The organism is Arthrobacter sp. TmtSoilC51 (assembly GCF_055388015.1).
In genome coordinates this window covers 3,156,788-3,212,967 of record NZ_AP035877.1, presented here as the reverse complement: position 1 = coordinate 3,212,967, position 56,180 = coordinate 3,156,788, and the positions used below count along the sequence as shown (strand labels likewise).

Here is a 56,180-nt window from a genome sequence, read left to right as displayed (position 1 = left end):
GGGCAATTATGGGATTAGCGGTCGCCACCCTGGTGGCGGGACTGTCCTGGTTCTTCACCACCGGCCAGTTCAATGCGGCCGAGCCATGGGTCTCGGGTCCCAGTGATGCGCCGGTATTCAATCCCGCTTGGATGAAGCCCATTAGCGGCATCGAGGCCGTTCCTGCGGAGAAGGCAAGCGCCGCGCTGGAGGACTTGCAAGTCAAGGGACGGGCATCCCAGGAAGACTATGAGCGAACCGCGTTCGGCCAGGCGTGGCTGGATGCGGATCGAAACGGATGCGATACCAGGAACGACATCCTTCGCCGGGACCTTTCGTCCGTGGAGTTCACCAGCGGATCCTCATGCAAGGTTGCCACTGGGGAGTTTCAGGAACCCTACACAGGCGCCCACGTCACCTTCCGCCGGGGCCAGGACACCAGCGCCGACGTTCAGATTGACCATATTGTGGCCCTGGCTGACGCATGGCAAAAGGGTGCCAAGCAATTAACCGTGCAGCAGCGGCAGAGGTTGGCAAATGATCCGCTGAACCTTATTGCGGCTGATGGGCCCGAGAACGTGAAGAAGGGCGCAGGCGACGCCGCCACCTGGCTGCCGCCGAATAAGAACTTCCGGTGTCACTACGTGGCACGGCAGATCTCCGTCAAGGCGGCCTACAAGCTCTGGGTCACCCAGGCGGAGAAGGACGCCATGATGCGTGTCCTCTCTTCCTGCCCGGATCAGCAAACCATTTACAGGGCCAGGTGACCGTGTCCCAGTTGCCAGGTGCCGCCGTCGTCGATTCTCTCCAGGACGATGCGCTGAAGCGATGTTTCCCGGGGTAATTGGTCCAGGTTCTCGAGCCCCCGCTTCCGGAAGGTGAAATACACCGCATCCGATGGGGCATCCGTGCATCGATCCAGGGTGAAGCGGCGGGCGAAGGAGGCGATGTTGCTGTCCGGAAGCCGCTCAACAAGGTAAGGATCCAGCATCCAGGACTCACACGTGGCCATAGTGGCTGGCTTGTCCGGGAAATATTGGGAAAAGAAAGAGCGCGCCTCCTCGAAGCTGGCGTCAACCAGCTCGGGGGAGAGGCCGCCGTCCTCAGGAATGTGGACGCCAAGGACCCAATCGGATCCGTAAGGGACGCTGCCCCCTGACCCGTCCTGGTGTTTGCTGCGGATTAGATGGAACTGCAACCGGCCCAGCCTGAACAGATTCCCTGCCATGTGCAACGTTAGCCAGCTCCAGGTGTCCAGCCCGAAACGTCCATGGACGCGGCGGTTGATGCGGAGCTGAAGCCCCATGTCTGCCAAGGTGGCCGCTGACACTTTAGCGTTGATTCCCAGTTCCAGATGGTACGCGTGGACCTTGGGCGCGAATCGGAGCAGGACTTCGATCCAGCTGATGTCGTCCAGCCGACCGGGAGGAACCCGGCCTGGAAGAACGCTGTCGGCCGGAAAGGTGCCAAGCCGTTGCTGCAGCAGCTCCATCGCCTCCCGAACGTGGCCACTGGGATTTCTGTCCAAGAGTGCGGCGCATTCCACGGCGTCCTCGCCGGCAATGTCCAGGAGCTCGAATAATTCTGCATGGCGTGCTTGGTTCATCGGATCAATTTCCGAACGGGTCCGGGTCGACGCCAGGCATCCATGTCAATCCGGGAACTCCCCAACCGTTCTTCTTGGCCTGCTTCATTGCCTTCCTGGCATAACGGTCAACAAGGCGGTTGACGTAGAGCTTGCCGTCCAAATGGTCGTACTCGTGTTGCATGACTCGAGCGAACCAGCCCGTAGCTTCGAAGTCCACAGGGTTTCCATCACCGTCAAAGCCTTGGACGCGGGCCCACTCGGCGCGCTGCAGAGGATAGTGCTCACCGGGAAAGGACAGGCAACCCTCAATGTGCTCTTCCGGATCAGGGAGGGCTCCCGAGATCTTTGAGAGGGTCAGGACGGGGTTGACCAGAACGCCTTGCTCGGGGACGTCGTCGTCATTGGCGTACTTATACACAAAGATGCGCTTCCCGACTCCCACCTGGGGTGCGGCGAGGCCCACTCCGTTCGCGGCATCATTGGTTTCGAACATGTCAGCTATGAGTTTTCGGAGATCGTCATCGAATACTTCGACTTCACTTGCCCGTCGGTGCAAAACGGGTTCGCCCCAAATGGTCACTGGCAGGACGGTCATGTCAGCTCTTCCTTAGTCGATCGCTGTGTTCCGGAAGCAACCCATAGGACTGCAGGCGGGCCAAAACAAAACAAAGGCCGCACCGGATAACCGGTGCGGCCTTTGTGGAAACCGGCTTCTAAGCCAATCTCGGCGGGGTGAGCGACGGGGGTTGAACCCGCGACCTCCTGGACCACAACCAGGCGCTCTGCCAACTGAGCTACGCCCACCATGTGCCTTTTTCGGTAAGTCCGTATGAACGGCATTCCGTGAAGGCAACGACAAATAGCTTACCTGTTGTTTTGGGGTGAAAAGACCACTTTTGCCGGTTTCGACGAAAAAACCTCCAAAAATGGCCCAGATCACATAGTTTCTGTTGAACCCAGGGTCTCAGCAGTGGCCGTGACGTCCTTGGAGATTCGCTGGGCGGTAGCGGTGTCGGGGCCCGGCGCTGGAACAAACACGGCCTGCCTGTAGTAGCGGAGTTCGTCGATGGAATCCTTGATATCCCCAAGTGCGCGGTGGCCGCCATGCTTGGCCGGCGACTGGAAGTATGCCCGGGGGAACCAACGGCGGGAGAGTTCCTTGATGGTACTGACATCGATGACGCGATAGTGGAGGTGCTCCACAATGTTCGGCATGTCCCTGGCCAGGAACATCCTGTCGGTGCCCACAGAGTTACCCCCCAATGGCGCCTTGCGGGGATCCGGAACCCATTTCTCGATGTACTCAAGCACCTGCGCCTCGGCTTCGGCCATCGTCTTGCCGTGGGGGAGCTCGTCAAGGAGCTTGGAGCGGGTATGCATGTCGCGAACGAAGTCGTTCATCTGCTCCAGCGCTTCGTCGTCGGGCTTGATGACGACGTCAACGCCATCGCCCAGGATGTTGAGCTCGGAGTCTGTCACCAGCGCCGCCACCTCGATCAGGGCGTCGTTCTTCAGGTCCAGGCCGGTCATTTCGCAGTCGATCCAGACGATGCGTTCATTAGTAATAGGCACGCGCCTAGCCTATCGTTCAGGCGGTTCCAAGTGCTCCGATGGTAGGATTTTTGAGCACGGCAGTGTCTTTTCTTCCTGTCGTGAACAGCCCCCAGAGAATCAGATTTTCTGTCCCGGAACGCACGGGTAAACGATTGGATGAAGACCACATGACGGTGCCTGTACCCGCCGACCAGAAGGCAGGGAAAGAAGCGCCGCCTGCGGATGCGGCTGCCAGCGAAGTGGATAACGCCAAGTCCCCGCTGATCGCCGGTTTCATCGGTTCGATGTTTCTTGTCTTCGGCTCGCTGGGGGTTGGCTGGCTCGCGCCGGTGTCTGAACTTCGGCGGCTCCCGCTCTTCATCTGGATGCGCACCGAAGGCGTGGGCGTGGCATTGTCCATTGTCCTGTTGGCCGTTGGTGGCATGCTGCTTGTCCGGGCCTGGTTGCGCCTGGGACAGCGCGTCCGCGTATGGGGACTCCAAGCCCGCAAGGCCACGTTGCAGGCTGTGGTGGCCTGGGGACTGCCCATGATGTTCACCGTCCCGTTGTTCAGCAGGGATGTTTACGCCTACATCGGCCAAGGCAGACTCATGGTTGAGGGGATGAACCCCTACGAGAATGGGATTTCTGCCCTCCCGAACTACTTCCAATTGGGTGCCGACAAGATGTGGACGGAAGCACCCGTTCCGTACGGCCAGTTGTTCCTCTGGATCGAACAATTCGTCGTTTGGGTGACCAACGTCCAACCCGAGGCATGCATCATGCTCTTCAGGCTGGTGGCCGTGGCCGGTGTCATACTCTGCATCATCTTCGTGCCCAAGCTGGCAGAACTCCACGGCGTCAACCCACACCGCGCACTATGGCTGACAGCAGCCAACCCACTCTTCCTTACCAACTTCATTGCCAGTGTCCACAACGACGCCCTCATGATTGGACTGGCCCTCGCAGGCCTCTACTACTGCGCCACCCGCCGGGTCATCCGAGGACTGGTCCTGGTAACCCTCTCGATCTCGGTCAAGCCCATTACGGTGGTCTTCCTGCCGTTCATCGGGCTGCTCTGGGCCGGCAAGAGTGCCTCATGGCCGCGCAAGTTCCTCTACTGGTTCCTGACAGCCGCCCTGACGTTTGGTCTCCTGTACGCCATGAGCTTGGTCAATGGATTTGGGTTTGGATGGGTGAAGGGCCTGTCGGCCCCGGGAAGCGTCTGGATTTGGTACGCACCCATCGGCCTGATCGGCCTGGTCGTCGCCTCCATCTTCAACGTTTTTGGCCTCGATGGCTGGGGCATGGCCAAATGGGTTTACGACGCCGGCAAGGTGCTGATGGTGGGGGCCATCGCCTGGCAAGTGTTCCGGGGAGAGCACGATCGCCTGATGCGCCGTCTCACCTTGGCATTTGCCGCGATTGTCCTGTTGGCTCCCATGATCCAGTCATGGTACGTGGTGTGGCTGATTCCTCTGTTTGCCGTAACCGGCATCCGCAACGACTGGCAGGTGAAGGCCGTCTACTTCGTGGTGTCGTTCTTCATGGTCTATGCCATCTCGGACCAACTAGATGTGTTCCCGTATCTTCAAAGTGAGGACCTCGGACTCGCCTTGACCCTGGCACGGAACGCGGCCGCCATCATCGCGCTTCTGTTTGCCGTTTACTTGATATTCGTGGATCCGAAGACAAAGAGTCTTTTCCGCAAACGCGACGAACCAGGTCTGCGCCCGATCATCTGAGATTGCGCGGCACTCAAGAGGATGACAGAAGCCTTACTGCTTCACGTGTGGACAACGGGCTGAGTGCTGGACCATTCTCCGCCGCGAAGGCCCTGACCCACTCCGGGTTCGTCTTGCTGTACTCCCGCAACGCCCATCCGATGGCCTTCCTGATGAAGAATTCCTTGTCGGCAAGGTTGGGTTTGATAACAGCCGCCAGCAGTCCTGGATCCGTTAGGGACTTGGCTGCCAATTGAGCAGTAATGGAAGCCCTGCGGATCCACATGTCCTGGTCGGTGGACCATTGGAGTAACAGCGGTGTCATTGTGGACCTGTGTGCAAGGAGGAGGGCGCAGAGACGGTGGGACACGCCGTCGACGAGGTCCCACCAAGCCCCAGTGCGGATAATTTCCTCATAGACCGGCAGCATGTCAAGGTCTTCCTTGACCATAGGCAGGCCCGTCAACTCAATGGCTGCATAGCGTTCTTCGCGGGCCTCGGCATTGCGCCACATATCCAGGACAGCGTCGCGAAGACTCACGGGTGAAGACACGGGAAACTGCTTCGCTGCGACCTTGACGATCCTGCGCACCTCAGGCACCCGGATCCCCCAGGAGGGTATGTCCGACTTCATATAAGCCTGGGCGCCCCTGGCACGCTCAGCGTCCCCGGCGGAGCGAAGTGTTGACCGGATGGCCTCAAGCAGGTCCTTGTTGTCCATTCCCCAACTCTATGACCGGCTGTCTTGGGAAAAGGACCCAGGCCGGCCGTACCTCTCTGTTCTCCGCTTTGTTCTCCGCACTCGCAGCGACCTGCGCCGTAGAGTGGAATTAATCGCCAGCGGGTCCGGGAATGATCCCGAACGGCAAACTACCCCGCCCAGCAAAAATGGAGGAACCCCATGTCCATGGTGAAAACACCGGACCAGATCTCGATGATGCGCGAGGCCGGCAGGGTGGTGGCCCACGCCTTGGCAGCTGTCAAGGACCACGCGGACGTCGGTATTTCCCTCAAAGAACTGGACGAGCTTGCAGCCAGCGTGATTTCAGATGCGGGGGCCAGGCCGGCTTTCCTTAATTACCACCCACGGTGGGCCGCGGTCCCGTTTCCCGGCGTGATCTGTGCCAGCGTCAATGACGCCGTGGTGCATGGAATTCCGGATGGCTATGTTCTCCGGGATGGGGACCTCCTAAGTGTGGATTGCGGCGCCTTCCTTGAGGGCTGGTGTGGAGACGCGGCTGTCAGCTTCATCGTGGGCACTGCTGATCCGGTGGACCAGGCATTGATCGACGCCACAGATGCGGCACTCGCCCGCGGTATCGAAGCAGCCCGGGTGGGTAACAAAATGGGTGACCTCGCCTATGCAATCGGCGGCGAGGCTAAACGGGCTGGATATGGTTTGCTTGCCGACCACGGTGGTCACGGCATCGGCCGGACGATGCACGCCGAACCTCCCGTTCCCAACATGGGCAGGCCGGGCCGGGGCATCAAACTGGAGGAGGGTTTGGTTATCGCCATCGAACCCATGCTCATCCTGGGAGGCAAGGACGACTACTACCACGATGACGATGAGTGGACTCTGCGCTCAGCAAGCGGAAACAAGGCTGCTCACAGTGAGCACACCGTCGCTATCACCGCGGATGGACCCATGATCCTGACGTTGCCCTAGCGGCATCGATGACAGCTGACCCTTCTATGCGGGCTCCCCTTGAGGCGAACTAGGGCGCGGTTGAGGCGAACTACGGCGCGCCCAGGAATGGGAGTTGAAACCACAGAGAACCCGCCTTCAATGAACAGCGAAACCGTGCCGTGATACAAATCGGATGGACCAGCCTTTGGCCGCAGGCTGGTGTCAACGGGATATGCCTCCAGAGTAGTAGCCCCGTTCTTGAAGGCATGGTTGACCGCTGCCCGGAGTAGCATCGCAGCAACACCTGATCGTCGATGGTCCCGTGAAACCACAAAACAGCTCACTGACCAGAGGGTTTCAACGTCAACGGGCGGCAGGTCCGCTGCCCGCAACAGCTGCGACCGTTCTATGCGGGGATAGTTTGCCCGTGGTTCCACTGCACACCAGCCGACCGGCTGGCCGCCCCGGAACGCCAGCACCCCCGGCTCAGGATCCTCGTCGAAACGTGCCCGCAGGAGTTCTTTGAGTTCGCTGGGTGCCGCAGACCTGAACTCCGTGCCGGGGAGGGCGAACCAGCGGCACCAGCACCGGGACGGCTCGCCCTTGACCCCGAACAATTCCTCCACTGCCTCCCAGGAAGCAGGAGCAGTCTCAAGCCGGTGAGCTGCTGTGTCGTGTGGCATGGACCCAGAATAAACTCCGCATGCGGTGCTGGCCCCACAAGTCTCTCCCGCAGTGCCATGCCGAAGTTCAAGCCCCGGCACCCACCAACTCACCTGTGGCTGTGTTTACCACCAGCGGACCGGCACCGTCCGGATCATCGACGTCCACCGTTTCTGTCTCATCCTCCGGGGGCGCCTGTTCGTTGTCGCCGGCCTCCCACTCAATGCCCGCATGTCCAGGCTTCCCGGCGGCCTCGCTTGGCTGGTTACCATCGGCTGGAGCCGAAGTCCCGGTCATCCGGGTGAAGTTCGCAGAGCCCCACATGAGGTCGTGCCCCACTGATTCAGCGTCGATTTCTGCCACATGATATATCCGACCCTCGTGTTCCCACTGCCGTAGGCGTAGCTTTCCGATGACGATCACGCGTTGCCCCTTCTTCACGCTGCAGCCGACGTGGCCAGCCAAGTAGCGAAAGGATTGCACCGTATACCAGTTGGTGGTGCCGTCTATCCATGTATTGCTTGCCCGGTCATAGCGCCGTTCAGTTGTTCCAAGACGAAAAGAAGCCGTAGCAGTACCTCGCGTAGTGGTCGAACTCTTAACCTCTGAAGCTACGAAGCCTCGAAGAGTGATGGTGTCGTTCATGGTGGTCCTTCTCGATGTAGGAAAGTGCCCGTCCGGCCCTCTTAGCTTCATCCATGCAAACCAGGCAGGGGAGTGCGGTGTCTGCCTATGTGAATAACTCCGGCACGAAGGGTTGTTGTGGAGGAGAAGTATCCGTAGGCGTGGGCTGACAGGCTGCAGGCCGAATGCACTGTAAACTCTTTGTGGCGCCAGCGGCTTAGGCTGGTATTGGCGCAAGTGCGCCCCAGTAGCTCAGGGGATAGAGCAGCGGCCTTCTAATCCGCCGGTCGGGGGTTCGATTCCCTCCTGGGGCACAAGAAATCCCCCGGAACCCACATGGTTCCGGGGGATTTATTCTTTAGTCGTCTGACTTGTTGCCATGTGACTCAAGAAATTCCTTGAGGTTCTGAAGAACCATTCGCCAGGTCGCTGCGGAATGCTCCACTTCTTGTTCGCTCTTGTTGTTGCCCTGCGTAATCGTTACGGATGTCTCCTCGCCAGCATCGTCCAGCTGGTATGCAACGGTGTGATAGTTCTCGGGAGCATCGGGAAGTCCCGTTGACGGGCTGTAGTGGGTGGTTTTCAAGAGCTGCAGTGGTTCGAAGGCCAGGATGATGCCCTTGTCCTCGTATGCATTGCCGTTGTATTCGCCGGAGTACGTGATCGGATCGCCCACCCTCCAGGACGTTTCCACATTGGTTCCGAGAAAGTATTGCTTGATGAGGCCAGGATCCGTCAGGGCCTTCCACACGGCGTCGCGCGGGGCAGCTACGGTGATTGACGCCTCGGCGTTGGGGACTTTTCCTTCCATGGTTCTCTCCCTTCCGAGGCCCACCGGTCCGGGTGGGCCACCACTTGGCCCACGCTACGCCCGTGCGCAGTCCATGGGAATGGCAGAATGGCACTGTGATGAGCAGGGGAACCAAGGCCGAGCAGCCCAGACATGCCAGCAACTTTCAGCTGAACGGAAAGGCCGCGGCGGCCTTCCTGGTGGTTGTCACTACGCTTGCACTGTCAGCATGCACCGCGTCGTCCCCCCAAGCACCCGCGGCTGGCGGCCCTTCTTCAAGCCCGGCATCCCAACCGGCCGGCGGGACGAGTATGGACCCTGCGGTAGCGGCCACGAGCACAGCTGTGGAGGCGGCGCTGAAGAGAATCGCGGCTGCCAACCCCAAGCCTGACACTGAATCGGTGCGGGCAGCCTTGGTATCTGCGGGCGTTCCCAAAGCCAACGTGGAAGTGTCCGTGGGCCGAACGCCCACAGGTCTTGATGTGGATGCCTTGGAAGCTGCCGCCCTGACCGGTGATAGTTGCATCATGGGTCAGATCCGGGATGGCGGTGTGGTGGTGAGCGTCCTGCCGGTACTTGCCACCGGAAAATGCTTCGTGGGGAGCGTTCGCTAACTGCGGCCGGCCGCACTGCCCCCCGGGAGCTGCTGGCGTCGCCCAATAGCACCGAATGTGAGATCTGTCCGCCTACCCACTAGATTTAAGGGCATGGCGGAATTCATTTACACGATGACCAAGGCTCGCAAGGCCGTTGGCGACAAACTTATTTTGGACGATGTCAGCATGTCGTTCTATCCTGGCGCGAAGATTGGCGTCGTAGGCCCGAACGGTGCTGGTAAGTCCACCATCCTGAAGATCATGGCGGGGCTGGACACTCCATCAAACGGCGAGGCCCGCCTGAGCCCCGGCTACACCGTGGGCATCCTCTTGCAGGAACCGCCGCTGAACGAGGAAAAGACCGTCCTTGGCAACGTCCAGGAAGGCGTTGGCGAGATCTACGGCAAGATCCAGCGTTTCAACGAGATCTCTGAAGAGATGGCCAACCCGGATGCGGACTACGACACACTCCTGGATGAGATGGGGAAGCTGCAGGAAGCCATTGACGCTGCCGATGCCTGGGATATCGATTCCCAGCTCGAACAGGCCATGGACGCATTGCGCTGCCCGCCCGCCGATTCCGATGTCACCGTCCTCTCTGGTGGTGAACGACGCCGCGTAGCGCTGTGCAAGCTTCTCCTCCAGAAGCCGGACCTCCTGCTCCTCGATGAGCCCACCAACCACTTGGACGCCGAGAGCGTACTTTGGCTCGAACAGCACCTCTCCCAGTACCCCGGTGCGGTCCTGGCCGTGACCCACGACCGTTACTTCCTGGACCACGTGGCTGAGTGGATCGCAGAAGTCGACCGCGGCCACCTCTACCCGTACGAAGGCAACTACTCCACATACCTGGAGAAAAAGAAGGCCCGCCTCGAGGTCCAGGGCAAGAAGGATGCGAAGCTGTCCAAGCGCCTGACCGAAGAACTTGAATGGGTGCGCTCCAACGCCAAGGGGCGCCAGACCAAGTCAAAGGCCCGCCTGGCCCGCTATGAAGAAATGGCTGCAGAGGCCGAGCGCACGCGAAAGCTGGACTTCGAAGAGATCCAGATTCCGCCTGGACCGCGCTTGGGTTCCGTGGTGATCGAGGCCAAGAACCTGAAGAAGGGCTTCGACGATCGAGTCCTGATCGAGGACCTCTCCTTCTCGCTGCCCCGCAACGGCATTGTTGGCGTTATTGGACCGAATGGCGTGGGCAAGTCCACCCTGTTCAAAACCATCGTTGGCATGGAGCCGCTGGACGATGGCGAGCTCAAGATCGGCGAGTCCGTGAAGATCTCCTACGTGGACCAGTCCCGTGGCGGCATCGATCCCAATAAATCCCTCTGGGAAGTTGTTTCGGAAGGCCATGACTATATCCAGGTCGGCCAGGTCGAAATGCCTTCGCGGGCTTACGTTTCGGCGTTCGGCTTCAAGGGACCGGACCAGCAGAAGAAGGCTGGCGTCCTCTCCGGTGGTGAGCGTAACCGCCTCAACCTGGCGCTGACCCTTAAGCAGGGTGGAAACCTTCTGCTCCTTGACGAACCAACCAACGACCTCGACGTCGAAACTCTGAGCAGCCTCGAAAACGCCCTGCTTGAGTTCCCTGGCTGCGCTGTGGTGGTCTCCCACGACCGTTGGTTCCTGGACCGCGTAGCAACCCACATCCTCGCCTATGAAGGTGACGACGAGAACCCCTCCAAGTGGTACTGGTTCGAGGGTAACTTCGACTCCTACGAGGAGAACAAGGTGGAGCGCCTGGGCCCCGATGCGGCCAAGCCGCACCGCGTGACGCACCGTCGCCTTACCCGCGACTAATCCAGTCGCCAAGACACAAACACAGAGGTCGGTCCCATCACGGACCGGCCTCTGCGCTTTAACGCTTCAACGCAAAGCAGCCTACGGAATCCGGACCATCCCCTCTTGTGCCACGGTTGCGACGTGAATGCCTTCGCGGTTGAATATGCGCCCGGTGGCCAGGCCGCGTGCGCCTTGGGCGCTGGGGGACTCCTGGACGTACAGCATCCACTCGTCCACCCGGACGGGCCGATGCCACCACATGGCGTGATCGAGGCTGGCGACGCTCATGCCCGGTGTCATCCACGCGAGGCCGTGTTTGCGGAGGATGGGTTCCAACAACGTGTAGTCGCTGGCGTAGGCCAACGCGGCCCTGTGCAGCTTGGGGTCGTCCGGCAAGGGGCCCATGGTTTTCATCCACACGGCGTTGGTGGCCACGTGCTCGGTTGGCGGTGATACGTAGAGCGCAGGATCGATGTGACGGACGTCGAACGGCCGCTCGGAGGACATGTGCCTGGCCAGAGGGTGATCGAATTGAGCCAGGAGATCTGCGGTGCTGGGCAAGGATTCGGGGTCCGGAATGCCTTGGGGCATGGCCGCTTGGTGATCCACGCCCTCATCTTCAACCTGGAACGAGGCAATCATGGAAAGGATGGGAACGCCGTCCTGGTAAGCATGGACGCGCCGTGCCGAGAAAGACCGACCGTCACGCAACCGTTCCACACCGAACGTGATGGGCTTATTGGCGTCACCGGGGCGCAGGAAGTAGCCGTGCATGGAGTGGGCCACGCGGTCCGGTTCCACGGTCCGCATGCCGGCCATCATGGATTGGGCTAAAACCTGGCCGCCGAAGACACGATGCCTGGGCTGTTTTTGGGACGGTCCAAGGAAGATGTCCTCATTGGTCCGGGCTCCGTCGAAGTCACCCAGGTCCAACAGGCTTATGAGCACTTCCGTGGGATCCTCTGTGGGTGCCTCAACCTCGAGGCCAGCGTTCGTGTCAGTCATGGTTCGACTCTAGACGGCCCCCCGAGCCCTCTCAACCGCGGACATGCCGGTAGAGTCGATGATGTGACAGACCTCTTGACCCAGTCCTTCCGCTTTGCCGATCCCCGCGACCTCGCTGACCTGAGGACGTACGTCACCCGTGCCAAGAGCATCGACGACGGCGCCATCCGACTGCAGGCCGCGGGCGAAGTGTTGGCCGCTTACGTGTGTGTGCTTAGGCCACGCATCCTTGGCGAGTCAACTCCCACAATCCTTGGTTTGCGCACCATGGCGCTGGCAGAACCGGCGCAGGCCGATGTCACGGTGACGCTCGCGTCCGTCATGGACCGTCTTGCCCGCTCCGGCGCCGAGGATGTCGAGTTGCCCATCCCGCCGTCGACGGTTTCGGAGTCATGGGCTGGCGTCGGCGCGCCACGGAGCGGTTGGGAAGCTTTGGGGATGGTGCCCGACGCCGATCTCAAGTCAGCGGCGGAAGCCGGAATTGCAGAGGTGGCTGGCGTCGTGCCCGCTACCGCCGGTGCTGCCGTTGTGAATACGGCCCGGGCCGCCGTGTGGGGACGGGCGCTGCCCGGCCTCCGTGACATGCCTGCTGGTGCGGCTTTCGCTGCCTTCGCCCTGGGGTTCCTCGGCGCAGGCGAGCAGCAGCTGTTCCGGAATGGACGGTGGTTCCGTCTGAGTGGTCCTCGTGGCCATGTCCTGGTCCGCACGGGCGCTGGCCTGGGTCTGGGCTTTTAGGCTCAGACTGCGGAGGGGCTGTTCACCATGGTTAGGGCAGCGCGTTCCATGTAATCCCAAAGCGTTCCCTCATGAAGGGGCGACAACCCCAGTGAGTCCACTGCTGTCCGCATATGGAAGAGCCAGCGGTCCTTCGCTTCGGGAGTGACGCGGAACGGCATGTGGCGCATCCGCAGGCGGGGGTGGCCGCGTTCCTCACTGTAGGTGGTGGGGCCACCCCAGTACTGCTCCAGGAACATGAGGAAGCGCCGCTTTGCCGGCTCCAGGTCTTCTTCCGGGTACATGGGACGTAGCAGGGGGTCCTGGGCAACGCCGTCGTAGAAGACGTCAATCAGCTTCACGAAGGTTTCGTGACCGCCCACGGCTGCGTAAAAACTGTCGGTGTAGGCAGGTTGGCTGAAGGGATCGTTTTGCATCAGCTGGCGTCGTTGACCAGCTTGGGGATTCGTTTCACTCACTTGCTTTCTCCTCAGCCTTCTCGGCGGCGCCGGTGGGGTCGGTGTCCGGCGACTCCAACGGAACGTAGTCTCCTTGCGAACGGTTGCCCACACGAAGGATTTCACCGTTTCGCAGATACCAGATGGCTCCGTCTTCAGCGCGCACCCGCGTGATGCGCAAGCCCACTGATTCAACGGTACCAATCACTTCGCTGGTGACGATCACATCGCCAATTCCGTACTGGTCTTCGATGGTGATGAAGATGCCGGCCAGGAAGTCACGGATCAGTTGTTGTGCGCCGAAACCAATCGCGACACCCAGAATTCCCACGCTCGTCAGCAGGGGTGCGACGTCCACGTTCATGTACTTGAGGACGTAGATAATCACGATCACTACAACGACGACGCTCACGAGGCTTGTCAGCAAGGTGCCGATGGTTTCGGCGCGCTGTGACCGGCGTTCATGGTCCAGTGCGCGGATGGCGGGTTGAACCCATTTGAAGTGTGGCTTCTTGAAGAAGGAACTGCCCGCAGACACTCGCCGCGTAATGCGCAGGATGATGAAACGCGCCACGATCCACACCACCAGGCCTACGCCCACGGTGATGAGGATCGAAACGACGTCGATTTTCTCCGGTTCTATGGTGATGGTTTCCGCCAGGGGGATGGAGATCAAGGTGGAATAGCTCCTTGTCGTCGGCCCGTGTTCGCCGGGCGCGGAACACTCTGTCCACCTCCAACCCTATCGCCGTAGCGTGACCGTATGCGCATCCTGGTCTTGGGCGGTACTGCCTTCCTGTCAGCTGAAGTCGCAAAGCAGGCGGTTGCCTTGGGGCATGACGTCACCTGTTTTGCCCGTGGGACCCAGGCGAACCCGCCCGACGGCGTTACCTGGGTCCGTGGCGACCGCAGCTTGGGTAGGGCGGCCTATGAGGATGTGAACGGCAGCTGGGACGCGGTTGTTGACGTGTCCCGGGATCCTGTGCAGGCGAGGGATGCCCTGGAAAGGTTGGGGCCGGGCGCACGACATTGGACCTTTGTGTCCAGTTGCTCGGTGTATGCCGATCATTCGGTTCCCGGTGCCGACGAGAGTGCACCACTTCTTGAACCCCTGCCTGAAGGTCAAGCGGGTACCCCGGAAACCTATGGCGAATCGAAGTCGGCGATCGAGCAAATGACACTCGCCTTGGTTGGGCATAAAGCCCACATTGTGCGGGCCGGGCTGATTGGAGGGCCAGGAGACGGCTCTGACCGTTACGGCTACTGGCCAGCGCGCTTTGCCGCCAACTCCGAGCCGGTTATCGTGCCGGACATTCCAGATGATGCCACCCAGGTCATTGATGTCCGAGACCTCGCCACGTGGATCGTCCACGCGGCGGAGAAGGCATGGACGGGCACGTACAACGCCATGGGGGATGTGGTTCCGTTCAGTGAGTACATTGCGGAGTCACGCCGCATGGCCGCAGGTCCGGGGACGCAGCCAGGTGCAGAGGCAAGGCCGCTGTCGGCCCAAACCATCTGGGCTGAGGAAGACTGGCTGGTGGAGCATGGCGTCTACTACTGGGCGGGGCCGGACTCACTTCCCCTCTGGCTGCCATCGGACCATGACGGCTTCCAGGCGCGGACAAATCGAGCCGCGAAGGGGCTCGGTATGACACTGCGGCCCTGGCAGGAGACCCTGCGGGACGCCTTGGACTACGAGCGCAGCCTGGGGTTGGAAAGGGAGCGCAAGGCTGGCTTAAGCCGTGAAACCGAACGCAGGCTGGTGGGACTCCTCGGGAAACAACAGGCCTAAGGCGAGGTCACAGGCTCAGGCCGCTGCCGCCGTCGTGACTGGCTCGTGCAGCACGGGGAAGTTGACGCTGCGGGCGATGAAGCAAACTTGGTTGGCTTCGTGGTGAAGTTGCGGCATGAGGGCCGACTGCGAGGGGTCGCTGATGGTTACGTGCGGCCTCAGGGTCACGCCCTCGAATTGGCCGCTGCCGTCGCGGTTGAGCTTCATGAGGCCTTCCGCCTGGTCCTCGTAGGCCGTCACTACTACGCCATGCCGTACGGCCACGTGCAGGAAGGAGAGCATATGGCATTGGGACAAGGCGGCAAGCAGGAGTTGCTCGGGGTTGTAACGCGTCCGGTCGCCGTGGAACGTCGGATCAGAGGAGCCCTTCAGGGTGGGAAGGCCCGGGATTTCGACGTCGTGGTCACGTGAGTATCCCCTGTAATTTGCAGTGCCTTCGCCAAGGTTTCCGGTCCAGCGGACGGTCAGTGCGTAGTGGTGTTCGTTGAGGCCCATGCGGACAGTCTAGCCAGACGCCATTGACTGTCCGCAGGGGCACTTCAACCAAATCGGTCTAGACGTCCGCGGCCCGTGCACGGAGCGCCCGCGCCACGCCGTCACGGTTTTCCAGCATCATGCGGCGCAACGCTGCACTCTCCTCCGGAAGGGATGCGAGGAATTCGTCCGTGCGGTCCACCGTGGCCTGGGTGGTGAGTTGCGCCGGGTAGAGGCCCACAACGATTTGCTGGGCCAGGGCGTGCGTGCGTTCCTTGACGATGCCCGGGACCGCTTCGAAGTACTTTTCCGCGTAGGGCTCCAGCAGGGCCGTGTCCGGCACCCGCATGAAGCCAGCCACCGCTGAAGCTTGGAGGGCGTTGGAGAGTTCGCCTTTGACCACAATGGAATCCCACGCTGCGGCTTTGGCCTGCGCTGTGGGTATTGCGGCCTTGGCCTGTGCTGCGGCGTTTTGGCCTGTGGAGGTGTTGTCCAGGGCGAGCTCCTGGTCGATGCGCTCCTGGCCCTGCCTGCCGCCAGCCACCAAGGCGGTCAGCAGCTCCCATCGCATGTCCTGGTCAACAGTGAGGCCTTCAAGGGTGTCGGTTCCGTCAAGCAGGGCTTGGATGCGGTCCAGTTGGTCTGCGCCGCGTGCAAGTTGCGCGAAGGACTTCGCGAACTGAAGTTGGGCGTCGGAGCCGGCTTCCACCGCCGAAGCGAGTTCCCAGAGCTTGTCTGCTGCCGCGATCGTAGCGCCCAGCTTGTGCTCGGCCGCTACATAGTAGGTCAGCGTTGTAGCCAGCTGCCGCAGTTGGACGAGGATCACCGAAGAGTCGGTTTCCTCTGCGATATTTGCCAGGATCAGTTCCACGTAGCCGCGGGCAGGAGTTTCCCCGTCGCGCGCTGCGTCCCATGCAGAACCCCAGACAAGCGTGCGTGGCAGGCTGGCTGCAAAATCCTTGAGATGCGCTTTGGCCGTGGCCAGCGAGTGCGCATCCAGGCGCACCTTGGCGTAGGCCAGGTCGTCATCGTTGAGCAGGATGAGGTCCGGGCGTGCGAGGCCTGTCAGGACGGGGACTTCGGTGCGGTGGCCCTCGACATCCAGTTCCTCGCGGTGCGTCCGCTCCAGCTTGCCCTCTTCGGAAAGGTTGTAGAAGCCCACTGCAAGGCGGTGTGGGCGCAGCGTGGGTTGTTCATCGATCGCCGTCTGCAGGATGCTGAACGCGGTGATGGTGCCGTCTTCCTCCACGTCCACCTCGGGAGCCAGGGTGTTTACGCCGGCGGTTTCCAGCCAGAGCTTGCCCCATACGTCCAGGTCACGGCCGCTTGCGGCTTCGAGTTCCACCATGAGATCAGCAAGTTCGGTGTTTTTCCATGCGTGCTTGGCGAAGTACGTGCGCACACCTGACATGAACTGTTCCGGTCCAACCCAAGCCACCAACTGCCGCAGCACGGAGGCGCCCTTGGCGTAGGTGATGCCGTCGAAATTGACTTCCACGTCTTCCAGGTTGTTGATTTCCGCGAAGATCGGGTGCGTGGTGGGCAGCTGGTCTTGGCGATAGGCCCACGACTTCTCCACGGAGGCAAACGTGGTCCAGGCCCGGTCGAAGGCAGTGTTTTCCACGGCAGCCAGGTGGGACATGTACTCGGCAAAAGACTCGTTGAGCCAGAGGTCGTTCCACCAGCGCATGGTCACCAGGTCCCCGAACCACATGTGCGCGAGTTCGTGCAGGACGGTGATGGCACGGCGTTCGATCTGTGCGCCTGCGACCTTGCCGCGGAAGATGTAGCCCTCCAGGATTGTCACCGCACCAGCGTTTTCCATCGCGCCCGCGTTGAACTCCGGTACGAACAGCTGATCGTACTTCTCAAACGGATACGGGCAGCCGAACTGCGCCTCGAAGAATTCGAAGCCCTGGCGGGTCAGCTCGAAGATGTTCTCCGCATCCAGGTACTGCATCAGCGATTTGCGGGCAAATACGCCAAGCGGAACCACCCTGCCGTCCGAACCAGTGACCTCCGAACGAACTGATTGATAGGGTCCGGCTATCAGCGCGGTGACATAGGAGGACAGACGCGGGGTGGGAGCGAATTCCCACACGGACCTGGCCCCGCCGTCCTCGCCGGCCAGAGCTTCAACAGGGACAGGCGTGGCAGAGTTGGAGACGACGTCCCAGTGCGAGGGAGCAGTGACGGTGAACGTGAAGCTGGCCTTCAGGTCCGGCTGTTCGAAGACAGCGAACATTCGCCGGGAATCCGGAACCTCGAACTGGGTGTAGAGGTAGACCTCCCCATCCACCGGATCCACGAAACGGTGCAGCCCCTCGCCGGTGTTCATGTAGCGTGCATCGGCGACGATCACGAGCTCATTGTCGGCAGCAAGGTTTGGAAGCTGGATTCGGACACCGTCGGATACCTCGGCCGGATCCAGTTCGGTGCCGTTCAGGGTAACGCTGTAAACGGTGTCGGTTACGGCGTCGATAAACGTCGAGGCTCCAGCCTTTGCCGAAAACTTCACCACGGTTGTAGACCCGAAGACCGAGGCTCCCTTGGTCAGATCCAAGGTGACGTTGTAGGACTCGACATTGAGTATTTCAGCGCGCTGCGCGGCTTCGTCGCGCGTCAGGTTAAGGCCTGGCAAGTGTGCCTCCAGAGGTTGGGGTGGCGGCCGGGGCAGGTCCGGTCGATGGTGTGAAGCCATTCTTTCACTCCAATCGCCGATCGCAAGGAGGTGCCACCACAGTGTCGTTCCTACGGAGTAGCGTTGGATCATGGGAACGTTCAGGGAGTCACTTGATATCCGCGCACTCAGGTTCGGGATGACATTTCCGTTGCTTCTGGCGATCGGTTTCGTCGTGTGTGCCCAGATGCTCCGGAACAGCCTTCCGGATCCGGTGGCCGTGATGTGGAACGCCGACGGCGGAACTTCCTTTGCGCCCTTCGGTGCCTACGTAACGGGCGGCGCAGCCCTGATCACCTTCTTTGGATGGGTGGCCTTCCTGCAGGCGGTGCCGATTTCCAGGCCCGTGGTGATGCGACGCGTCATGATGGGCCTTGGCCTGATGGTGAGCCTTTTCATCACTGCGGTACTGGCCGCCGGGCTGGTGGGGCAATCGGGACTCGGGGATGCCCGTGATTCCCATGTCGATCCGATTGTCCTTGCCATGGGCAGCGGTGCTGCGGTGTCCCTTGGTGTTGTCCTCATGTTCGCGTTCAAACCCGATCCCCGTTGGACGCGCGAAGACGACGAAGCTTTGGAGGCCGAACGCCTGCGCGCCGCGGATCCGGAAATAGCCCGCGATACCCTGCGCATGTGGGTCCATGCCCGCAGTTCAGTTTTCGTCATGATCATCGTGTCCGCACTGTTTCCAGCCGCACTGATAGCGATAGCAGTCCCATGGCTCGGAGCCTTGGTCGCCGCAGTGGCGCTTGTTGGTGCCGGGTTCCTTTTCGCCCGCGTCCGGGCGGACAGGGGAGGGCTGCAAGTCTTTGCCGGTGGCATACTACGGGTCCTGACCGTTCCCGCCGTCGATATTGCGGCAGCAGCTCCCGCTGAAGTGAAAGCTGCAGACTTTGGTGGTTGGGGCTGGCGGCACCATGACGACGCCACAGCGATGCTGGTAAGCAGCGGACCGGCCGTCGTCGTAAGGAAACTTAACGGAGGCAGGGTGGCGCTCAGTGCTGGTACTGCCGCTACCGCTGACAAACTCGCCGGTATCCTGAACCGGGCTGCCGAGCGGGCCCACCCCGGCGGACAGCCCCAGCAACCCGGGGCGCGGTAACCTAGGTAACGCATCCCACACCGCCGCGCCCGGCCAGGTGCCATACCGGCGCGCCAGAAAGAATGGACTTCCTGTGACTACACCCCGTGTCCACATCGCCACAGACCACGCCGGCATGGAACTCAGCGCCCACCTGGTCAGCCACCTCACCGCCAAGGGCTACGAGGTTGTGGACCACGGACCCAAGGAATATGACGCGCTGGATGATTACCCCTCCTTCTGCATCAACGCAGGAGTCGCAGTGGTGGCCGACCAGCAGGCAGGCGTGCATGCGCTGGGCATCGTTCTGGGCGGTTCCGGCAACGGTGAACAAATTGCCGCCAACAAGGTCAAGGGTGTGCGCGCCGCGCTGGCCTGGAACCTCTCTACCGCCAAACTGGCCCGTGAGCACAACGATGCCAATGTGGTGGCTGTCGGGGGTCGCCAGCACACGGTGGAAGAAGCAACCGAACTCATTGAAGCCTTCCTGCAGGAACCGTTCAGCAACGACGAACGCCACATCCGCCGCATCGGCAAGATTGCGGCCTACGAAACCACCGGCGAGATCGTCGAGTAGTGCCGGAGGGGCATTCCGTCCATAGGCTGGCCCGCCAATTCCACGATGTTTTTGGCGGCCGGCGTTTGGAAGTTTCCAGTCCGCAGGGAAGATTCACGGCCGGCGCAGATCTTCTGAATGGCCATGTGATGGTTGAAACTGCTGCCCACGGGAAGCAGTTGTTCCTGCGCTTTGACCACGATCTTTTCCTGCACGTCCATCTGGGCCTGTACGGGGCTTGGAATTTCGGCGGGGACAGTTCGTTCAGCGGCGCTTCAAGCATCGGCGCTCCGCGCCGGATCGGTGAGCGGGAGACTGCTTCATCCGGCATTGACTTGGACTACGCAGGGCCGCCGGAACCTGTCGGCGCCGTCCGTGTGAGGCTGGTCTCTGACCACGGCTGGGCCGATCTTCGTGGCGCCACTACCTGCGCCGCTATTACGTCCCATGAAGCCGAAGCCGTACTGGCCCGGCTGGGGCCTGATCCGCTGCGCAACCGGCCGGGGGACAGGGAGGAGTTCATCCGCCGGTTGCGTCGCCGTAGGACTGCTGTGGCCTTGCTTTTGATGGACCAGTCTGTGTTGGCCGGCGTGGGCAATATTTACCGCGCCGAGGTCCTCTTCCGTCAGGGAGTGGACCCTTGGACCCCTGGAAACACGATTGATGCAGCGACGGCAGGCAAATTGTGGGACGACGCCGTGCTGACGATGTCCGACGGCGTCCGCGACGGCCGGATTGTCACCACTCTGCCAGCGCTATGGACCGGTGACGGCGGCACAGCGCCCGACGCCGATGCCCACTTTGTCTATAAGCGCGAAGGACTGCCCTGCCGCGCTTGCGGGACGCTGGTGGGCATGGCCGAAGTCGGCGCCCGCAAACTGTATTGGTGCCCTGGCTGCCAGTTGTAGCAGTTGCCCGTAGAAACAACGAAAGAGCCCCAATCCGAGGATTGGGGCTCTTTTTGCTGGAGGGGACGACGGGAATCGAACCCGCGTAATCAGTTTGGAAGACTGAGGCTTTACCATTAAGCTACGTCCCCGGATGGGATCTCCTGCTGGATCCGTTGTACTGGATTCCGTGATCAGGACATCTTCCCGGTGGCTGTTGAAGCCGGGTACAACTAAACCTAATTCCGGCGGCGGTGTCAAATGTGCATTCAGGGCCTGCTTGCCCGTAGACTGTCCTGTGCATTCGGGGTGTAGCTCAGCTTGGCTAGAGCGCCTGCTTTGGGAGCAGGAAGTCGCAGGTTCAAATCCTGTCACCCCGACTCTGTGTTTCGTGTCCATTTCAGGGATGCGGCAGAACCCCATACCCACAAAATCAGGAGTACTTAGACTGTGAAGAGCGCTGTCGAGAACCTCACCGCCACGCGGGTCAAGCTCAACGTTGAGGTTCCCTTTGAGGAACTCAAGCCGAGCATCGATGCCGCATACAAGACCGTTGCTTCGCAGATCCAGGTCCCCGGATTCCGCAAGGGCAAAGTTCCCTCCAAGCTCATCGACCAGCGCGTTGGCCGTGGGTACGTTCTGGAGACCGCCATCAATGATGGCCTCAACGGCTGGTACCAGGCCGCAGTCCAGGAAACCGGTGTTCGTCCCCTGAGCCGTCCCGAGGTTGAGATCACAGAGGTTCCGGACCCGTCCGCAACCGACGGCGAGCTCAAGTTCCAGGTGGAGATTGACGTTCGTCCCGAAATCGAACTGCCGGACTACGCAGGCATCAAGGTTGAGGTTGCTGCGGCTGAATCCTCGGCCGAGGACGTCGACAAGGCCCTCGATGAACTGCGTGGCCGCTTTGGCACGCTGAAGTCCGTGGAGCGTCCCGCCCAGAACGAGGACTTCCTCACGATCGACATCACCGCCACAATCGACGGCGAAGAGATCGATTCCGCTTCCGGCCTGTCCTACCAGGTTGGTGCCGGCACGATGCTTGAAGGCCTGGACGAAGCCGTGACCGGCCTCTCGGCGGACGAAGAAGCAATCTTCGACACCACCCTCGTTGGCGGCGACCACGCCGGCGAGGCAGCCCAGGTGAAGGTTGTTGTCAAGGCCGTCAAGGAGCGCGAGCTTCCCGAGGCCAACGACGACTTTGCCCAGTTGGCCTCTGAATTCGACACTCTTGCTGAGCTCCGCGAGGACCTCGCCAAGCAGGCTGCCGATTCCAAGGTTGTCGGACAGGGCGTTGAGGCCCGCGACAAGGTTCTGGACAAGCTCGTTGAGCTCGTCGAGGTTCCCGTTCCGGCTTCGGTGGTCGAAGAGCAGATTGAAGCTCACTTCAACCCGGAGAACGCCCACGGCGAAGGTGACCACGACACCGAGGAACACCGCGCCGAGGTCAAGGCCAACACCGAGCGTGCCTTCCAGAACGAGGTCATCCTTGACGCCATTGCGGACAAGGAAGAAGTTGACGTCAGCCAGAACGAGCTGATCGACTACATCGTCAGCACCGCAAGCCAGTACGGCATGGATCCGAACCAGTTCGCCCAGATCATCGATCAGAGCGGCCAGGTCCCCATGATGGTTTCCGAGGTCCGTCGCCGCAAGGCGCTGGCCGTTGTGCTGGGCCAGGCCGAGGTTGTCGACTCCGAAGGCAACAAGGTTGACCTGAGCGACTTCGTCCGCCCCGCCGGCGAAGTTGCTGCCGATGAGGCTGAAGCCACGGAGGAAGCGGATGTCGTCGCCAGCGATGACCCCGCAGCCGTAAAGTTCTAATTAGTAGCGTCAACCGACCCCGGATCCATGATCCGGGGTCGGTTTGTTTTAAGCCCTGAACGGACAAGCCCTCGTTGGGTCAGCGTACTGGATCTGCGGGCCTGCTCCAGTCGTGCGCCGTCAGCGAACAGCGCGATTCCGGCGAACAAATCGTCCGTGAAAACGGTTAGTGTCCAAGTAGTGAAGTTCAGTGAGGTCACTGGCACCAGCGAGAGGTAAGTACTTATGTCACAGCAATCAGAGGCTCCCCGGATGGCAACTGTCGATCCCGCAGCCCAGGACAACTACATCTACAACCGCCTGCTGAAAGAGCGCATTATCTGGCTCGGCTCTGAAGTCCGTGACGAGAACGCCAACGCCATCTGCTCGCAGCTGCTCCTCCTCTCGGCTGAAGACCCCGAGAAGGACATCTACCTGTACATCAACTCACCCGGTGGTTCCGTGACGGCCGGCATGGCCATCTACGACACCATGCAGTTCATCCCCAACGATGTTGTCACTGTTGCCACTGGCTTGGCCGCCTCCATGGGCCAGTTCCTGCTCTCCTCCGGGACAAAGGGCAAGCGTTATGCCACCCCCAACGCCCGTATCCTGATGCACCAGCCTTCAGGTGGTATCGGTGGCACTGCCTCGGACATCAAAATCCAGGCCGAGCTGATCCTGCACATGAAGAAGGTCATGGCGGAACTCACCGCAGAACAAACTGGCCAGACCGTGGAGACCATTCTCAAGGACAATGACCGCGACAAATGGTTCACGGCCACTGAGGCTTTGGAATACGGCTTCTTCGACAAGATCTCGGCTCACGCAGGCTCGGTAGCTGGTGGCGGTGGAACGGCTAACCAGTCGAACTCCGAGCCCAGCTCCGAAAACTAACCGGCACCAAAGAACCACTGAAACCCAGGAGTAATGACATGAACTACAACTTCGGATGGTCTGCCGGTAACCTCCCGTCCAGCCGCTACGTCCTGCCCCAGTTTGAAGAGCGCACACCGTACGGCTTCAAGCGCCAGGATCCGTACACCAAGCTGTTCGAGGACCGCATCATCTTCCTCGGTGTCCAGGTTGACGACGCCTCTGCCGATGACATCATGGCCCAGCTCCTGGTCCTTGAGTCCACGGACCCGGACCGGGACATCACCCTGTACATCAACTCGCCGGGTGGCTCCTTCACGGCTATGACGGCCATCTACGACACCATGCAGTACATTCGTCCTGAGATCCAGACGGTGTGCCTGGGCCAGGCGGCCAGCGCGGCCGCGGTCCTGCTCGCAGCGGGCACTCCCGGCAAGCGGCTGGCACTGCCGAACGCGCGCGTGCTCATCCACCAGCCGGCGTTGTCCGGAGGCCAGGGTGGCCAGGCATCCGACCTCGAGATCCAGGCGGCTGAAGTCATGCGCATGCGTACATGGCTTGAGGACACGCTGGCACACCACTCGGGCCGCACGTCCGAGCAGGTTAACAATGACATCGAGCGCGACAAAATCCTTACCGCGGCCGAGGCCATGAACTACGGTTTGATCGACCAGGTTCTGGACTCCCGCAAGATCAAGCCCCAGGCAATCGCCAGGTAGCATACGGAAAACGACGCCGGTGCGGTTCGCGAAATATGGACCGCACCGGCGTTCTGTTTCCACCCAAGCAGCCCATTGTGACCTAGAGTGGATGTTGTCACGGTGGTGCCAACCCCGGCCAGGCTGCACACTTGAGTACGGCACGGAGCCGCATCACCCGCATGTAACGAAGGGATTCCCACATGGCTCGGATTGGCGAGAGCACGGACCTGCTGAAGTGTTCTTTCTGCGGAAAGAGCCAGAAGCAGGTACGGAAGCTGATTGCCGGGCCCGGTGTGTACATCTGCGATGAGTGCATCGAGCTTTGCAACGAGATCATCGAAGAAGAACTTGCGGAAGTCTCGGACCTCGGCAGCTTCGAACTGCCCAAGCCGCGGGAAATCTTCGATTTCCTGCAGGAATACGTCATCGGCCAGGAACCCGCCAAGCGGTCGCTGGCAGTGGCTGTCTACAACCATTACAAGCGCATCCAGGCCGGTCATGCTCCCAAGGCCGGGAGCCTTGGTGAGGGTCCGCATCACGAGGATGTGGAGATCGCCAAATCCAACATCCTGCTGATCGGGCCAACTGGCTGTGGCAAGACATATTTGGCGCAAACGCTCGCCCGCAGGCTGAATGTCCCGTTCGCAGTAGCCGATGCCACGGCCCTCACGGAGGCAGGCTACGTTGGCGAGGATGTCGAAAATATACTGCTCAAGCTCATCCAGGCCGCTGATTACGACGTCAAGAAAGCCGAACAAGGCATCATCTACATTGACGAGATCGACAAAATCTCCCGCAAGAGCGAGAACCCCTCGATCACCCGGGATGTCTCGGGCGAAGGAGTCCAGCAGGCCCTGCTGAAAATCCTCGAAGGCACAGTAGCCTCCGTGCCGCCGCAGGGTGGACGTAAGCATCCGCACCAGGAATTCATCCAGATCGACACCACCAATGTGCTCTTCATCGTGGCAGGCGCATTTGCCGGTCTCGAGGACATCATTGGTTCGCGGTCGGGGCGCAAGGGCATCGGCTTTGGAGCGCCGCTGAACGAAGTCCGGGACAACGTGGACACCTACGGTGAAGTCATGCCGGAGGACCTGCTGAAGTTCGGACTTATTCCGGAGTTCATTGGCCGCCTGCCAGTTATCACTACCGTCTCGAATCTCGACCGTCCTGCGTTGATCCAGATCCTTTCCACGCCCAAGAATGCCCTGGTAAAGCAATACCAGAAGATGTTCCAACTGGACGGTGTGGACCTGCAATTCGACGACGACGCCTTGGATGCCATCGCTGACCAGGCTCTTGAGCGCGGCACTGGCGCCCGTGGCCTGAGGGCCATCATGGAAGAAGTGTTGCTGCCTGTCATGTTTGATCTCCCGAGCAGGGATGACATCGCAACTGTGGTCATCACCGCTGATGTTGTAGACAACAAGGCCCAGCCCACCATGATTGGCCACGACGTCGTTGCGAAGCGCCGGAATAAGTCGGCCTAGCCACCCGTTGGCGTAGTAAGCGGCGGTTTCATTCACTTCGCGTCGCGCCATGCCCGCTTTTACTCTTCCGAGGAGTTCCCTGTGCCCGAACAGATTGTGCCCGAACAGATTGTGCCCGAACAGAGCCTGCCAGAGCAGTCCGTCAATAAAGCCGATTTCTGGTTCGATCCCGTTTGTCCCTTCGCCTGGATCACCTCGCGCTGGATTGGCGAGGTGGAGCAAGTCCGGGGTATTGAGACCGAGTGGCACGTCATGAGCCTGTCAGTGCTCAATGAGGGCCGTGACCTTCCCGAAAATTACAGGGCAATGATGGACGACAGTTGGGGTCCTGTCCGTGTGATCATTGCGGCCCAGGAACTGCATGGCAGCAGCTTCATCAAGCCGTTGTATGACGCCATGGGGGAGCAGATTCACCATGAGGGCAACAAAGACCGTAGTTCCGTGATCCAGAAAGCCCTGGCAGAGGTGGGGCTTCCTGCTGAGCTGGCACGGTTCGCTGATTCGGAGGACTACGATACCAAGCTGCGCGCCAGTCACGAGGCCGGGATCTCATTGGTGGGCCAGGATGTCGGAACGCCCGTGGTCGCCGTGAACGGCACGGCCTTCTTCGGTCCGGTCCTTACCCGGATTCCAAGGGGCGAAGACGCAGGGCAGCTTTGGGACGCCACGGTGACCCTTGCCGGTTACCCGCACTTCTTCGAACTCAAGCGCAGCCGCACGGAAAGCCCTGAATTCAACTAAACCCTGAATTCAACCAGGGAAACCCTGGGTTCAAGTAGCCAGGACCGCCACCGCGCTACTTCAGGAACCGTGACGTGCGCCGGTCCGCGAGGATCTTTCCGTTGGTTTGGCAGGTGGCACAGTACTGCAGTGAGGTGTCTGCGAAGGACACCTCACGAACAGTGTCGCCACAGACAGGGCATGGCAGCCCGGTCCTGGCATGAACCCTGAAGTTGCTTCGCTTGGTGTCCTTCAGCTCACTGGAAGGCTTTCCAGCTGCCGCGTTCACGGCACCCACCAGGACTTCCTGCATGGAATTGTAGAGCCGGCGCACCGTTTCGTCGTCGAGCGTCTTTGCGATGGCGAAGGGAGAAATCCTGGCAGCGTGCAGAATCTCATCGCTGTAGGCGTTGCCGATCCCTGCGATGACACTTTGGCTCCGGAGCAGTCCCTTGATTTGCTGTGAGCTTGAGTTAAGGATTGCCCCGAAGGCGTCCTCGTCGAAGTCGGGGCTGAGCGGTTCAGGGCCCAGTGTTGCGATTCCGGGAACGTCCATGGGATCCCTCACCACGTAAATGGCCAGGCTTTTCTTCGTGCCGGCTTCTGTCAGGTCCAGGCCGATATGGGCATCGTCGGCGGACCGGTGCAGCAGTAGCCTGGCAGCGATGTTGCTCTTGCCCATGCGCAGCCCGGCGGACGAGGGATGCTCCGTGTAGCGGACCCAGCCGGCCTTCGCCAGGTGGAAGACGAAAAACAGGCCGTCGGCATTGAGGCAGATGAATTTGCCGAAGCGCTGCGTGCCCTGGATGGTGCGGCCTTCCAGTGAACTGTAGGGCGGATCAGCTGTCTTCAGGGCCGCGATGGAGTTTATGCGGACACTGGTCAGCACGGCTCCATGGAGTTGGGTGTCCAGGTACGTGCACAGGCCGTGCACTTCGGGGAGTTCCGGCATGACCATACTCTGCCATAGCTTTGGCCCGCCTGCAGGAAAGCTCCAGCAACACCGAAAAGGCGCTACGAAAAGGTCCGGCAGAACTACAGGATTGTAGTTCTGCCGGAGGTCTTGTGCATGGTCCCTGGCGGGACCACAATGGTTCTTACCCACTTCGAAAGAAGCGGGACACGGAAACCAAAGATTCAGTGATATGCAACCGACGCAGCCTTTGGCAAAGTTGGAAGCAAGCTACCAGTGACGAGGTAGTAAGACCTGAAATTCCGAGGATTCCGCCAGACTGTCAAGCCGTCACCAGACAGCCGAAAAGTCGAAGCCCCACCAACGGCAAAACGCTGATGGGGCTTCCCCTTTGCCCGAAAGCTGCTAGGACGCGGGCGTTTCCTCGGCAGGTGCCAGGACAACGTCGCTCACTGTGAGCTCACCTTCGCCGGACTGAAGCGCAATCTCCTGGGCGTTCGCGGCGGCCTTGAGGTCCCCGAGTCCGGCCTTGAGCTGTGCCACAAGCATTTCGTTGGCCGTGATGGATGCCGAGAGCACGGCGGTCCGCTGCTTCACTTTGGCTTCTGACTTGGCCTTGCGGATGCCACTGAGGGCCACGCCAACAGTGCCCAGCATAGTGGTGTCGCCGTCGGCGATTTCCAGGGCGGCCGGCCATTGGGCGCGGTGCACCGAGCCTGTGCGCCACCAGCTCCATACCTCTTCGGTGGCGAAGGGCAGGAACGGTGCGAAAAGCCGCAGCAATGAGTCCAGCGTGGTGGCCAGCGCAGCCAGCACAGATGCTTGCTCCGAGTCCCCGGCCGCACCGTAGGCGCGGTCCTTGATGAGCTCGACGTAGTCGTCAGTGAACTGCCAGAAGAACGACTCAGTGATCTGCAGGGCACGGGCGTAGTCGTAGTTTTCGAATGCCTTGGTGGACTGGGACACGACGTCGGACAGTTGCGCGAGCAGCGCACGGTCCAGCGGGTTCGTGAGCAGCGAAAGGTCCGAGGAGACAACCGAGTTCTCGGTGGCGCCAAGGTTCAACACGAACTTGGATGCGTTCAGGAGCTTGATGGCCAGTCGACGGCCGATCTTCATCTGTGCGATTTCGTACGCGGTATCGGCGCCGAGCTTGGCCGAAGCCGCCCAGTACCGCACAGCGTCCGAGCCGTACTCGTTCAGGACATCGGTGGGAACAACCACGTTGCCCTTGGACTTGGACATCTTCTTGCGGTCGGGGTCAAGGATCCACCCTGAGATGGCTGCGTGCTTCCACGGCGCACTCTTCTGGAGGGCGTCGGCGCGGACAGCGGAGGAGAACAACCACGTGCGGATGATGTCGTGACCCTGGGGGCGGAGGTCGAAGGGGTACACCTTGGAGAACAGTTCCTCGTCACGGCTCCAGCCACCCACGATCTGCGGGGTAAGGGAGGACGTGGCCCACGTGTCCAGGACGTCTGCGTCACCTGTGAAGCCGTTGGCCTGATCACGCTGCGATTCCTTGAAGCCAGGGGCTGCATCCGCGGCGGGATCTACCGGGAGCATGTCATCCGAGGGCAGGATGGGGTGGTCGTAGTCGGGGTTGCCCTGCGCGTCCAGCGGATACCATACGGGAATCGGCACGCCGAAGAAGCGCTGCCGCGACACAAGCCAGTCACCGTTCAGGCCAGCGATCCAGTTCTCATAGCGGGAGCGCATAAAGGACGGGTGGAAGTTGATTTCCTGGCCACGGCCAATGAGGCGTTCGCGGCGTTCTTCGTCGCGGCCGCCGTTGCGGATGTACCACTGGCGTGAGGTAACCACCTCGAGGGGCTTGTCGCCCTTTTCGAAGAAGTTGACGGGGTGAGTGATCTTCTTCGGTTCGCCGTCAAGCAGGCCTGCCGCAGCGAGGAGCTCTACAACTGCTTCCTTGGCGGAGAAGGCCGTCTTGCCGGCGATCGCGGCGTAGGCTTCCTTGCCGGCGTCGGTAGTGATCCATTCCGGGGTCTCGGCGATGATGCGGCCATCGCGGCCCATGATGGCGCGTGTGGGCAGCTGCAGCTCGCGCCACCAGGTGACGTCGGTCAGGTCGCCGAAAGTACAGACCATCGCGATGCCGGAACCCTTGTCCGCCTTGGCGAGCGGGTGGGCCTTTACTTCAAGCTCAACTTCGAAGAGCGGCGACTTCACGGTCTTGCCGAACAGCGGCTGGTAGCGCTCGTCGTCGGGGTTGGCCACCAGCGCAGCGCAGGCGGCGAGCAGCTCCGGACGGGTTGTCTCGATGAAGATCTTCTCGCCGTCCTCGGTGAAGAACGGGTAGCGGTAGTAGGCGCCCGCAACTTCGCGGTCCTCAAGCTCGGCCTGGGCTACAGCGGTACGGAACGTGACGTCCCACAACGTGGGGGCCTCGGCCATGTAGGCGTCGCCCGCAGCAAGGTTGGCGAGGAAGGCGCGCTGGGAAACCGCGCGGGAGGTGTCGTCGATCGTGCGGTACGTCAGGTCCCAGTCCACGGACAGGCCGAGGGTCTGGAACAGGTTCTCGAAGACCTTCTCGTCCTCAACAGCGAGTTCCTCGCAGAGTTCGATGAAGTTCTGGCGCGAAACGACGTCGAAGTCGCGCTGGTTCTTGGCCGGCTGTGCAGGCGGGCGGTAGTCAGCGTTGTACGGGATGGCGGGATCGCAGCGGACACCGTAGTAGTTCTGGACGCGGCGCTCTGTGGGCAGGCCGTTGTCGTCCCAACCCATGGGGTAGAAAACGTTCTTGCCCGTCATGCGCATGTAGCGGGCCTGGACGTCCGTCTGCGTGAAGGAGAACATGTGGCCCACGTGGAGGGAACCCGATGCCGTCGGCGGGGGAGTGTCGATCGAGTAGACCTGCTCCCGGGTGGTGTCCGGGTTGAACTTGTAAGTTCCTTCGTCAAGCCAGCGCTGCGTCAGGGCAGCCTCAAGGCCTTCAAGGGCCGGCTTGTCGGGAACGTTGATGGGGGCGGTGGCGGGCGTGTCTGTACCCTGCGTTGATTCAGCCATGGGTCAATTGTTCCATGGTCCGGCGCGCCGCCTTGCCGTAGCATGCCGTCATGGCTGGCCTCAGGGACGTTTTCGCCCTCAAACGCATCTACGACGACCCCGCGGACGACGACGGTGCCCGGGTTTTGGTGGACCGGCTATGGCCCCGCGGAGTGTCCAAGGAAAAGGCCCACCTGGATCTGTGGCTCAAGGAAGCCGCGCCATCGTCGCCTTTAAGGACCGGGTTCGCACACATGCAGGAGCGGTTCACCGATTTCCGGAGCCAGTACGAGGCTGAACTGGACAACAATCCTGCAGTTCAGACTTTGCTGGAGTTGGCGAGGTCGAATCCACGGGTCACCTTGCTCTATGCCGCAAGGGATCCAGAGGTAAATCATGCCGTGGTGTTACGCGAATTCCTGCTCGGCCGAGCGGGTGCCCAAGACCCCCGATAGTGTGGAGTCATGACTTTGGCAGCACAGAACAAGACGGCAGTGGTAACGGGTGCCAGCACCGGCATCGGCGAGGCGACGGTCAGGGCATTGGCCGCCACGGGATGGAAGGTCTTCGCTGTAGCTCGCAGGGAAGACCGGCTCGGTGCGCTGGGCGCGGAGACTGGTGCTATTCCGTTCCCCGCAGACATCACCAGTGATGACGACATTGCGGCTTTGTTGCAAGCCGTCACCAAAGCAGGGGGAGCCGACACCCTCATCAACATTGCTGGTGGAGCCCGCGGCGCGGACACCATCGCCGAGGCCGACGCCGAGGACTGGGACTGGATGTACCGGGTCAACGTGCTGGGAACGATGAAGATAACGCGCGCTTTCCTCCCCATGCTGCGTGCCAACGGCGAGGGCACCGTCCTTAACCTGACCTCCACTGCGGGGCTTGCCGCCTACGAGGGCGGGGGAGGCTACAACGCTGCCAAGTTCGCACAGCACGCCATGACGGGTGCCCTCCGGCTGGAAGAAGTGGGAAACAACATCCGAGTCATCGAGGTTGCTCCGGGACTCGTCCAGACCGAAGAATTCGCCCTGAACCGCCTGGGCGATAAGGACGCAGCTGCCAAGGTTTACGCGGGAGTTGAGAAGCCGCTCACCGCGGATGACGTTGCCGACGTCGTGAAGTACGCAGTTTCCCTGCCGCATCACATCAACCTGGACCACATCACCATCCGCCCCGTGGCCCAGGCAGCGAACCACAAGCTGATCCGCAAGCAGGCCTGATTGGCGGTGTGCTAGCCCGCTGCCGGAACCGTCAGCGTCGCAAGGATGGCTGCGTGGTCGCTGCCGGGAACGCGGTGTACGGCGTAGCCGGTGTTCGCAACATCCTGGCTGGTCACCATGTGGTCAATGACGATGCCGGGGAGCACAGGCCCTTCCATCGGCCATGTCGGTGAAAACCGTCCCCCGGACGACACGCCAACATCAACCAGTTTGGTTCCGTCCCGTCCCGCATCCAGCAGTTCCCGGAACTCGTGGTGGTCGTAGGTTGCGTTGAAGTCGCCGAGCAAGAGCTGATGGCCAGGACGGGCAGCCTGGCGGGCAACGGCAGCGAGGTCACTTCGCCACTGGGCGATCCGTGCGTCCACTGGAGGCAGCGTATGAACGTTGGTGACCGTAAGGACAGCGCTGTCACCCGGCTTGCCGATGGCGACACGTGTGACAGGGATCTGGAACGGCGTATTGGGCAACCTCCCTGCCGCCTCCAGTGGATAGAGGGAATAGATGGCACTTCCCGACGCGTCATCGGTGGGGTCGCTCAGGCGGTTCGGGAGGATGTCTGCCAGGCCTGCGGCCTGTAGCCGGTCCTCCAAGCCTTGCGTGTGTTCCTGGACGGCCAATAACTCGACGCCGTTCTCCCGGACCAATCGGACGATCGTTTCGGCATCAGCCTGCCCGTACTCGGAGTTGAAGCTCATGGCCTTCAAAGCGACAGAGTCCGCAGGTGTCATCATCGGGCGGGCGGAGTCCCCCGGAAACAGCCAGTCGAGCGGAAACAGCCAGAACAGCTGCGCCGCCAAGAGGACCGCCGTCGTAGTAATCACCCATGGCCGCCGCCCGAACAGGGCGAGCACCGCAGCGAGTGCCGCGGGCAAGATGAGCCACGGCGTGAAGGACAACAACTGAACGACCTGCAGGGGCCAGTCCGCGGGGATCGCGCGGAACAACGACAACCCCGCCACGGGCACAGCCACCAGCAGTGCCACCACAGACCATGCAGGCGAGCCAAAACGCCTGCGCAGGCGGACAGCGGGCGCGGCTGGAACGGGATACGTCATGACCTTGAGTCTATTCAGCGAACTGCCCGTACTCCTCCGCCCAAGGGATGAACCTCCAAGTGGAGAGGTGGGCTCTGGTGCCGCTAGACTTGAGGGACCAGCTTTGACCCGGCAATCACCGGTGAGCTTCCGGAAGAACAGCGCTGCACGCCTTCACCAGCGGACAGTACCCAGTAGAACCGGACGGGTAAGCCCGTCACAGCAGTAATGAGAGGCCGGCGCCGGCAGTTGTCCCACACCCAGGGACGCCAAGGTTTCGGTAAGTGAGGTGGTACCGCGGTACCGGTGTTGATGCAATTCAACCCCGTAGCCGTCCTCGCATCCTGACAGTCAACCAGCTATCACAGGATATGAGATGACCCACTACCCCAAGGCCTCAGCGTCTCCTTCCGGCACGCAAGGCGTGTCCGCTTCCGTGAAGTTCCCGGAAATCGAAGAGCGCATCCTCAAGTACTGGGATGAAGACGGCACCTTCCAGGCAAGCATCGACCAGCGCGAAGCAGGCAAAGACGGCAGCAACGAGTTCGTCTTCTACGACGGCCCTCCCTTCGCCAACGGCCTCCCTCACTACGGGCACCTCCTCACGGGCTACGCCAAGGACCTCGTAGGGCGCTACCAGACCCAGCGCGGCAAGCGCGTGGAGCGCCGCTTCGGCTGGGATACCCACGGCCTTCCGGCAGAGCTCGAAGCCATGAAGCAACTGGGCATGACGGACAAGACCCAGATCGAAGCCATGGGCATCGACAAATTCAACGACGCCTGCCGCGCCTCGGTGATGAAGTACGCCAATGAATGGAAGGCCTACGTCACGCGCCAGGCCCGCTGGGTGGACTTCGACAACGACTACAAGACGCTCAACGTCGAGTACATGGAGTCGGTGCTGTGGGCCTTCAAGCAACTGCACGAGAAAGGCCTGACGTACAACGGGTACCGCGTCCTTCCGTACTGCTGGAAGGACGAGACGCCACTGTCCAACCATGAACTCCGCATGGACGACGACGTCTACAAGAACCGCCAGGACCAGACTGTCACGGTGACGTTCCCCATCAAGGCGGGGGAGTCCGAACTCTCCAAGGCCCTCGAAGGCGTTCAGGCGCTCGCCTGGACCACGACGCCCTGGACGCTGCCCACCAACCTGGCGCTCGCCGTCGGGCCTGAGATCCCTTATGCCGTCCTGCCTGCCGGTCCGAACGGCGTTAAGGCCGCTTCGGCAGAAGCGCCCGTCAGTGGCAGCTTCCTGCTGGCTGCCGAACTTGTGGGGACCTACGCGAAGGATTTGGGGTACGACGACGCCGCTGCCGCAACTGCGGCCGTGACGTCCACTCACACAGGCACCGAGCTCGCGGGACTCGACTACGAGCCGCTGTGGAACGACTTTGCCGATGCCGAGAAGTACGGCACGCAGAACGCGTGGCGCTTCCTTGTGGCGGACTACGTCACAACCACCGACGGTACGGGCATCGTGCACCAGGCTCCGGCCTACGGTGAGGATGACCAGAAGGTCTGTGAGGATGCCGGCATCCCGGTGGTTCTCTCCGTTGACGAGGGCGCCAAGTTCCTGCCGCTGTTCGCCCATGGCGAGCTCGCCTCGATCGTAGGACTACAGGTCTTCGACGCCAACAAGCCGATCACCCAGGTGCTCCGCGCCGACGGACGCTTGGTCCGCCAAGCCAGCTATGAGCACAGCTACCCGCACTGCTGGCGGTGCCGGAACCCGCTGATCTACCGCGCTGTGTCCTCCTGGTACGTGGAGGTCACCAAGTTCAAGGACCGCATGTCCGAGCTGAACCAGGAGATCAACTGGATCCCCGGCAATGTCAAGGATGGCCAATTCGGCAAGTGGCTGGACAACGCACGTGACTGGTCCATCAGCCGTAACCGGTACTGGGGTTCGCCCATCCCGGTGTGGCAGTCGGATGACCCTGAGTATCCGCGCACCGACGTCTACGGTTCGCTGGCTGACCTTGAAGCCGACTTCGGCCGGTTGCCGGTCAACAACGAGGGACAGGTGGACCTGCACCGTCCGTTCATCGACGAATTGACCCGGCCCAACCCGGACGACCCCCGTTCGCCGGCAGAGGGGCAGTCGACCATGCGCCGCGTGGAGGACGTCCTGGACGTCTGGTTCGACTCCGGCTCCATGCCGTACGGACAGGTGCACTACCCGTTCCAAAATGAGGAGTGGTTCGACACCCACAACCCCGCGGACTTCATTGTTGAGTACATCGGCCAGACCCGTGGCTGGTTCTACATGCTGCACATCCTGTCCACGGCGCTGTTTGACCGGCCGGCTTTCCGCAACGTGATCAGCCATGGCATCGTCCTGGGCTCCGATGGACAGAAGATGTCCAAGAGCCTGCGGAACTACCCGGACGTTTCCGAAGTCCTGGACCGCGACGGCTCGGACGCAATGCGGTGGTTCCTCATGTCCAGCCCGATCCTCAGGGGCGGCAACCTGGTGGTTACCGAGCAGGGCATCCGCGACGGCGTACGCCAGGTCATCCTGCCGCTCTGGAACGTGTACAGCTTCTTCACGCTGTACACCAACGCCGCCAACGGCGGCTCGGGCTACGATGCGAAGCTCCGTTACGACGGTTACGCAGACACGCTGGACCAGTACCTCATGGCCAACACCGGAGACCTCGTCCGCAATGTGACGGAAAGCCTGGATACGTACGACATCTCCGGTGCCTGCGACGAACTGCGCAGCTACTTGGACATGCTCACCAACTGGTACGTCCGCCGCAGTCGCCAGCGCTTCTTCGACGAGAACGTGGATGCCTTCGATGCCCTGTACACCGCCTTGGAAGCTGTGTGCCGCGTGTCCGCGTCCTTGCTGCCGCTCGTGACGGAAGAGATCTGGCGCGGTCTGACGGGTGGCCGTTCCGTGCACCTGGCCGATTGGCCTGACGCTTCGCTGTTCCCGGCAAACCCGGATCTCGTGGAGGCCATGGACCGTCTACAGCAGATCTGCTCCACCGGCTCCAGCCTGCGCAAGGCCGCGAACCTGCGCGTCCGCCTTCCGCTCCAGGAACTGACTGTCGTGGCACCCGGGGCAGACGCGCTGGGAGGCTTCGCCGCCGTCGTCGCGGATGAACTGAACCTGCGTTCGGTGCGCTTGCTGGATGCTGCTTCGGCTTCGCCTGAGGAATTCGGCATCGAGCAGAAACTGGTTGTCAACGCCCGTGCTGCTGGTCCGCGCCTTGGCAAGAACGTGCAGCAGGCCATCAAGGGTTCCAAGTCCGGCGACTGGTCGGTTAACGATTCCGGCGTCGTGGTGGCTGGAGGACTTGAGCTTGAGCCGCAGGAATACACGCTGGAGACCGTCGTAGCAGAAACGGCCGACGGCGGGTCTTCCGCAGCCGCTGTTTTGCCCGGCGGCGGCTTCGTTGTCCTGAACACCGAAGTCACGCCCGAACTTGCGGCCGAGGGTCTGGCACGCGACATGGTCCGTGCCATCCAGCAGGCGCGCAAGGATGCGGGGCTGAATGTCAGCGACCGCATCCGCACTTCCGTTGAAGCGCAGCAGGACGTCGTTGACGCGCTCGAAGCCAATGCTGAGCTGGTCAAGACTGAAACGCTGTCTCTTGAACTGGAGGTCCTCCTGTCCAGCGCCGAGGAGCCGCAGGTCACCGTAGCAAAGGCAGGGGTCTGAATCATGACTGACGAATTCTCAGTGGAAAGCGTCTACGCAGAACTTCTTGGGCGTGCACCTGAAAACAAGATGGAACCCCGGTTGGCACCGCTCTTCCGGGCCATGGACGTGCTGGGGGAGCCCAACAAGGCTTTTCCGATCATCCACATCACGGGCACCAACGGCAAGACGTCCACAGCCCGCATGATTGAGGCCGGACTCCGTGCGCACGGTCTGAGTACAGGCCGTTACACCAGCCCGCACCTTTCAAAGGTCACCGAGCGCATCAGCATTGATGGTGAGCCGGTATCGGATGCGACGTTTGTTCGGATCTGGGATGAAATCCGTCCATACCTGGAAATCGTTGACAACGAGCTCCTTGCCGACAACCAACCGCGGTTGACGTACTTCGAATGCGTCACCATCCTTGGTTTCGCGATTTTCGCTGACCAGCCAGTGGATGTAGCCGTCATCGAAGTTGGGTTGGGTGGCATTACCGATGCCACCAACGTCGGCGACGGCCAGGTTTCCGTCATCACGCCCATCTCCTTGGACCACACGGACCTGCTGGGGGATACCACCGAGGACATCGCCTACGAGAAAGCCGGCATCATCAAACCAGGCGGCTTCCTGGTAAGTGCCGCCCAGCCGGTGGACGCTGCCCAAGTCCTGTTGGAAAAAGCCCGCGAAGTGGACGTACCGTTCCGCTTTGAGGGTGTTGAATTCGGCGTTGAGTCGCGCAGCGTTGCCGTGGGAGGACAGGTCCTGACGGTCCAAGGCCTGGCAGGTCGCTACGAAGACCTCCTTCTTCCCTTGCATGGTGCCCACCAGGCAGAGAACGCCGCCGTGGCTGTGGCTGTATTGGAAGCCTTCTTCGGTGGAGGAGAAAAAGAACTGGACATCGATGTCCTGAAGGAAGCCTTCAGCAATGTGACGTCACCTGGCCGCCTGGAAGTGGTGCGGACCGCCCCTACGATCGTGGTGGATGCTGCCCACAACCCGGAAGGGATCCGTGTCTCTGCCGAGGCGATCCACGAGGCCTTCAGCTTCGGCAAACTGGTGGTCGTCGTCGGAGTCCTGCGGGAGAAGGACGCTGAGGAGATCCTGAAGACCCTCAAGGAACAACTTGGCGATCTTGCCGATGAGTTCTGCTTCACGCAGTCCAACTCACTGAGGGCTGTCCCTGCAGCGGAACTGGCCGAACTCGCCGTCGATCTTGGCTTTGGCGAGGATAACGTCCACATCGCCGAGAAACTCGATGACGCACTGGAGTGGGCCGTTGAACGGTCCGAGTCCAACGATGACCTCGCTGGCGGCGTCCTGGTCACCGGCTCCATCACCCTGGTGGCTGAGGCACGCATCCTGCTTGGAAAGGAAGGTGCCTGACAGTGGCAAAGCTGACCAAGGCCCAGCGTGAATGGCGGCCGGGCATACCCAAGAAGCGCCGATCCACCAAGGTAATGTTCGCTTCCACGGTGCTGTTGCTCGAAGCATTTGTGGCCTTCTTCGGCACGCTGGTGGTCTTCGGCCTAAAACGCGGGGAAGTGGCTCCTGGAATCATCCTGGGTGTGGGGATCGCACTGAGCGTTGTACTCGTCCTGGCATGTGCGGTGTTGTCCAAGCCCTGGGGAATCGGCCTTGGCTGGGGGCTGCAGCTCCTGCTGATCCTGACAGGGATCGCAGAGCCCATGATGTTCATCGTCGGCGTCCTCTTTGCCATCTGCTGGTGGTATGGAATCCGGACGGGGATGAGGATCGACCGCGAAGTGGCACAACGCGACCGGGAGCAGGCCGAATGGGACGCAACGCACCGTGACGAGGCAGGTCCGGAAACCCCGTAAACTGGCTGGGAAACCCACCCACCAATCACATTGGAGCAACTGTGAGCATTGAACGGACCCTTGTCCTGATCAAGCCCGACGGCGTGGCCCGCAACCTCAGCGGAAGCATCCTCGCCCGGATCGAAGCCAAGGGTTACGCCTTGGCTGAGCTGAAGAAGGTCAACGCGACCCGCGAGCTGCTGGAGCAGCACTACGAGGAACACGTGGGCAAGCCGTTCTACGAGCCTCTGGTCGAGTTCATGCTCAGCGGCCCGGTCATTGCAGCTGTCTTTGAGGGCCACCGCGTCATCGAAGGCTTCCGCTCCCTGGCGGGAACCACGGACCCCACCACCGCTGCGCCGGGCACCATCCGGGGCGACTTCGGCCGTGACTGGGGCCTGGCAGTCCAGCAGAACCTCGTTCACGGCTCGGACTCCGTTGACTCCGCCGAGCGTGAGATCAAGATCTGGTTCGCGGGCTAGTTACGCCTCGCCGAATTGACAGTTAAGGCCAATGTTCATCACGAACATTGGCTGTGGAGTCTCATGACTTAATGGACACTTCTGTCTCAGGACATCGTGGACAGTGTGTCTCGGGACATCGTGGGCACTTGTGCGGGTTTTGCTCGTTCCATGAGCGAACTCAAACCCGATATGAAGGTCCGGTATCTTGTCGCCTCGTGGCCTGAGGAGAGTCCTCGAGGTGCCGTGGCAGCCTTCTGCCGCGAGCACAACGTCTCACGGTCTTGGTTCTATAAGGTCAGGGCCGCTGCGGTGTCGGGTGGGCCGGCACAAGCGATGGCTATGCGTTCGACCAAGCCACGTACCAGCCCTAACGCTACTCCCGCAGGGGTCACCGCGTTGGCTTTGCATGTGAGGGAAGCGTTGGAGGCCCAAGGCCATGACCATGGGCCTTTGAGCGTTCAGGCAAGGATGCGCCGGGACGGTGTGGAACCGCCGTCCCGGGCAACGCTTGCCCGGCTCTTTACCAAGGCCGGCATGGTGGTTCCGGAGCCGCGGAAGAAGCCTCGAAGCGCTTACCGCCGGTTCGTATATCCCGCACCGAACTGTTGCTGGCAGATCGACGCCACGGAATGGCAGCTGGAAAACGGGCGGAAGGTTGTGATTTTCCAGCTCATTGATGATCATTCACGCTTGGCCTTGGCGTCACTGGTTGCGGCCGGAGAAACGAGCGAAGCGGCCCTGCGGGTGGTCAAACATGCCATCAGTAAACACGGGGTTCCCCGGAAGTTTCTCTCCGACAACGGCATGGCCCTGAACCCCACACGCAGGGGACGAAGCGGGGCATTGGTGGACTACCTGAGATCTCTCGGAGTCGAACCGATCACGGGCAAGCCCTACAAGCCCACCACCCAGGGCAAGAACGAACGATTCCACCGCACACTGCACCGGTTTCTGCACAAGCAAAAACCGGCTTCAACGATCAAGGATCTTCAAGCCCAGGTCGACACCTTCGACCACTACTACAACACCGAGCGTGAACATCAGGCACTGCCGGCCCGAATGACTCCCCAACAGGCTTGGGAAGCCACCGAGAAAGTGCCCGCCCCCTCGGTCCCCGTGATCTCTGAGATCAAAACCCAGATCCGGCGAACCGTACGAAGAACCGTCAGCCGCCTGGGCGTCGTCACGGTCGTGGGCACGCACTTCCAAGTAGGCAGAGACCGCGCCGGAGAAACAATCCACATCCTCTACGACGCACAACGCATCATGTTCTTCGACGGGCACGGAACCGAAATCATTTCCCATCCGCGCCCGCCAAGAGGAACCAAATACATAGGCAACAACAAACCCCGCGGCTTCATGGCGAACCAAGTGTCCACGACGTCATGAGACATACAGTGTCCACGAAGTCCTGAGACTCGAAGTGTCCTCAATGTCCTGAGACATGACAATCACGAACATTGGCCTTAACTGTTATCTCGTGGAGGGTTTAGTAACCCGACGTCCCGGCGAAGACGTGGATGAAGGCGAAGAAGATCGTGGCAATGACGGCCACGTAAAGCAGCGCCACGATGATCCAACCGGAGTCACCCAAAATCTTGGCCAGTGCCGGTGGGGCTTTGATGACGCCGTGGGAGATATTGCGGATGGTCACCCATACGAACATGGGGATCATCACGGCCCACACCACCATGCAGAACGGGCAGAGCACGTTGATCACGTACAGTGCCTGCGACCACAGCCACACAACAAAGGCGAACCCCAGGGTTACGCCGGCCTGCAGGCCCAGCCAGTACCCGCGTGAATACTTCGCCCCCGCCAGGAGGCCCATGGCAGTGGTGATGATCACCGCAAAGGCGACGATGCCGATGAACATGTTGGGGAAACCGAAGACCGAACTCTGCGGAGTCTGCATCACCGCGCCACAGGAAACCCAAGGATTCACATCGCAGAGCGTGATGTGGTTGGGGTTCTTGAGCACTTCCAGCTTCTCAAGTACCAATGTCCCGGAAGCCAGCCAGCCGACGACGCCGGTGATCAGCAGGAGCCAGGCGAACGGCTTGTCGCGGACTGCTTTGGGCAGCAGCCCTGCCTTGGTGGAGGTGTCCTCCACGGGGGTGGAGGCTTGGTTGGCCAGGTTTCCCCTGGCGGTGCTTGGCATCGCGGACGCAATCCTTTTCGACAAGTGACCCGGCAAGGCCGGTAACGGTTCTTGTCAGGATTGTAACGCCGGAGGCTGGACGCGGCCCCCAGCTTGCACCACCACTTTCCCCACTGTGCGACACAGCCCCCTACCCTTCGAATGTGCGGGGGTGTGAGAGAATGAACATGGCTGGAAGCCGATCCACATTCGGAATCCGGTCCGGTGACTTGTTCCCAAGACCGCCAGTATGAGCAGGGCCTGCCCGGATCACGTGATCCTCGGTATGCCCGCCATGACAATGGACGGCACCTGGTTGTGGCAGCAGAACAACGGGTTTCAGAGCAAAGCCACCGGCCTTCCAGGGCTGCCGCACCCCAATGATGGTGCGAACCGGAAGGAATACTACCGACTTCTGTCAACGCCTGAGGGTTTTGACAAATATTTGCCCCACTGGGCGCCGGATGTGGCGGTGTCGCTGGGGCAGGAGTGTTGCCACATATGGATAATGACCAGGTTGTAGCCGTTAATGACGAGGCAGCTCCCGCGGAAACTGCGGAAGCGCCCAAGAAAACCACGCGGACACGGCGCAAGGCTGCGCCCAAAGAGGCTGAAGCCGCCAGCACTGAGGCAGTTGCCGGTACTGAAGCAGCAGCCGCGACGGAACCGACAGAAACGCCTGTCAAGGCGCCGGCGCGTCGTAGCCGCGCGCGCAAGACAACGGAGGCTGCAGAACCCCTCCCCGGTTTTGATGACCAGGCCGGGGCTGCATCCCAGCCGGAACCGGAAGCCGAACCTGCCCCCGAAAAGCCGGTCCGTCGTCGTCGGACCACCAAGCCCAAGGTCGTTGAGGCAACGGGCCCCGCAGAGGCGCCTGCCTCCGAAGCGGCTCCCGCTGAAGAAAACACAACGCCGGATGCTGCGTCCCAGCCTGCGCTGGCTACCCAGAGCGACGTCCCTGTGGAGGGCGACGCTCCTGTTGAGGAAGAGGCCGAAGCTGCTGAGGAGTCCGCTCCAGGTTCAACATCGTTGTTCCTGGAGCCAGTCTCCATTACGTCCATGATCTTCCAGGCCCCTGATCTCAGCACCGTGGCACGCCCCGCCGTCGAGGACAAGGACGAAGAAGCCGAAGAAACGGCCGAGGCCGCACCGGAAGGCGAGCTTGAAGACGCCGGTAGCCGCCGCCGTCGTCGGAGCCGTGGGCGCCGTGGCCGTCGCGGAACCGAACGCGAAGAAAATGAAGCCGAAGACGGCGGCGAGTCCGAGGACGACGAAGCTCCCGCGACGGAGGCCCTCGAAGAAGGTGTTACGTCGCGGCGGCGTCGTCGTCGCCGCCGTGGTGACCAGGATCTCGAACTGACCGGCGGTTCTGACGATGACCCGCCCAACACGGTGACCCGCGTCCGCGCGCCCCGCCCGATCACTGAGACCGCCCCGTCAAATCGTGTTACCAGCGTCAAGGGTTCCACCAGGCTTGAGGCCAAGAAGCAGCGTCGTCGCGAGTCCCGGGAGACTGGACGCCGGCGGCAGGTCATTACAGAGGCTGAGTTCCTGGCACGCCGCGAGTCCGTTGACCGCCAAATGATCGTTCGCCAGCGCGACGACAGAATCCAGATCGCTGTTTTGGAAGACGGTGTGCTTGCTGAGCACTTCGTGTCCAAGACCCAGCAGGATTCACTGATCGGCAACGTCTACTTGGGCAAGGTTCAGAACGTGCTGCCGTCCATGGAAGCTGCCTTCGTGGATATCGGCCGCGGGCGCAACGCTGTGCTCTACGCCGGCGAAGTGAACTGGGACGCCGTCAACCTTGAGGGACAGCCGCGCCGGATCGAGAACGCCCTCAAGTCCGGCGATTCCGTTCTGGTGCAGGTCACCAAGGACCCCGTCGGCCACAAGGGCGCCCGCCTTACGAGCCAGATTTCGCTCCCCGGCCGCTACCTTGTGTATGTTCCGGGCGGTTCCATGACCGGCATCTCGCGCAAACTGCCCGACGTCGAACGCAACCGCCTCAAGCGCATCCTCAAGGACCGCTTGCCTGAGAACGCCGGCGTGATTGTGCGCACGGCCGCTGAAGGTGCCTCCGAGGAAGAACTGACGCACGACATCAACCGTTTGCGCGCCCAGTGGGAAGGCATTGAAGGCCAGGCGTCCTCCACCAAGGTGCTGGCCCCCGAACTGCTTTATGGAGAACCTGACCTCACCATCAAGGTGGTCCGGGATGTCTTCAACGAGGACTTCTCCAAGCTGATCGTCTCCGGCGACGACGCGTGGGACACCATTGAGGCTTACGTCACGTATGTTGCTCCCGATTTGGTGGGCCGCCTTGAGAAGTGGACCAAGGACCAGGACATTTTTGCTGCCTGGCGGATCGACGAACAGATCCACAAGGCCCTGGAGCGCAAGGTCTTCCTGCCGTCCGGCGGTTCCCTTGTCATCGACCGCACCGAGGCGATGACCGTGGTGGACGTCAACACGGGTAAGTTCACCGGCAGCGGTGGAAACCTGGAAGAAACCGTCACCAAGAACAACCTTGAAGCAGCCGAGGAAGTAGTTCGCCAGCTGCGGCTGCGCGACATCGGCGGCATCATCGTCATCGACTTCATCGACATGGTCCTCGAATCGAACCGTGACCTGGTGCTTCGCCGATTGGTTGAATGCCTGGGCCGTGACCGCACCAAGCACCAAGTTGCTGAAGTGACGTCGCTTGGCCTGGTGCAGATGACGCGCAAGCGCATGGGCACAGGCCTGCTTGAAGTGTTCGGTGAGCAGTGCGAGCACTGCGCCGGACGCGGTGTCGTCACGCATGATGAGCCCGTGGAGCACCGACGCGCCAACGTAGTTGCCGCCGAGCACCACCGTCCACACACAGAACCCCAGCAGCCTGCTGCCCGGACTGAACGCAAGCGTCGCCGTGGGAAAGGTGGGGGACCGGCAATTGCCGAGGAACCAGTCTCCGCTCACAGCACTGCTGCCACCCCAGTAATTACGGCGACTGCCAAGGAGTCCGTTGACCCCGTTCGCCAGGCGAAGGCCGAGGCGACCAGGGCAGCACTTGCCACCATCGCCGCTGCGGCGCATGCCGCCCACTTGCACGACGACGAAGTTCACCGCGCGGAGGAGCAAGCCCGCGCTGCGGGCCAGCACGGCCACACTGCCGAATCCGTGCCTGATGCTGCAACCGGCGATGCCGGGGGCCAGGCCGCAGGAGATGCCGCCAGCCATGAAGCAACGGTTCGGGAAGCACGGTCCACGCCTGTTTTGCGCTTCGGCGGCGAAGAAGTGGCGCTTCCATTTGTGGAACACCACGAGGAACCATCTGCGGGCAAGCCGGCCATGAGCCTGGACCTGCTGGCGGAAGCATTCTCGCACCTTGGTGCTGCACCGGCTGCGGAGGAAGTGGTCACGGATACGGCTTCCGAAGCTTCCCCTGCGACTGCCTCCGCGGCCAGCGCTGCGGCCACAGGCGATCAGCCCGATCGTTCTACGCGTTCGCGTGGCGGTCGAGGCCGAAGGAACCGCAGCGCGAGCAGGGCACAGGGAGCCGCAAACGAAACCAGCGTGGAACACCACGAGGTAACTGCCGCGGCCGCAGGTGGAACGGCCCATGAGGCCAAGGCGCCGGTAGCGGAAGAGCCTGCCAAAAAGAAGGCAGCTGACGAGCCCATCATCCTCGGCGTGGGAGTTCCAGCTTCCGAGTTGTAAGCACGTCAGCGCTGACCACGTAGTGAAAGAGTCCCGCAGCATCCGATTTCGTCGGATACTGCGGGACTCTTTGTCGCTGGCGGTCACATCCATTCACCGAAGCTGCCCGGTTCCCGGACGGCTGGACTTCCCGGCTACGCTAGGAAACTGACACGGGGTGCCGGGCGCTGGGCCAGGCTGAGATCCAGACCCGTTGAACCTGTCCGGTTAGCACCGGCGAAGGGATGTCCATCATGACTTCATTGCCGAGTTCCCCTGTCTACCCCCTTTACCCCGCTGGTAGCGTTGGCGGCCCCGTGCCTGGCCGGCAACATCCGCGCGTGCTTAGCATTGCCGGCTCGGATCCGTCCGGAGGCGCCGGAATCCAGGCAGACCTGAAGAGCATTGCTGCACACGGTGGTTATGGAATGGCTGCCATCACGGCGCTGACTGCGCAGAACACCCTTGGTGTCAGTGCAGTCCATGTTCCGCCCGTGGAATTCCTGCGCCAGCAACTGGACGCCATCAGCAGCGACATTGAGATTGATGCCGTCAAGATCGGGATGTTGGGTGACGCCTCTGTCATCCACGAAGTCCGCAGCTGGCTCGAAGAGGTGCGTCCCGCCGTCGTGGTCCTTGACCCGGTGATGGTGGCCACCAGTGGCGACCGTCTTCTGCGCGAGACCGCCGAAAGCGCGCTGCGCAGCCTCCTGCCCTTGGCGGATCTCGTCACCCCCAACCTTCCCGAACTGGCCATGTTGTTGGGCGAGCCTGAAGCCCTGGACTGGGCCACCGCGCTTGACCAAGGCAAGCGTCTGGCTGCCGACTGTGGAACCACCGTGTTGGTGAAGGGCGGCCATTTGGCGGGAACGGAATGTCCTGATGCCCTGGTCAATACGAGCGGCTTGCTGCGTCAGGACGTCATCGAAGTGGCTGGTCCCCGCGTGGATACCAGGAACAGCCACGGAACGGGCTGTTCACTCTCCTCGGCATTGGCCACGGTGCAGGCCCGCAGAGGTGACTGGGAAGCGTCCCTCCGGGAGGTTAAGCCGTGGCTGCTGCAGGCCCTCTCTGCGGCCGACGGGCTCGAGGTGGGCAGGGGCAGTGGGCCCATCCATCACTTCCACCATTTGGAGCCAACGCTGGATCCCGCTGGCCAGTCCGGCGATTTTGCCGCGCGGCTGTGGGCGGAAGCCACACCGGAATTGGACGGAATTTACGGCCTGGCCTTCATCCAGGGCCTGCAGTCCGGGGGGCTCCCGGAGCCCGAGTTCAACTACTACCTCGCCCAGGATGCCATCTACCTCAACGGCTATTCCCGCGTTTTGGCCCGCGCCGGTGCACTGGCCCCCACGGAGGAAGAGCAGCTTTTCTGGGCCAAGGCATCGCAGACCTGCCTTGAGGTCGAGTCCGAGCTTCATCGGAACTGGCTGAGCACGCGCCCGGCTACGACGCAGACCGGACCCGTGACCAAGTCGTACGTGGACCACCTCCTGTCCACCTCCGCTTCGGGCAGTTACGCCGTGTTGCTGGCGGCAATCCTGCCCTGCTACTGGCTGTACGCGGAGGTAGGCCGGCAACTTCACGCAGCGTACGTGGATGCAGGCGCACCCGGCGACCACCCGTACGCCGACTGGTTGAAGACGTACGCCGACGAGGAGTTTGCTGCCGCAACCCGGAAAGCGATCGACCTTACGGACGCAGCTGCCCTCAGAGCCTCTGCGCAGGAACGCGAGGCCATGGTTGAGGCCTTCGCACACTCTTGCCGCTACGAGACGGCCTTCTTTGATGCACCCCGGCTCTACGCCTGAGTCGGATTTCCGTGGTTCTTGCGTGGCCAATCCACGAAAACTCCCGCGCGTCGCCGGCCAAATCGCAGTATTTCCGCCCAAACCCTGTAGGCTGTATGGGCACGGTGCCGGGAGAGTCCGTTACAACTGGTGATGCAAGTCACCCGATAGCCTCCGGACCCGGCCTCATTTGCAGCTGAAGGTCAAACTAGCGTAATCTTGATCTTCGGTGCTTACGCCAACACTTGGGTTATGCCCCTTGGAATTGTTCATGGGATGACTCGCGGGCTTCGATCTGAAGTCCACGGCGTTGAGGCACAGCGCGAACCAAGCCTGATTCCGGTTCAAGGTTCCGCACGCAAATTTAGTAAGAAACGTCGAGAGAAGTGAGTACCCAAGTGGTGTACGCGATTGTCCGCGCAGGCGGCCGCCAAGAAAAAGTTTCCGTTGGAGACTACGTAACGCTGAACCGCGTCCCCGGTGGAGCCGGCAGCACGCTTGAGCTGCCCGCCTTGCTCCTGGTTGACGGCGACAAGGTCACGTCCGCTGCCGCGGACCTGGCCAAGGTCAAGGTCACGGCTGAGATCCTTGAGGACCTTCGTGGTCCCAAGATCGTCATCCAGAAGTTCAAGAACAAGACCGGCTACAAGAAGCGCCAGGGTCACCGTCAGGAACTGACCAAGATCAAGATCACGAGCATCAAGTAACTTTCGTTACTCTGTTCAGATTTTCAGTTTCCCCAGAAATTTAGAGGCAGGCATTTCACATGGCACACAAAAAAGGCGCGAGCTCCACTCGCAACGGTCGTGACTCCAACGCACAGCGCCTCGGCGTCAAGCGTTTCGGTGGCCAGGTAGTTTCCGCAGGCGAGATCATCGTTCGCCAGCGTGGAACCCACTTCCACCCCGGTGCAGGCGTCGGCCGCGGTGGCGACGACACCCTGTTCGCACTCGAGGCCGGTGCGGTTGAGTTTGGTACTCGCCGCGGACGTCGCGTAGTGAACATCGTTGCTGCTGCAGCTGCAGAGTAACAACAAGTTCTGAACCGGTGGAGCGGGCCAAACGGCCCGCTCCACCGTTCTTTTAACCGCATTACAATCGATTAGGGCGCCCATGGCGCTCTGGTTTATGCAACAGCGCTGGCAACAGCAAGAGGAGATTCACGTGGCGAGCTTTGTAGACCGGGTAGTCCTGCACGTATCCGGCGGAACCGGCGGCCACGGCTGTGTCTCTGTCAAGCGGGAAAAGTTCAAGCCTCTCGGTGGACCCGACGGCGGCAATGGTGGCAACGGCGGAGACGTTATCCTCCGGGTGTCGGCGCAGACCACCACCTTGCTTGACTACCACCACGCCCCGCACCGCCACGCCACCAACGGTGGCCCGGGCATGGGCGATTGGCGAGGCGGTAAGAACGGCGAAACCTTGATCCTCCCCGTGCCGGACGGCACCGTGGTGAAGACGAAGGATGGCGAGGTCCTCGCCGACCTCGTGGGCGAAGGTGCGGAGTATGTTGCCGCCGCAGGAGGCCAGGGAGGCCTGGGCAACGCCTCACTTTCCTCCCAGAAGCGGCGTGCGCCCGGTTTCGCGCTTCTGGGCATTGAAGGCGAATCCAGCGACATCGTCCTGGAGCTGAAGTCCATCGCAGATATCGCGTTGGTGGGATTCCCCTCCGCTGGAAAATCCAGCCTCATTGCGGCCATGTCCGCTGCCCGGCCCAAGATTGCCGACTACCCCTTTACCACGCTCATTCCCAACCTTGGCGTGGTCCAGGCCGGCGAGATCCGTTTCACCATCGCCGATGTGCCCGGCCTGATCGAAGGCGCCAGCGAGGGCAAGGGCCTTGGCCACAACTTCCTTCGCCACGTTGAGCGCTGCGCGGCCCTGGTTCACGTCCTGGACTGCGGAACCCTGGAATCGGACCGTGATCCACTCTCCGATCTCGCCATCATTGAGGCGGAACTGGACAAGTACGCCGTGGACATGAGCTACGCCGGCGTAGACGGCGAAGTAGTGCCGTTGAACGAGCGTCCCAAGCTTGTTGTCCTGAACAAAGTGGATCTTCCGGATGGCAAGGACATGGCAGAGTTCGTTCGTCCGGAACTCGAATCACGCGGCTACCGTGTGTTCGAAGTTTCGGCAACAAGCCATGAGGGCCTGCGCCAGCTTGGCTTCGCGATGGCGGAAATCGTCAAGGCTGCACGGGATGCCGTAGAGATTGCCCCTCCCAAGGTTGCCCCGCCCATCCTTCGTCCGCGCGCCGTCAACGAGAGCGGATTCCGGATCCGCCGCGAGGAAAAGAACCTCGAGCCGCTGTTCCGCGTGTTGGGCGAGAAGCCTGTCCGCTGGGTCAAGCAGACCGACTTCACCAACGAGGAAGCCATCGGCTACCTGGCTGATCGCCTGGCCAAGCTTGGCGTCGAGACGGAGCTCTTCAAGGTTGGAGCCAAGCCCGGCGATACGGTGGTTATCGGCGAGGACGATGGCGTGGTCTTCGACTGGGAGCCCACCATGATGGCAGGCGCCGAGCTCCTGGCGACTCCCCGTGGTACCGACATCCGCGTCGCGGACATCGGCGACCGTCCCACTCGCTCACAGAAGCGCGATGAACAGCTTGAGCGCCGGGAAGCGAAGGCTGCCGCCCGTGCTGAACTCGAAGCCGAGCGCAAGGCGGGCATCTGGACTGAGTCCGTCAGCCGTCGTCGTGCCCAGCCCGTAACGGAAGGCCACCTGGATACCGGTGATGACGACTAGGACTGTCGAAATTCCGGACGCAGAGGTTCTTGAGCGCCAGGCCCTGGCCACCGCCAAGAGGATTGTTGTCAAAGTGGGCTCGTCCTCGCTGACCAGTATCAAGGGTGGCATTTCCGAGAAATCGCTGACGTCGTTGGTTAACGCGCTGGCGGACAAGCGAAATGCCGGTACTGAAATCATCCTGGTTTCTTCGGGTGCCATCGCGGCAGGTCTTGCACCGCTGGGGCTTGCCAAGCGCCCGAAAGATCTCGCTACCCAGCAGGCTGCGGCAAGCGTGGGGCAGGGCCTGTTGATGGCGCGCTATACGCAAGCTTTCAGCGCGCACGGCGTCACGGTCAGCCAGGTCCTGCTGACAGCTGACGACCTCATGCGCCGGACGCAGCACACCAATGCTTTCCGCGCCCTGGATCGCTTGCTGAACCTTGGTGTCGTTCCCGTCGTCAATGAGAACGACACCGTGGCCACCCATGAGATCCGTTTTGGGGACAACGACCGCCTCGCAGCCTTGGTGGCACACCTGGTGCGCGCCGACGCGCTGGTGCTGCTCTCGGACGTCGATGCCCTGTACGACGGTCCACCCGCCCACGGAGCCAAGCGCATCCCCTTGGTTCGTGGTCCGCAGGACCTTGAGGACGTGACCATTGGCAAGGCAGGCAAAGCCGGCGTAGGTACTGGCGGCATGATGACCAAAGTGGAAGCGGCGTCCATAGCTGCCGGATCAGGGATCCACGCGCTGGTGACGTCAACTGCCAATGCTGCTGCTGCATTGGCGGGCCAGGACGTAGGAACGTGGTTTGCCGTCAACGGCAGCCGCAAGCCCGTCCGGCTCCTATGGCTGGCTCACCTGGCAACGGTTCACGGACGCTTGATGCTCGACGACGGCGCGGTGAAGGCAGTGCGCGATCGGCATAGGTCACTCCTGCCCGCGGGGATATCGGATGTATCCGGAGACTTCGAAGCCGGCGACCCCGTTGAAATGGTGGCATTGGATGGAACCGTGGTTGCCCGTGGGCTGGTGAACTATTCCTCGGAGGAGTTGCCCCGCATGCTGGGACGTTCCACCCAGGAACTCGGGCAGGCGATGGGCCGCGGCTACGACCGCGAAGTTGTTCATGTTGACGACCTCGTGCTCCTTTAGGCTGCGCGCTCATCTAAACTTGGAGCATGACTGAAGCGCTGACCCCTGACGCCCCTGTGATTTCCGACGTTTCCGGTTCCGCCGGCCAAACGCCGGAGAGCCCTGTGGCAGGTGGCGCTCCGTTGTCGCCGGAAGATGTCCAGGCTGCTGTTCACGCCATTGCCGACCGCTCCCGCAAGGCCGCCCGCCGCATGGGACAAGCCAACCGTGCGTGGAAGGACCGCGCCCTGCGGGCTATTGGTGCCGCCCTGCAGGAACGGCAAAAGCACGTGCTGGAAGCAAACGCCAAGGATGTTGCCGCAGGGCGTGCCAACGGGACATCTGCCGCGCTCCTTGACCGGCTGACCCTCACTCCCGCCCGCATCGATGGGCTGGTTGCAGCTTTGGAAAACCTGGCCGGGCTGCCGGACCCCGTAGGCAACGTGGTCCGCGGGCAGACGCTGCCCAACGGCCTGCGCCTGCGCCAGGTCAACGTCCCCATGGGCGTTGTTGCCGCTATTTATGAAGCGCGCCCCAATGTCACGGTGGATATTGCCGGACTCGCGCTTAAGAGCGGTAACGCCGTCATCCTGCGAGGTGGTTCCGCCGCAGCGAACACCAACGAGGCCTTGGTGCAGATCCTTCGGGAAGCCCTGGACTCTGTGGGCCTGCCTGCCGATGCTGTGCAGACCGTGGACCAGTACGGCCGCGAGGGCGCCAACGTCCTCATGCGTGCCCGTGGCCGGGTTGATGTCCTGATTCCCCGCGGTGGACGCGACCTCATCCAGACTGTAGTAACCAACTCTTCGGTGCCCGTCATTGAAACAGGTGAGGGCAACGTCCATATCTTCATCGACGAATCGGCGAATGAAGAGATGGCCGTGGACATCCTCTTGAATGCCAAGACCCAGCGTCCCAGCGTATGCAACACCGTGGAGACCCTCCTGGTCCACTCGGGTTCCACTGTGCTGCCTGCTGTTGCGGCAGCCCTTCGCTCTGCCGGAGTCACCCTTCACGTCGATGACAGGATCGCTGCGGCCTTGGGCAAGGACGTTGAAACCGTTCCGGCCGACGACGACGATTGGGCCACTGAGTATATGGACCTGGACCTCGCCGTGGCCATGGTGGACAACCTGGATGATGCCGTGAAGCACATCCGCAAGTGGACCACCGGACATACCGAAGCGATCCTGACGAACAATCTGTCGAACGCGGAGAAGTTCATCGCCGAGATCGACTCAGCGGCGGTCATCGTCAACGCCTCCACACGTTTTACCGACGGCGGCGAGCTCGGCCTCGGTGCAGAAGTGGGCATTTCCACGCAAAAGCTGCACGCCCGCGGGCCCATGGGCCTGACGGAGCTCACCACCACCAAGTGGATCGTCCAGGGCGAAGGCCAGGTCCGCGGCTAGCTACGCGGTAACATAGAACAGAAGTCCGGAGCGGCGGGGAGTCCCGCCGTCGAAAATCCTTGAGAACCAACTAGGGGAGAAGATGCTGTTTCAGCAGATCGCCACGTCCATTGCAGCCCAAACAGAAGGCGGCGCCCACGAAGAGGCCGCCCCGCTCTGGGCCGAGCCGTGGGTCTTCGGAGTCAGCATGTTTGCCCTCTTGCTGGTTTTGATGTTCGTTGCCCTCTCCTACACCAACCTTGGCAACCGTCACGAGGCTGTGGAAGAGCACTCGGATCCGCACCGCCAGCACCCGAACAAGCACACCCACAAGCCGGGCCACTAACATTATCGCCGCAACACCGCGCGGGAAGTCGGAGCGCAGGCTCCGGCTGGGCGTGATGGGTGGAACTTTTGATCCTATCCATCACGGCCACCTTGTGGCTGCAAGTGAGGTTGCCGCCAAGTTCGATCTCGACGAAGTGGTTTTCGTGCCCACTGGCCAGCCGTGGCAGAAGTCCAGCAAGCAGGTCAGCAAGCCCGAGCATCGCTACTTGATGACCGTGATCGCGACGGCGTCAAACCCGAGGTTCACGGTGAGCCGGGTTGATGTTGACCGCCCTGGACCCACCTACACCATCGACACCCTGCGCGACCTACGGGCTCAGCGACCAGACGCTGATCTGTTCTTCATCACGGGCGCTGATGCCTTGGCCCAGATTCTGTCCTGGAAGGACGTTGACGAACTCTGGTCTTTGGCGCATTTCGTCGGAGTAACCCGTCCTGGCCATGAATTGGACGGCATGGGCAGGGAGGACGTCAGCCTGCTGGAAGTTCCAGCTATGGCAATCTCCTCCACGGATTGTCGAACACGCGTGGGCGCCGGGAACCCTGTCTGGTACCTGGTGCCGGATGGCGTGGTGCAGTACATCGCCAAGTATGGTTTGTACGCCGCGCACTCTGGAACCGCGCAACCCGGGACAGGGGAGCTGGCCCCCGCACTATCCGGATCAGACGACCAAGCACGTACTGAATGAGTTTTGAATGAGCAGCCAGGAACAGCGACCCATCCGCAGCAGGCGTGAGCTTCGCCGCGCCCGGGAAGAGAACCAAGAGCCGCAGGCGGATGCTGCAACAACCCAGGCGGCAGGCGCGGAAAATGCTGGAACTGGCCGGAACCGTCGGGTGGCGGATGCTCCGGTAGACGCCGTGGGCTCTGCTGCGCAGGAGAGGTCCTCCCAGATCCGCGCCCGCGACCGTGCAGCGTTGCGTACCATCAAGGAGCTGGCAGACAAGGAAGAGCAACTCTCGGGCGGTGGTCCGCCCACGCGGCGCCAGCTTCGCCTGCAGCAACTCCAGGCAGAAGTAGCCACCTCTGCAAACCCCATCGTCCCCATGCCTGGCGGAAAACCAGCCGATAAGCCGGCCGGTAAATCCGTGGATGCCCAGGCTGCGCCTGATGCGGCCGCTGAGGGTTCCGACGACGATTCGGCAGCCAGCGCTGGAACCGCAGAATCTGAAATGTCCGTGGAGCAGGCACTTGCGGTACGTGAGCTGATCGCAGCCCAAGTCCAGAATCAGACCGCCAAGCTTGAGCACATTGCCGAGCAGGATCCACTGGCAGTCGATCCTGAAGTCCTCGCCCAGCAGATTGCCCTTGCAGAGCGTGCTGCGGTGTTGAATAAGCGCGCGGCCGCCAAGCAGAGGCTTGCCGAGCAGAACCAAGCCGAAGCCAAGGTTCCGGCTGCTGTAAAGGGTGCTGCTGAGGGGAAGAAGTCTCCTGCGGACTCGGCCGGCCCGTCGACCGCCAACAATCTCGCCATGGTCACGCCGCTGGAGTTCGTCAAGGTGCCGGGCATTGAACGTCCGGTTATGAAGCGCCCCAGCACCACTTTCGTGCCTCTCGTGACCTCGTCGGGTCCCACTCCGGAAGCCGGCAAAGCACCGGCGAACGGAAAGGGCACGCGTGGCCGTTCGGGTGTTCTTGCCCGTGCCGAGGCTGTGGCAAGGAACGCCCGGAAGCGGCCTGCCGCCGTCGGCGAACAGCTTGAAGAAACACAGCGTCCGCCGGTTTCTGCCACCGCAGCCTATGGGCTGGACCCCCTGGACGCCAATACGGCTGGCCTGGCGCGGGCCCAGCGCAACAGGTTGCTGCAGTTCGGCGTCCTGGCGTTGGGTGTTGTTGCGCTCATCGTCGGCATCATCATGATTACCAGCGGCTAGTTCCGCTAGAACCCGGCTAACGCCATTTACAGGCCAACGGCCACAACAAGGAGTCTCCGTGTCTGCACATGAACAATCCATCACCCTCGCCCGTCACGCCGCCCGTGCGGCGGCTGACAAGCTCGCTGAGGACATCATTGCCCTTGACGTCAGCGAACGGCTCGCCCTGACTGACGTCTTCCTGATCGCCTCTGCGCCCACTGAGCGCCAGGTCAACGCCATCGTTGATGGCATCGAGGAAGAGCTGCTGAAGCAGGACCTTCGCCCGGTGCGCCGTGAAGGCCGTTCCGAAGGCCGTTGGGTTCTCTTGGACTACGCGGACATCGTCATCCACGTCCAGCACGCAGAGGACCGCGTTTTCTACGCCCTGGAGCGCCTTTGGAAGGACTGCCCGGTAGTTGACCTCGAATTGGGGGATGATGCCTCGGCCAAGGCAGCCCCGGCAGCGGACTCCGAGCGCTAGACCTGGTCCGGCATCCGAATATGCCCGATTTGGAATTTTCGGAAACGCTGTTCTAAGATATTTGAGTTGCTTCGGCGAGGATAGCTGAAAAGTTGGCTGGCCCACTTGAAAAGTTAGTCGTCAAGCAGCAAAAATATGGGGCTGTGGCGCAGCTGGTAGCGCACCTGCATGGCATGCAGGGGGTCAGGGGTTCGAGTCCCCTCAGCTCCACCCTTGAGGTTCTGCCTTTCTTCGTGAACGTGAAGAAAAGCAGGGCCTCTTTTGTGTTGCTGCGCCTTTGTATGCCTCTACGCTCTGCGGGTTTGCTGTTTCGCCCTAGCTGGCAGCGGGCGGTTCGATTGCCGGCAGCATGAATTCCCACATCTCGTCAATGCGGCGAAGAACGTCGGAGCGGGCTGTCAGGACGTTGGACACCATCTGGACTCCGGTGAAGGAGGCGACCAGATACCGGGCAAAGGCGGCGGGCTCCAGCGTGGGCCGGACAGTTCCCTCGGCTTGGGCTTGGCGGAGCAGTTGGTCCACTGTTTCTATCCAGTCCTGATAGGGGCCCGAAATATCGGCATCAAATGCGGATGCTTCGAAAGTGAGACGAATTCCGCCTTGGACAATCGCTTCATCAAGCAACTGCCGGCCGAACATCCTGCATAGCCCAATGATCTTGTCCAGGGCAGGCATGCTTGAGCCCACGATGCCTGCACCCGCAGCGAGAACCAGCGCATGCTGTTCCTCGATGACGGCCAAGGCCAAGTCCCGCTTGGACGTGAAATGGAAGTACAGTGCCCCCTTGGTTACCCCGGCGCGTTTGGTGATGTCGCTCAGGCTTGCATTGCCGTACCCAACTTCTGCGAAGACATGGGCGGCACCTTCAATGACGGAAAGGCGGGTGTCTTTCGCACGTTGCTGCATGTGTGGTGGGGGAACCTTTCCGTTGTTCCGAAGGTGGGGTGGCAGCAACAGCCGCCGTCGAGACTCCACAACGCTACCACCGCGGATAAATTAAAGTGCGAAGAAACCGACTGAACGGTTTGGTTTATTGGCTGACTGATTCTAGACTTCAGGTGGAGTCGCACCGGCCTAGGCCGGGTGGGACTCCCGCAGCCGATTGGGGGGAGGTGCGGTGGAGCGATCCAGCGCACCCCGGCTGCGGTGAACGGCTGCGAGAATCGGCTGGGTCAACCTAGCCCCATCGGACAGGAATGCCCGCCGATCCCAGTGATGGGGATCACGCTTCAGCGATTTCGCTTCTTGGTGGATTGTGGTTACTATTGACGAGTTGCTTCGGCGGGAAGGGAAATCTTCCTCCTGAAATCAACAAGATCCGGGGCTGTGGCGCAGCTGGTAGCGCACCTGCATGGCATGCAGGGGGTCAGGGGTTCGAGTCCCCTCAGCTCCACTTCGGATAAGAAAGACCCCGCTCAGGCGAGCGGGGTCTTTTGTTTTGACAGCCAGTATTGCGGTCCAGCTTTGTTCTCCCGTGGCGGATTCCTATTCGGGGCGGACGCCAAATTCGGCTGCACTCAGGAACTCGATGCCTTGGAATGGCTGATCTCCTACTACGCGGGCATGGTGTCCCGGTGGGATCGAGTACGAATCACCGCCGGAAATGTTGACCTTTCCACCGTCGTTGGTTTCCACCTCAAGGGCACCGGAGACGCAGAAGCCCACATGGCTCAATTGGCAGGAGTCAGTTCCCACGACGGGTTTGATGCAGTCGTCCCAGGTCCAGCCGGGTTCAAAGGTGGTCCGGCCGATTGTGTAGTCGCCGACAGTCACTACCTCAACCGTTGTCTTGTCCGGTTTGCGCGTTTCGTCGGGGGAGTTGTGTGATTTCACTTGGAGTTGCGTGACAACATTGACACTCATGGTTTGCTCTCAGGGAAGGGAGCCGGTTAAAGTGCGGTCCCGGGGCCTGGCTCGTCGGTTGGGCGGGACCGATGCCTGCCGCGGTCACGGTATGGGTTCACCATCCGATGCGTCAACAGGTGCTTGGCGTGCTGCATCATCCACATTCCTCCGAAGGCACCATGAAGTCGAGACACTAAAGCGAACGAATTTCTTACGGGTTTGGGTACCACTTCCGTATGACTGACAAGAAAGCGAGAACAGCATAGTGACCGCACAGGAGCTGGAATCACTGTTCGGCACGCTCAGCCGGCTTCCTGATGTTGAAGCGGAGAACCTCCAGGCATACGACGCCACAGACCGTCTCCTGCTTGAGACCGCCGCGGATTATCTCCGACCGGAAACGCGGGTGGCCGTCATTGGCGACCGGTACGGTGCTCTGACGCTGGGTGCTTTGGTGGCGGCCGACGTCGGGAATGTCCGCGTCAACCAAGACCTCTACACCGGAAGGCTTGCGCTCCA

The 56,180-nt window shown here is 61.5% G+C and carries 52 protein-coding genes, 6 tRNA genes and 1 riboswitch (2 of these 59 running past the window's edge); of the genes, 38 read left to right on the top strand and 20 right to left on the bottom strand.

The window, feature by feature from the left end; translation table 11 throughout:
* A protein-coding gene (locus ACZ5G6_RS14645) for an HNH endonuclease family protein (RefSeq protein WP_498686186.1) crosses the window boundary here: on the top strand, positions 1-746 show its 3' portion. It extends 55 nt beyond the left edge of the window; the window shows 746 of its 801 coding nt (coding positions 56-801); the start codon falls outside the window, past its left edge; the stop codon is at positions 744-746.
* On the opposite strand, the gene ACZ5G6_RS14640 is transcribed toward ACZ5G6_RS14645, so the two are convergent.
* The 4 genes from ACZ5G6_RS14640 to orn all read right to left on the bottom strand — a co-directional run bounded on the left by ACZ5G6_RS14640 (position 731) and on the right by orn (position 3,097).
* Entirely contained in the window at positions 731-1,585 is an 855-nt protein-coding gene (locus tag ACZ5G6_RS14640; RefSeq protein WP_498686184.1) for an acyltransferase domain-containing protein, read from the bottom strand. The two genes, ACZ5G6_RS14645 and ACZ5G6_RS14640, sit on opposite strands and share 16 nt — an antisense overlap.
* A gap of 4 nt (positions 1,586-1,589) precedes the next feature.
* A complete protein-coding gene (gene def / locus ACZ5G6_RS14635) occupies positions 1,590-2,162 on the bottom strand; it encodes a peptide deformylase (RefSeq protein WP_498686182.1) in 573 nt (190 codons plus the stop codon).
* Between the two features lie 136 nt (positions 2,163-2,298).
* Positions 2,299-2,371 (bottom strand) — tRNA-His (locus tag ACZ5G6_RS14630).
* Positions 2,372-2,503: 132 nt separating this feature from the next.
* Positions 2,504-3,097, bottom strand: coding sequence for an oligoribonuclease (gene orn / locus ACZ5G6_RS14625; protein ID WP_263422400.1), 594 nt, complete (start codon positions 3,095-3,097; stop codon positions 2,504-2,506).
* Between the two features lie 191 nt (positions 3,098-3,288).
* Between orn and mptB the strand changes: the two genes are divergently transcribed.
* Entirely contained in the window at positions 3,289-4,845 is a 1,557-nt protein-coding gene (gene mptB / locus ACZ5G6_RS14620) for a polyprenol phosphomannose-dependent alpha 1,6 mannosyltransferase MptB (RefSeq protein ID WP_498686180.1), read from the top strand.
* A gap of 13 nt (positions 4,846-4,858) precedes the next feature.
* Here the strand turns inward: mptB and ACZ5G6_RS14615 are convergent, their stop codons facing one another.
* Positions 4,859-5,545, bottom strand: coding sequence for a DNA alkylation repair protein (locus ACZ5G6_RS14615; RefSeq protein WP_498686178.1), 687 nt, complete (start codon positions 5,543-5,545; stop codon positions 4,859-4,861).
* A gap of 180 nt (positions 5,546-5,725) precedes the next feature.
* On the opposite strand from ACZ5G6_RS14615, the gene map reads away from it, so the two are divergent.
* Positions 5,726-6,493 carry a type I methionyl aminopeptidase gene (gene map / locus ACZ5G6_RS14610; protein WP_223933186.1) on the top strand — a complete coding sequence of 256 codons (768 nt, stop codon included), beginning with the start codon at positions 5,726-5,728 and terminating at the stop codon, positions 6,491-6,493.
* Here the strand turns inward: map and ACZ5G6_RS14605 are convergent.
* Positions 6,490-7,137: a GNAT family N-acetyltransferase gene (locus ACZ5G6_RS14605; RefSeq protein ID WP_498686176.1), complete on the bottom strand. Its 648-nt coding sequence runs from the start codon at positions 7,135-7,137 to the stop codon at positions 6,490-6,492. The genes map and ACZ5G6_RS14605 overlap by 4 nt on opposite strands.
* Positions 7,138-7,204: 67 nt before the next feature.
* Entirely contained in the window at positions 7,205-7,762 is a 558-nt protein-coding gene (locus ACZ5G6_RS14600; protein ID WP_223933181.1) for a single-stranded DNA-binding protein, read from the bottom strand.
* Between the two features lie 220 nt (positions 7,763-7,982).
* Between ACZ5G6_RS14600 and ACZ5G6_RS14595 the strand changes: the two genes are divergently transcribed.
* Positions 7,983-8,055: transfer RNA gene (locus ACZ5G6_RS14595), tRNA-Arg, on the top strand.
* A gap of 44 nt (positions 8,056-8,099) precedes the next feature.
* Here the strand turns inward: ACZ5G6_RS14595 and ACZ5G6_RS14590 are convergent.
* Positions 8,100-8,552 (bottom strand): SRPBCC family protein, encoded by a 453-nt coding sequence (locus ACZ5G6_RS14590; protein WP_498686174.1) that lies wholly within the window; start codon positions 8,550-8,552, stop codon positions 8,100-8,102.
* 98 nt (positions 8,553-8,650) lie between these two features.
* Between ACZ5G6_RS14590 and ACZ5G6_RS14585 the strand changes: the two genes are divergently transcribed.
* Together ACZ5G6_RS14585 and ettA are read left to right on the top strand one after the other, a co-directional pair.
* Positions 8,651-9,145, top strand: a complete 495-nt coding sequence (locus ACZ5G6_RS14585; RefSeq protein WP_223933177.1) for a DUF6993 domain-containing protein — start codon at positions 8,651-8,653, stop codon at positions 9,143-9,145.
* Positions 9,146-9,238: 93 nt separating this feature from the next.
* Complete coding sequence (gene ettA, locus ACZ5G6_RS14580; protein ID WP_223933175.1) at positions 9,239-10,921, top strand: energy-dependent translational throttle protein EttA; 1,683 nt, start codon at positions 9,239-9,241, stop codon at positions 10,919-10,921.
* A gap of 81 nt (positions 10,922-11,002) precedes the next feature.
* Here ettA and ACZ5G6_RS14575 read toward each other — a convergent pair whose 3' ends face one another.
* Positions 11,003-11,908, bottom strand: coding sequence for an acyl-CoA thioesterase (locus ACZ5G6_RS14575; protein ID WP_223933173.1), 906 nt, complete (start codon positions 11,906-11,908; stop codon positions 11,003-11,005).
* Positions 11,909-11,971: 63 nt separating this feature from the next.
* Here ACZ5G6_RS14575 and ACZ5G6_RS14570 point away from each other — a divergent pair, with 63 nt between their 5' ends.
* The gene (locus ACZ5G6_RS14570; protein WP_223933171.1) at positions 11,972-12,643 is read left to right on the top strand and encodes a DUF8185 domain-containing protein; all 672 of its coding nucleotides are present in this window, start codon (positions 11,972-11,974) and stop codon (positions 12,641-12,643) included.
* 2 nt (positions 12,644-12,645) lie between these two features.
* Here the strand turns inward: ACZ5G6_RS14570 and ACZ5G6_RS14565 are convergent, their stop codons facing one another.
* Both ACZ5G6_RS14565 and ACZ5G6_RS14560 read right to left on the bottom strand, forming a co-directional pair.
* The gene (locus ACZ5G6_RS14565) at positions 12,646-13,059 is read right to left on the bottom strand and encodes a globin (protein ID WP_223937596.1); all 414 of its coding nucleotides are present in this window, start codon (positions 13,057-13,059) and stop codon (positions 12,646-12,648) included.
* A 34-nt stretch (positions 13,060-13,093) separates the two neighbouring features.
* Positions 13,094-13,756: a mechanosensitive ion channel family protein gene (locus ACZ5G6_RS14560; protein ID WP_223933170.1), complete on the bottom strand. Its 663-nt coding sequence runs from the start codon at positions 13,754-13,756 to the stop codon at positions 13,094-13,096.
* A gap of 87 nt (positions 13,757-13,843) precedes the next feature.
* Here ACZ5G6_RS14560 and ACZ5G6_RS14555 point away from each other — a divergent pair, with 87 nt between their 5' ends.
* Positions 13,844-14,875 (top strand): NAD-dependent epimerase/dehydratase family protein, encoded by a 1,032-nt coding sequence (locus tag ACZ5G6_RS14555; protein WP_498686171.1) that lies wholly within the window; start codon positions 13,844-13,846, stop codon positions 14,873-14,875.
* A 15-nt stretch (positions 14,876-14,890) separates the two neighbouring features.
* Here the strand turns inward: ACZ5G6_RS14555 and ACZ5G6_RS14550 are convergent, their stop codons facing one another.
* Positions 14,891-15,370, bottom strand: a complete 480-nt coding sequence (locus ACZ5G6_RS14550; RefSeq protein ID WP_498686170.1) for an OsmC family protein — start codon at positions 15,368-15,370, stop codon at positions 14,891-14,893.
* A 58-nt stretch (positions 15,371-15,428) separates the two neighbouring features.
* Positions 15,429-18,050: an aminopeptidase N gene (pepN, locus tag ACZ5G6_RS14545; protein WP_498686168.1), complete on the bottom strand. Its 2,622-nt coding sequence runs from the start codon at positions 18,048-18,050 to the stop codon at positions 15,429-15,431.
* A gap of 70 nt (positions 18,051-18,120) precedes the next feature.
* On the opposite strand from pepN, the gene ACZ5G6_RS14540 reads away from it, so the two are divergent.
* The 3 genes from ACZ5G6_RS14540 to ACZ5G6_RS14530 all read left to right on the top strand — a co-directional run bounded on the left by ACZ5G6_RS14540 (position 18,121) and on the right by ACZ5G6_RS14530 (position 20,574).
* A complete protein-coding gene (locus tag ACZ5G6_RS14540) occupies positions 18,121-19,131 on the top strand; it encodes a hypothetical protein (protein WP_223933160.1) in 1,011 nt (336 codons plus the stop codon).
* Between the two features lie 115 nt (positions 19,132-19,246).
* On the top strand, positions 19,247-19,687 hold the full coding sequence (locus ACZ5G6_RS14535) for a ribose-5-phosphate isomerase (RefSeq protein ID WP_263422399.1): 441 nt from the start codon (positions 19,247-19,249) through the stop codon (positions 19,685-19,687).
* The gene (locus tag ACZ5G6_RS14530; RefSeq protein ID WP_498686166.1) at positions 19,687-20,574 is read left to right on the top strand and encodes an Fpg/Nei family DNA glycosylase; all 888 of its coding nucleotides are present in this window, start codon (positions 19,687-19,689) and stop codon (positions 20,572-20,574) included. The genes ACZ5G6_RS14535 and ACZ5G6_RS14530 overlap by 1 nt, the downstream gene beginning before the upstream one ends.
* Before the next feature lie 57 nt (positions 20,575-20,631).
* Here ACZ5G6_RS14530 and ACZ5G6_RS14525 read toward each other — a convergent pair.
* Positions 20,632-20,705: transfer RNA gene (locus ACZ5G6_RS14525), tRNA-Gly, on the bottom strand.
* Between the two features lie 153 nt (positions 20,706-20,858).
* Here ACZ5G6_RS14525 and ACZ5G6_RS14520 point away from each other — a divergent pair.
* From ACZ5G6_RS14520 to ACZ5G6_RS14495, 6 genes are all read left to right on the top strand, one after another.
* Positions 20,859-20,933: transfer RNA gene (locus ACZ5G6_RS14520), tRNA-Pro, on the top strand.
* Between the two features lie 70 nt (positions 20,934-21,003).
* Positions 21,004-22,377 carry a trigger factor gene (tig, locus tag ACZ5G6_RS14515; RefSeq protein WP_223933154.1) on the top strand — a complete coding sequence of 458 codons (1,374 nt, stop codon included), beginning with the start codon at positions 21,004-21,006 and terminating at the stop codon, positions 22,375-22,377.
* Between the two features lie 252 nt (positions 22,378-22,629).
* The gene (locus ACZ5G6_RS14510; RefSeq protein ID WP_275959818.1) at positions 22,630-23,253 is read left to right on the top strand and encodes an ATP-dependent Clp protease proteolytic subunit; all 624 of its coding nucleotides are present in this window, start codon (positions 22,630-22,632) and stop codon (positions 23,251-23,253) included.
* A gap of 38 nt (positions 23,254-23,291) precedes the next feature.
* Positions 23,292-23,951 carry an ATP-dependent Clp protease proteolytic subunit gene (locus ACZ5G6_RS14505; RefSeq protein WP_018777832.1) on the top strand — a complete coding sequence of 220 codons (660 nt, stop codon included), beginning with the start codon at positions 23,292-23,294 and terminating at the stop codon, positions 23,949-23,951.
* A gap of 182 nt (positions 23,952-24,133) precedes the next feature.
* Positions 24,134-25,423 (top strand): ATP-dependent Clp protease ATP-binding subunit ClpX, encoded by a 1,290-nt coding sequence (clpX, locus tag ACZ5G6_RS14500; protein ID WP_223933150.1) that lies wholly within the window; start codon positions 24,134-24,136, stop codon positions 25,421-25,423.
* Between the two features lie 96 nt (positions 25,424-25,519).
* Positions 25,520-26,164 carry a mycothiol-dependent nitroreductase Rv2466c family protein gene (locus tag ACZ5G6_RS14495; protein ID WP_223937595.1) on the top strand — a complete coding sequence of 215 codons (645 nt, stop codon included), beginning with the start codon at positions 25,520-25,522 and terminating at the stop codon, positions 26,162-26,164.
* Between the two features lie 55 nt (positions 26,165-26,219).
* Here the strand turns inward: ACZ5G6_RS14495 and ACZ5G6_RS14490 are convergent, their stop codons facing one another.
* Together ACZ5G6_RS14490 and valS are read right to left on the bottom strand one after the other, a co-directional pair.
* Positions 26,220-27,095 carry an Fpg/Nei family DNA glycosylase gene (locus tag ACZ5G6_RS14490; RefSeq protein WP_498686162.1) on the bottom strand — a complete coding sequence of 292 codons (876 nt, stop codon included), beginning with the start codon at positions 27,093-27,095 and terminating at the stop codon, positions 26,220-26,222.
* A 366-nt stretch (positions 27,096-27,461) separates the two neighbouring features.
* A complete protein-coding gene (valS, locus tag ACZ5G6_RS14485; RefSeq protein WP_498686160.1) occupies positions 27,462-30,083 on the bottom strand; it encodes a valine--tRNA ligase in 2,622 nt (873 codons plus the stop codon).
* A 50-nt stretch (positions 30,084-30,133) separates the two neighbouring features.
* Between valS and ACZ5G6_RS14480 the strand changes: the two genes are divergently transcribed.
* Both ACZ5G6_RS14480 and ACZ5G6_RS14475 read left to right on the top strand, forming a co-directional pair.
* Positions 30,134-30,517 carry a DUF488 domain-containing protein gene (locus ACZ5G6_RS14480; protein WP_498686158.1) on the top strand — a complete coding sequence of 128 codons (384 nt, stop codon included), beginning with the start codon at positions 30,134-30,136 and terminating at the stop codon, positions 30,515-30,517.
* A 9-nt stretch (positions 30,518-30,526) separates the two neighbouring features.
* Positions 30,527-31,288 carry an SDR family oxidoreductase gene (locus ACZ5G6_RS14475; RefSeq protein ID WP_223933142.1) on the top strand — a complete coding sequence of 254 codons (762 nt, stop codon included), beginning with the start codon at positions 30,527-30,529 and terminating at the stop codon, positions 31,286-31,288.
* An 11-nt stretch (positions 31,289-31,299) separates the two neighbouring features.
* Here the strand turns inward: ACZ5G6_RS14475 and ACZ5G6_RS14470 are convergent, their stop codons facing one another.
* Positions 31,300-32,343: an endonuclease/exonuclease/phosphatase family protein gene (locus tag ACZ5G6_RS14470; RefSeq protein WP_498686155.1), complete on the bottom strand. Its 1,044-nt coding sequence runs from the start codon at positions 32,341-32,343 to the stop codon at positions 31,300-31,302.
* Between the two features lie 355 nt (positions 32,344-32,698).
* On the opposite strand from ACZ5G6_RS14470, the gene ileS reads away from it, so the two are divergent.
* The 5 genes from ileS (at position 32,699) to ACZ5G6_RS14445 (ending at position 39,650) form a co-directional block, all read left to right on the top strand.
* Positions 32,699-35,998, top strand: coding sequence for an isoleucine--tRNA ligase (gene ileS / locus ACZ5G6_RS14465; protein WP_498686153.1), 3,300 nt, complete (start codon positions 32,699-32,701; stop codon positions 35,996-35,998).
* A 3-nt stretch (positions 35,999-36,001) separates the two neighbouring features.
* Positions 36,002-37,363, top strand: coding sequence for a bifunctional folylpolyglutamate synthase/dihydrofolate synthase (locus tag ACZ5G6_RS14460; protein WP_498686150.1), 1,362 nt, complete (start codon positions 36,002-36,004; stop codon positions 37,361-37,363).
* 2 nt (positions 37,364-37,365) lie between these two features.
* Positions 37,366-37,818, top strand: coding sequence for a DUF4233 domain-containing protein (locus tag ACZ5G6_RS14455; RefSeq protein WP_498686147.1), 453 nt, complete (start codon positions 37,366-37,368; stop codon positions 37,816-37,818).
* A 41-nt stretch (positions 37,819-37,859) separates the two neighbouring features.
* Positions 37,860-38,279: a nucleoside-diphosphate kinase gene (gene ndk, locus ACZ5G6_RS14450; protein WP_216925485.1), complete on the top strand. Its 420-nt coding sequence runs from the start codon at positions 37,860-37,862 to the stop codon at positions 38,277-38,279.
* Positions 38,280-38,429: 150 nt separating this feature from the next.
* Positions 38,430-39,650, top strand: a complete 1,221-nt coding sequence (locus tag ACZ5G6_RS14445; RefSeq protein WP_223933130.1) for an integrase core domain-containing protein — start codon at positions 38,430-38,432, stop codon at positions 39,648-39,650.
* A gap of 100 nt (positions 39,651-39,750) precedes the next feature.
* Here ACZ5G6_RS14445 and ACZ5G6_RS14440 read toward each other — a convergent pair whose 3' ends face one another.
* Positions 39,751-40,422, bottom strand: coding sequence for a vitamin K epoxide reductase family protein (locus ACZ5G6_RS14440; RefSeq protein WP_498686141.1), 672 nt, complete (start codon positions 40,420-40,422; stop codon positions 39,751-39,753).
* A gap of 480 nt (positions 40,423-40,902) precedes the next feature.
* On the opposite strand from ACZ5G6_RS14440, the gene ACZ5G6_RS14435 reads away from it, so the two are divergent.
* The 12 genes from ACZ5G6_RS14435 to ACZ5G6_RS14380 all read left to right on the top strand — a co-directional run bounded on the left by ACZ5G6_RS14435 (position 40,903) and on the right by ACZ5G6_RS14380 (position 54,026).
* Positions 40,903-44,103 (top strand): Rne/Rng family ribonuclease, encoded by a 3,201-nt coding sequence (locus ACZ5G6_RS14435; protein WP_498686140.1) that lies wholly within the window; start codon positions 40,903-40,905, stop codon positions 44,101-44,103.
* A 143-nt stretch (positions 44,104-44,246) separates the two neighbouring features.
* Positions 44,247-44,345: riboswitch (TPP riboswitch) on the top strand.
* Positions 44,337-45,893, top strand: a complete 1,557-nt coding sequence (locus tag ACZ5G6_RS14430; RefSeq protein WP_498686137.1) for a bifunctional hydroxymethylpyrimidine kinase/phosphomethylpyrimidine kinase — start codon at positions 44,337-44,339, stop codon at positions 45,891-45,893. Its footprint overlaps the riboswitch before it by 9 nt.
* A gap of 377 nt (positions 45,894-46,270) precedes the next feature.
* A complete protein-coding gene (gene rplU / locus ACZ5G6_RS14425) occupies positions 46,271-46,579 on the top strand; it encodes a 50S ribosomal protein L21 (protein ID WP_207616561.1) in 309 nt (102 codons plus the stop codon).
* A 59-nt stretch (positions 46,580-46,638) separates the two neighbouring features.
* Complete coding sequence (gene rpmA / locus ACZ5G6_RS14420; protein ID WP_021470683.1) at positions 46,639-46,902, top strand: 50S ribosomal protein L27; 264 nt, start codon at positions 46,639-46,641, stop codon at positions 46,900-46,902.
* Between the two features lie 133 nt (positions 46,903-47,035).
* The gene (obgE, locus tag ACZ5G6_RS14415; RefSeq protein ID WP_223933122.1) at positions 47,036-48,622 is read left to right on the top strand and encodes a GTPase ObgE; all 1,587 of its coding nucleotides are present in this window, start codon (positions 47,036-47,038) and stop codon (positions 48,620-48,622) included.
* Positions 48,612-49,760 (top strand): glutamate 5-kinase, encoded by a 1,149-nt coding sequence (gene proB, locus ACZ5G6_RS14410; RefSeq protein ID WP_223933121.1) that lies wholly within the window; start codon positions 48,612-48,614, stop codon positions 49,758-49,760. Before obgE ends, proB begins: the two co-directional genes overlap by 11 nt.
* A 26-nt stretch (positions 49,761-49,786) precedes the next feature.
* A complete protein-coding gene (locus ACZ5G6_RS14405; protein WP_223933118.1) occupies positions 49,787-51,151 on the top strand; it encodes a glutamate-5-semialdehyde dehydrogenase in 1,365 nt (454 codons plus the stop codon).
* 82 nt (positions 51,152-51,233) lie between these two features.
* A complete protein-coding gene (locus tag ACZ5G6_RS14400; RefSeq protein WP_223933116.1) occupies positions 51,234-51,476 on the top strand; it encodes a hypothetical protein in 243 nt (80 codons plus the stop codon).
* Positions 51,477-51,531: 55 nt separating this feature from the next.
* Positions 51,532-52,167, top strand: a complete 636-nt coding sequence (nadD, locus tag ACZ5G6_RS14395) for a nicotinate-nucleotide adenylyltransferase (protein ID WP_263422398.1) — start codon at positions 51,532-51,534, stop codon at positions 52,165-52,167.
* 7 nt (positions 52,168-52,174) lie between these two features.
* Entirely contained in the window at positions 52,175-53,353 is a 1,179-nt protein-coding gene (locus ACZ5G6_RS14390; protein ID WP_498686131.1) for a hypothetical protein, read from the top strand.
* A 58-nt stretch (positions 53,354-53,411) separates the two neighbouring features.
* Positions 53,412-53,816: a ribosome silencing factor gene (gene rsfS / locus ACZ5G6_RS14385; RefSeq protein ID WP_223933112.1), complete on the top strand. Its 405-nt coding sequence runs from the start codon at positions 53,412-53,414 to the stop codon at positions 53,814-53,816.
* 137 nt (positions 53,817-53,953) lie between these two features.
* A tRNA-Ala gene (locus tag ACZ5G6_RS14380) sits at positions 53,954-54,026 on the top strand.
* Between the two features lie 105 nt (positions 54,027-54,131).
* On the opposite strand, the gene ACZ5G6_RS14375 is transcribed toward ACZ5G6_RS14380, so the two are convergent.
* Positions 54,132-54,722 (bottom strand): ScbR family autoregulator-binding transcription factor, encoded by a 591-nt coding sequence (locus ACZ5G6_RS14375; protein ID WP_498686129.1) that lies wholly within the window; start codon positions 54,720-54,722, stop codon positions 54,132-54,134.
* Between the two features lie 414 nt (positions 54,723-55,136).
* On the opposite strand from ACZ5G6_RS14375, the gene ACZ5G6_RS14370 reads away from it, so the two are divergent.
* Positions 55,137-55,209: transfer RNA gene (locus ACZ5G6_RS14370), tRNA-Ala, on the top strand.
* A 92-nt stretch (positions 55,210-55,301) separates the two neighbouring features.
* Here the strand turns inward: ACZ5G6_RS14370 and ACZ5G6_RS14365 are convergent.
* On the bottom strand, positions 55,302-55,679 hold the full coding sequence (locus ACZ5G6_RS14365; RefSeq protein ID WP_223933108.1) for a cupin domain-containing protein: 378 nt from the start codon (positions 55,677-55,679) through the stop codon (positions 55,302-55,304).
* Between the two features lie 247 nt (positions 55,680-55,926).
* Between ACZ5G6_RS14365 and ACZ5G6_RS14360 the strand changes: the two genes are divergently transcribed.
* Positions 55,927-56,180, top strand: the 5' portion of a protein-coding gene (locus tag ACZ5G6_RS14360) for a class I SAM-dependent methyltransferase (RefSeq protein WP_498686126.1). The gene runs 877 nt beyond the window's last position; the window shows 254 of its 1,131 coding nt (coding positions 1-254); its start codon is at positions 55,927-55,929; the stop codon falls past the right edge of the window.

Coding starts and splice junctions, on each gene's coding strand:
- ACZ5G6_RS14640 (WP_498686184.1), bottom strand. CDS start 1,585: ATGAACCAAGCACGCCATGCAGAATTATTCGAGCTCCTGGACATTGCC.
- def (WP_498686182.1), bottom strand. CDS start 2,162: ATGACCGTCCTGCCAGTGACCATTTGGGGCGAACCCGTTTTGCACCGA.
- orn (WP_263422400.1), bottom strand. CDS start 3,097: ATGACCGGCCTGGACCTGAAGAACGACGCCCTGATCGAGGTGGCGGCG.
- mptB (WP_498686180.1), top strand. CDS start 3,289: ATGACGGTGCCTGTACCCGCCGACCAGAAGGCAGGGAAAGAAGCGCCG.
- ACZ5G6_RS14615 (WP_498686178.1), bottom strand. CDS start 5,545: ATGGACAACAAGGACCTGCTTGAGGCCATCCGGTCAACACTTCGCTCC.
- map (WP_223933186.1), top strand. CDS start 5,726: ATGTCCATGGTGAAAACACCGGACCAGATCTCGATGATGCGCGAGGCC.
- ACZ5G6_RS14605 (WP_498686176.1), bottom strand. CDS start 7,137: ATGCCACACGACACAGCAGCTCACCGGCTTGAGACTGCTCCTGCTTCC.
- ACZ5G6_RS14600 (WP_223933181.1), bottom strand. CDS start 7,762: ATGAACGACACCATCACTCTTCGAGGCTTCGTAGCTTCAGAGGTTAAG.
- ACZ5G6_RS14590 (WP_498686174.1), bottom strand. CDS start 8,552: ATGGAAGGAAAAGTCCCCAACGCCGAGGCGTCAATCACCGTAGCTGCC.
- ACZ5G6_RS14585 (WP_223933177.1), top strand. CDS start 8,651: ATGAGCAGGGGAACCAAGGCCGAGCAGCCCAGACATGCCAGCAACTTT.
- ettA (WP_223933175.1), top strand. CDS start 9,239: ATGGCGGAATTCATTTACACGATGACCAAGGCTCGCAAGGCCGTTGGC.
- ACZ5G6_RS14575 (WP_223933173.1), bottom strand. CDS start 11,908: ATGACTGACACGAACGCTGGCCTCGAGGTTGAGGCACCCACAGAGGAT.
- ACZ5G6_RS14565 (WP_223937596.1), bottom strand. CDS start 13,059: ATGCAAAACGATCCCTTCAGCCAACCTGCCTACACCGACAGTTTTTAC.
- ACZ5G6_RS14555 (WP_498686171.1), top strand. CDS start 13,844: ATGCGCATCCTGGTCTTGGGCGGTACTGCCTTCCTGTCAGCTGAAGTC.
- ACZ5G6_RS14550 (WP_498686170.1), bottom strand. CDS start 15,370: ATGGGCCTCAACGAACACCACTACGCACTGACCGTCCGCTGGACCGGA.
- pepN (WP_498686168.1), bottom strand. CDS start 18,050: ATGGCTTCACACCATCGACCGGACCTGCCCCGGCCGCCACCCCAACCT.
- ACZ5G6_RS14540 (WP_223933160.1), top strand. CDS start 18,121: ATGGGAACGTTCAGGGAGTCACTTGATATCCGCGCACTCAGGTTCGGG.
- ACZ5G6_RS14535 (WP_263422399.1), top strand. CDS start 19,247: ATGGAACTCAGCGCCCACCTGGTCAGCCACCTCACCGCCAAGGGCTAC.
- ACZ5G6_RS14510 (WP_275959818.1), top strand. CDS start 22,630: ATGGCAACTGTCGATCCCGCAGCCCAGGACAACTACATCTACAACCGC.
- ACZ5G6_RS14505 (WP_018777832.1), top strand. CDS start 23,292: ATGAACTACAACTTCGGATGGTCTGCCGGTAACCTCCCGTCCAGCCGC.
- clpX (WP_223933150.1), top strand. CDS start 24,134: ATGGCTCGGATTGGCGAGAGCACGGACCTGCTGAAGTGTTCTTTCTGC.
- ACZ5G6_RS14490 (WP_498686162.1), bottom strand. CDS start 27,095: ATGCCGGAACTCCCCGAAGTGCACGGCCTGTGCACGTACCTGGACACC.
- valS (WP_498686160.1), bottom strand. CDS start 30,083: ATGGCTGAATCAACGCAGGGTACAGACACGCCCGCCACCGCCCCCATC.
- ACZ5G6_RS14480 (WP_498686158.1), top strand. CDS start 30,134: ATGGCTGGCCTCAGGGACGTTTTCGCCCTCAAACGCATCTACGACGAC.
- ACZ5G6_RS14475 (WP_223933142.1), top strand. CDS start 30,527: ATGACTTTGGCAGCACAGAACAAGACGGCAGTGGTAACGGGTGCCAGC.
- ACZ5G6_RS14470 (WP_498686155.1), bottom strand. CDS start 32,343: ATGACGTATCCCGTTCCAGCCGCGCCCGCTGTCCGCCTGCGCAGGCGT.
- ileS (WP_498686153.1), top strand. CDS start 32,699: ATGACCCACTACCCCAAGGCCTCAGCGTCTCCTTCCGGCACGCAAGGC.
- ACZ5G6_RS14460 (WP_498686150.1), top strand. CDS start 36,002: ATGACTGACGAATTCTCAGTGGAAAGCGTCTACGCAGAACTTCTTGGG.
- ACZ5G6_RS14445 (WP_223933130.1), top strand. CDS start 38,430: ATGAGCGAACTCAAACCCGATATGAAGGTCCGGTATCTTGTCGCCTCG.
- ACZ5G6_RS14440 (WP_498686141.1), bottom strand. CDS start 40,422: ATGCCAAGCACCGCCAGGGGAAACCTGGCCAACCAAGCCTCCACCCCC.
- ACZ5G6_RS14435 (WP_498686140.1), top strand. CDS start 40,903: ATGGATAATGACCAGGTTGTAGCCGTTAATGACGAGGCAGCTCCCGCG.
- ACZ5G6_RS14430 (WP_498686137.1), top strand. CDS start 44,337: ATGACTTCATTGCCGAGTTCCCCTGTCTACCCCCTTTACCCCGCTGGT.
- rpmA (WP_021470683.1), top strand. CDS start 46,639: ATGGCACACAAAAAAGGCGCGAGCTCCACTCGCAACGGTCGTGACTCC.
- proB (WP_223933121.1), top strand. CDS start 48,612: ATGACGACTAGGACTGTCGAAATTCCGGACGCAGAGGTTCTTGAGCGC.
- ACZ5G6_RS14405 (WP_223933118.1), top strand. CDS start 49,787: ATGACTGAAGCGCTGACCCCTGACGCCCCTGTGATTTCCGACGTTTCC.
- ACZ5G6_RS14400 (WP_223933116.1), top strand. CDS start 51,234: ATGCTGTTTCAGCAGATCGCCACGTCCATTGCAGCCCAAACAGAAGGC.
- nadD (WP_263422398.1), top strand. CDS start 51,532: ATGGGTGGAACTTTTGATCCTATCCATCACGGCCACCTTGTGGCTGCA.
- ACZ5G6_RS14390 (WP_498686131.1), top strand. CDS start 52,175: ATGAGCAGCCAGGAACAGCGACCCATCCGCAGCAGGCGTGAGCTTCGC.
- ACZ5G6_RS14375 (WP_498686129.1), bottom strand. CDS start 54,722: ATGCAGCAACGTGCGAAAGACACCCGCCTTTCCGTCATTGAAGGTGCC.
- ACZ5G6_RS14365 (WP_223933108.1), bottom strand. CDS start 55,679: ATGAGTGTCAATGTTGTCACGCAACTCCAAGTGAAATCACACAACTCC.